Raw genomic sequence first — 57671 nt, 5'->3', positions numbered from 1 at the left:
AATGATCCCTGGAGTCAGCGGCTACCCGGTGATCCCAAGCCTCAACAACGCAGTCGCGTAGAGATTGAAGATAGATCAGGAATGAGACGCACCGAGATTATTCCAGGGCCACCTCCCATGCCGGGTTCTGATTGGATTAGTTCTAGTGGTGGTACGGTGATTAACTCTCGTCGCGTAGACTAACGTCCACGACCTCGTTTTATATTCCGACTTCTGGCCTCGACCTTGATAATGGGTCGGGCCCTTTTTAGTCTGTTGACGAGGATTTGCATGGCCTTGGGGTCACCGTCTTTTCTGACGAGTCTACGATAGGCATCCGAGAGCTTGATGATGCCCTCGATATAGTGCTGCTTGTCATGGTAATGCTGGAAGGACCGGGCAGTGGAAGACTCCCATAAGACCCGAATGCCATCCATCGCATCCCCATCCTTCATCGCTTCTAGGTAAATGGGAATATCGTGCACCGCGCATCCAAAGTGCCGATTCAATCGCTTCTTAATCTGGGTGTACTGCCCCCGATAGTGCATCGTGATTTCCCGCTCCATCGGATAGGCATTCTTGTCAGCCCGCTCAAAAGCGATGGGGCCATGATTAGCGATCAGGTCATCGACGCCTTTCCCTTGTTCAGAATCCCAAGGAATTCTCCATGTCTTGCAGTCTCTTTCTTCAATGAGTTCAGCTTCTCTGACCATTTCACGGCGCACGTTCCAGACCGTGGACTGCTCAGAATCCCAGTCATGGGCATACCTGAACTCTCTGCCTGGAACCGCAAACACGTCTAGTTGCGGGTGCAGTACTCGTCTTTCGAGCTTTTCATCGTGCTGGTTCTTGGCCCGATAGCCGATGTTGACCCCCTGACCACCAATGACGACTCTTCCTTGAGAGACTAATGCCGCGTCTTTTTTATCTCCTTCAGTTCGATAGATGGGGATTTCAGGATGCTTGTAGACCGTGTACCAGAATCCTTTGGCTTTCTCTTCATCAGTTTGGGCGACTCCATACTTGGCAAAGATCCGCTTAGCGATGGGATCTGGGACGGGTTGGAAAGCCATATCTCGCTCAAACAGTTCGCGTTTTGGCCCCATTGGGTTTTCATACTTGCGATATTTGAGTGGGGCATTGGGGTCTTTCGCTCTAGCTCTGCGAGTTTTCTTCATGTCGATACGGGGAGTATCAGGCTTGAAGGTGCCATAGAGACTAAGTGTTGGTTCCTCATTAGGTCCAAGCCCCTCAAAGGATAGCGGATCAACCCCAGCATCAACCCACCAGCCACCGCCTTCAGCCATCTCTCGGTAGCTCAACACCTCTGGTTCCTTCCGATCATTAATCAAGGCTCGGATCGGCTCAATATGATACTGACTCCGCACCGTCTTGAAAGACCCATCCCGTCTACGAGTGGCGATGTCCTCAATCTTGGCTCCCAGCAACCGATCAATCACCTGATCATCAGCAATAGAATGCAATCTTGCTTTAATCACGTCAGGATGAGCACAGCTAGCCACCCATTCATCCCAATGTTTCTCGTCAATATAGTCAGGCCGCTCTACTCCAGAGTAGTCTGGTTTCCAGAACACCTGATCGTCAATGGTCTTGGGCTTAGGTGTGACGCTCATCCCCCTGTCCGTCAACTGCTGGGCGACTTCCTTAAGCTGTTCTGCAACTGGCCCATTCACCAGTGCATCAACTGAGCGCATTGCCTTCACGGATTTAGCCAATTGCAGCATAGCTGGGAAGGTCTTCAGGCTTCGCTGAGCGCGAACGGTCAGATCATTGAGTGCGCCAATGTGCTGAGTAATGGATTCATGTGCCCTCCATTCACTGACGGTATCGGCCAGCTCCTTAATCTTGGCAAAAGAATAAGTGGGTTGCTTGGCGTTAAAGGCTTCAATCTGTTGGGTGATGGCCTGGAGCTGGGGCTGCACCTGAGCGAGGGATTGTCCTTGCTGGAGTTCGTTTACGATTTCGGCAAGCTGCTCTATGCCCTCAAACTGAACTTGCTGGGGTTTAGCCAGCTCGTTAATCTGAGTGGTCAACTCAACCAACTGCTCAACCAAGCCACTCTCAGTCAAAGCTTGTTCTTCGTTGAGGTCATGGACATCCTGAGCTAGGTCACCCATGTCAGGGAATTGAGGCACCGTGATTGACGCAACCAAGTCCTGCACCTCGTCCATGACTGCAGAGACTTCCACCTCAGTTTGCCAATCTTGAACGGCATCGACCAACTCAGCCATTGCTGGGAATTGGACATCCAGAGATTGGGTGGCCTCAATCCCCGCTTGGAGTCGGATGATTGCCCGGTCTAGTCCTTCAGATCCCTGAGTCAGGACATCCACCATTTCGGTAACGGCATTTGCCAGCTCCTGACCCGTTCGCCATTCCGCTACGGAATCGGCAATGGCCCTAATCCTTTGCTGACTTAAGGATTGTTCGATAGTCTGGTCAATCTGGTCAATGGATTGGGAAATATAAGTAAGGTTCTGGGCGAGGGCTGTTTGTCCTTGCAGCTCCCTTGCAAGATCGGCCAATTCGCCTAGACCTTTAAAGGAATTAGGTTCTAAGCTTTGGCATAAGGCATCGACCCGTTGAGCGAGGTTCAGCAATTGAGACTCTAGTCCACTCTCAGCTAGCGCTTGCTTTTGGGTCCATGTCTTTACCAGTTTTGCTAAGTCTGAGGAGGCTGATGCCCATTCTGTTGAACGACTGTCTTGGGTGGGGCGTGTCGCGGGAGCTGGTCCTTGATCTGCATGATCTCCTCTGCGGCCTCCAATACCTTGTCGCTCATCGTCAACTGCAAGACGCTGGTATCCTCGATTTTCATCCTTAAGTTGTCCATTGCCTTGGCGAGTTCCTTGATCGACTCGCTCATATCCGAGGGTTTCTTGGATGCCATCGCCTCCTTGAACTCCTGGATGAACTGGTTGAGAACGGCTTTGACTTCCATTGGGATGGTGTTGATCCGTTCTCTGACCTGGGACTTGAGTTCTCTGTTCTCGTCTAGGATATGTTGGTTCTGGGCTTGGACCTCTTCGACTTGATTGGTCAGGATGGTGATCGCGTCCGTGAGTGGACCGAGTTGGATTCGAAGCTCGTTGATGATCTGCTGTTGATTGTTGACGTTCTGTTGTTGATTGTTGGTGTCCATAGGTTCCCTCGATTAAATCTAAAGCACTTTTTTGGGTATTGGATTTGGCGACCCGATTCCTGAGTTTATTCAGGCTCTCGGTGTAGACAGTTAGTTCATGTTCTTGGCGAGAAATATCGACGAGGAACGGCTCTCGGCTAGAGGTCCGGTCATTCGTGGTGATGACAATCGTCCGTTTCTTCGTGCCACTCTGGGAGCGGTAGGATGTCCACACCCGGTCATATTCCAAGGCAAGCGGTTGTGTCAGTGGTACATCATGGGAACGTCCCTCGTGGTCCCTGACTTTCATGTTCAGACCATCAAGGGCGGTGACCGTGAGCTGCTGACCGTTGATCCAGTTGTTCTCTTTGATAGTTGTCGTCCATCTGAGCTTATCCCCAACGGCCACATCAAACTTATGGGCACTGTAGACCTCCTTTAGTTTGTATTTAGAGGGTTTGAATCGATAGAGCCGACCGCCAAAGGAAGATACCACCAGCTCATCTCCCTCTCGTGCTTCCACCTTGTAGAGCTGTCCCCGCTTGATGGATGCGGAACGGGAGGTTTGCAATAGCCGAACGTAATCCCCTTTTCGATACCAATCCACCCGACGCTTTTGCTCGATACTCAAGTTGCGGGACTTGAGCTGAACAATCTTGCTAGATTCCCCGAGTCGTCCCGCTTGTTTCTCGCCTCTACGAATGGCTTGCTCCGTATCGAGTCGTTCCTCATTGGTGCCAGCGATAATCAGGGTTTCCTCTTGTTCTTTGAGGGGGAGAGCGAGGTACTGATCCGCTGCGGCTTGGGCCATCTCATATTTATCGCCCGACTCAATCACATATCCATTGGCATCGAGGAGTTCTAGTGCTGCAATTCCTCTGCCTCTAGCAATCAGTTCAACGGCTTGCTTCTGGACATCAACTTTTTGCCTAACAATCTCCTCAATTCGGTGGGTGGTGGCTCCATTGCGCTGCATAAACTTGAAGGGATTGCCCGCCTCAATTGAAGAGTTTTGACCTGCATCCCCCACGAAGATGACTTGTGCCCCAATGGGTTCAGCCTTCTCCAGAATCACCTTCATCTGTCGTCGGCTCATCATGCCCGATTCATCAATCAGCCAGACTTGGTTAGGGCTGTCATCAACTTGATGGAGAACCAGATGCTCAACGGTGTTGGTCGTGATGCCTAGCTCATCTTGGAGCTTCTTCGCCGCTGGAATCGTGGGGCTGAACCCCCGAATATTTAAGCCAGACCCATTCAGTAAAGTCTTGAGTACCCCTAGGGTTCGGGACTTGCCCACCCCTGGAAAGCCCTGCCAGATTTGATAACGGTCAGTGCTAGTGAGGGTATTGAGTATGGCCTTGGCCTGGTCTTCATTCAGCTCAACGCTAATCCCCAAAAGGGAAGGATGAGCGACCATTGGCTGAGCTTGACCTTGGCCCTCCATCCAGCGCTGGTGGATCTGGGCTTCTTCTTCAACAGCAGTGACGGTGGTGAATCCACGCTCAACGGGGATCAGTTCTTTGCTTTGCTTGATGGCCTCATCCACCTGTTCCATAGCCATGCCCTGACGCTTGAGGGTCTTGAAGACATAGGCATAGATATCGTCCTTCTCAAAGATGGAGGACCACTCTGCATAATGGCGAATAGCGCTCTCAACCTCATACCTGGCTCGGTCTGGGTCAGGCATTACCGCCAAGGGTTCAGCCAATACTGGATGACCAACCCCTTGAGAGCGGGCTTCTTCTCGCCAGTGGTCTTGGATGATTTCGAGCTTTTTACCGACACCCCGCTTAGCCTTGCGAGTGGGGAGTACCTTCAGCTTCTTGTTCTCTGGAGTGACTTCAAGCCCCTCATCCCGAACCGCTTTGACGATGGCCCGGTGACGTTTGCTGAAGACTTCGACATCAGAACGGTTGTAGCCTTCTAGCTCAAATGCATCCTTGGTTTGATAGATGCGATGGTTGTGTCGCAAATAATGCTTCCAGGTACAAAACTCCTCTGAGTTTCATCCAAGACTATGCTGCTACTCCGAAGATTTGATTGATGAAAGAGATCTGTCCCATTGGATCATCTTTGCCCACATTTTTGATCTGACCTTTGCGGATCATGTTCATCGCTTCGTACCCCTTCAAAGTTCTTCTGGCGGAATTGAACGAGCCAAAACCCATGCCAGGATTCACAAGACGTTTGATGCCTCTATGATCTTGCTCCACTATATTGTTGAGATATTTGACCTGCCGTATTTTTTCTCCTTCAGGGATCCGTTCCTCTTCCTGTAACTGCTCCACAGCAGGGGGATACGCTGGATTTTTATCTACATTGATCACCCGAGGTGCATGGGTATGAAGCGCATTCAATGCTTTGGTCAGAAAGCGCTTTGCAGCCTTGGCATCCCGCTTTGCTGTGAGTAAAAAGTCGAGGGTGTAGCCGTCAGAGTCAACCGCTCGATAAAGGTAGCGCCACTTTTTGCGGATTTTGACGTAAGTTTCGTCAACTCTCCAGGAGTCATTGGTCGGCTTGAGATGCCGACGACAGCGCTTGTCCAATTCAGGGGAATATTTGAGAACCCACCGATTAATGGTGCTGTGATCCACTTCCAATCCCCGCTCCATCATCATCTCTTCTAGGTGACGATAGCTGAGGGGGTAGCGGCAATACCACCGGACATTGAGCAGGATGATCTCAGCTTGATAATGACGCCATTTGAATAGGTCAGCAGTTTTCATTGACAGAAGAGACAAGAAGCATGGCCCCCCAGATTACCACTGACAGTAGGCCAACACCCTATTTTTGCGACACTACCACATATTTTATGTTGGAACGTAATAACATACCGTAGTAACGTTAGTATTGCTCCATATCGGTTTACGCAGAATAAATCACAGAGGCAAATCTTGGGCCAAAATTGGGAATTAAGCTGGGCAGAAATAGTAAAGAGGTAAAAATTGGCCTATAAGCGTTGTCGAGTCAAGATTACAGCCTTAATATTGTTTATTGCTCCATTGCTCCGCAAACCCCTTACGCATTACTCTAAACAGTCTCGGTTAAGGCCTCAAACGACTAATACTGCATTTAAAAACCCTATAACAACCAATTTCAAATGATTCGCATAAAACGCTACTTCAGTGACTGAGTTATTTACGAAACTGAACTAGTTTTTTGCCAATTTTTCAATCATTAGGGATATGACATCATGATCATAACTTTCACACATCCTTATACTCATCAAGCAACAAGGACTGCTCTTATTTTTATTATATTTATATGGGCTTTTACTTTAGCTAGCAGTAACAAGTCAGCACAGGCGCATTCATATACTGACCCCTTTGATGGTGATCCGCCTGTTTGTAAAACAAAACCAAATTTGCCGCAGTGTTTTCCATCTTACTAGTGCTTTTGGTGGAGTAATGAGTAATATACTAATCTATCGATCACCCTCCATACTGCTACAACATGGTTTTCGATTCTTGAAGAGAAGAATTATTATGGCCGCTGAAAAAATGATTGTCTAAAAATTTCCATTGAATGTGTTTCGGTAATCTGATAGGTACTAACAAATCTCCCTCCTAATATGGGGAATTTTTCTTTCTAAAATATGACTTATACCAATTCCGTGTGGGGATGAAATGTTTGACTCCAATGATTGGCTTATCTTCAACGATTTCGACAAACTATACAGGTCATTTAACTGGGTAATTTGTATTACTAGATAAAGTGTAATCAAAGTTGCTATCCAACCATTACCTATTGGAGGTACAAGTATTTTACTAAAGCCAATTACCTAGCAGAACATATGGTGCCCAATACACAGGTAAATTAAATCGGGGGTTATTTATCAAGTCAAGTTGAGCAAGACGGAGTGCCTCAGCTTTTGTTGCCACTTTCGGATCAATTAAATGCTCATAGAATTTACCAACAAGCTCCGCGCTAGCTTCATCATCGGCATACCACAACGAGGCAATAGTGCTTCGTGCACCTGATTGCACAGCCATCCCTGCCATGCCTAGCGCAGCTTGTGGATCACTCTTTAAAGTTTGGCATGCGCTTAAGAATAACAGCTCTATAGGTTGTGATTGTGCTTGATCACGGTTATTGAGAATATCACCGAGTTGATTGATATTGATGCGATCACCAATCCCGGATACGATATAGGTCTGATTGGCCTGGGAACTAAACTGTCCGTGTGTAGCAATGTGCACAATTCGAGCTGGCTTACCTAAAATACTTCGTTGAAGAGAATCACGAGTAAAAGCTTGGTTAAGTAAGATATCGGTTTTAGCCAAAGTAGCAGCAATCTTTTTTATCTCAACTAATACCTTTGGTAGACTTTTAAGGCCTAAGTCAGGCATGGGATCCGTGGAACCTGCGACCAATGTGGGTAAAGCCTGACGATCCAAAGGTTTTGGCCCCAGAAGTTGTAAGCCAGGGCTAGTGCTAATGGCATATTTCTCTATCAGGAATTGCTTTCCATCATAAAGTGCTGATATGGGGATGTTACGAAGAGGACCATCCAGCACAAATACTAAATTTTTAATTTAATTTTTGATGAGTTCTTCTTCAATTGGAGCGATCAACCATTCATAGATAGGATTTGAAGCTGACTGAATTTTAGAGAGTCGTGATGGTAGCTTGAACTGCAGTATTCTAGCAAGTTCAACTAAAGTGCTATCAAAAGTCTCTTTTGTGACAGAAATAGTATGGAGTTGTAGTTCATCAGAGTGGGGCAGTTTTAGGATGACTCCCAACTGATCATTGAGAAAAATGGTGTAAATAAATGCAGTGTTGACCTCAGTGCGATCGATAAGCTGATCAATCTCTGTTAGTTGATCTTTGGTACAGGTTTGAAGTAGAAAGTTTTCAACTTCAACAGTCTGTAAGGCATCAATTACAGACCGGGCTTGCTGCAAATTTTGTGCTTCAGGATTAGAGGATAAAAGCAAATTGACGAGTTGCCGATAGAGAGGCTCAACACCATTTCGAAATGAGAGCTGGGCATCCGGTGCAAGAAAGACAAGGTCTTTTCTGAGCCCTTGCAGTGTATGAATAGCTGATTGATAATATTGGATTGCTTGTTGAGGTTGTTGCCGAGCATCCAGAATCTTACCCATTTGCCATTGCCATTGATATGCTAAATCATTTGCCTGTGTTGCTTGGGCAATTGAAAGAGCAGCTTCAGTCTCAGCTTGTGCTTTTACATAGGAAGCTTTCTGCTGATAAAAAGTACCTAAAAGCCCATGGGCTTCAGAAGTTGCACGGTTATCGTCCAACTTCACAGCCATCTGATGTGCAGTAGTTACCCATTGGATACTTCGCTCACTCCATGATTTTGAAGGTTGAATTTTTCCAAGACGGAACAAACTCTTTGCTAGATTAAGTTGAGCGTATACGACAGCTCTGCTAGCTGGCATATTAACTAATGGTCCATCAAGAATCTGTTTGGCTAGTTTTTGGGGTTGGGATGAGGATTGGGTCAGGGGGAAATCAAGGCTGGTTTGCCAATCGAGAAGTAGACTCAAGGTTTGAAGTTGTCCTTGGATGACAAGTAGTTGCGTAGCAGGTTTGAACTCTGCTTTTGAAACTAACTGGGCAGTACGTATGGCTTGCTCGTAATGTGCTAAGGAATCGTTTAGCAGGGATTGATTCTTTAGCTCACCTACTTCCAAAGACTGCTGGAGAGCCTGTTGATATAAAGCTCTCTCAGTTTCTGCAAGGCTTAAGTAAATAGCACTCTCGAGGTCTGGAGATTGTAAGGGCAGTACGAGATCCAAGCTTATTTTTAGCAAGGATTGTGATTTTGCAAGGCTCCCTATTTGTCGCAATACATTACTAAGATTTCGTAAACCTATTACCTGAATTTTAGGATCAGGATGAGCCATGAATTGCTGTTGAAGCTCTGTCAAAATTGAGTCATCATCCACATCACATGAGAGCGTAAGGTTCATGGCACGTATGAGAGTTTTACAAGCTGGCCGGTATAATCCTGCTGCTTCCTGTGCCAAGGCTTGATTGATTAAACTTCCTCTAACTCCTACCGGATCATTTAGTTCTTGGTAAAATTGCGTAGCTTGTTGCCAATGAGTTAAAGCAAGTTCAGGGCGTCCTAAAGCTTGTTGTAATCGACCATAAGCATTATGTGCCTGAGCATAGAGATGTAACCATTGAGATGATTGTTGTTTTGGTTCAATATCCTGGAGCTGCTCGAGACTCTGAGTGATTGTTGTTTTGGCGGCAGACCACTGCTGTCTATGCTGTTGTGCGAGTGAAAGATAGGTCAAGGCCATACTTTGCTTTAGCAAATCACCTTGATTGGCAAACTGCTGGGCAGCCTTCTCCCAAGCAGTTGCGGCTTGATTATATTGCTTACGTTGGTAGTGTGATGTGCCAATTTGGAGCTGTTTAAATGCTGGAGTTTGTTGAGCCTGGATCGAAAAATCACCCAGGAGTATAGGGCTTGAAACTCCAATCCAAAGCCCTAGCAAACAACTAATTCCGAAACGTATTCCTTGTTTGATCAGCTTGATGTGATTTGAAGGTTGGAAAAGTTTGTGCTTAGCCATGACCTATAGGGTGCTAGGTTACTGAGCAGCTGGTAAACAGACAGTTAAATTTGCCTGGGGTACAGTTGTCGATGCCCCTTGAGAAACTAAATGTATCTGGCCTGTAGCCGTTCTCCGCCATCCTTGCGCTTCCAGTATCTTGTTAGGTCGAGTTCGTACCTCGTTCTGATCCGTTTTCTGAAGGGCCTTGGAATGGGGGGGAGAGCGTAGATCTTCCCAAATGGTGATTGAGTCACTGGGCACATTTGGTCGAGGTGGCAAGCCACCTCGACCGCTGTTTATAAAGCTACTGGATGATTCAACAGGAGCACCAGGTGAACACCGTTGGTTTATCTGTGGGCGTACTAGACCTGTAGGTAAGTCAACTAAACCTTGATCTGGATCCGTTTCAGGGGTATTTAAAGTAACTTCGCCACTGAATCCAAACTCAGAACTTGCTGTGATATCACTCAAGGGAGTAGGTTCGTCTCTGGCTTCGAGGCCAAAAAGACCTTGAGTATTGATAGTGACATTGCCCCCCCGCCCCGTGAAGGCATTGGCGGATATATCGCTGTTTTCATCTGGAAAAGCGGCTATAAGTAAAGCGTTGATGTCAATATTGCCGCCATCACCGCTGTTTTGGTTGCGACCAGCAGTTGCTGTAATATTACTTCTACCTTGTAGCAGGAGCAAGTTGGCTATATTCAAACGAATATTTCCACCTTGACTATTCAAGGTTTCGGCAGAGATAAAAGCTTGATTTGATAAATTAAGTCTCCCAGCTTCAAGGAAAATATTTCCTCCGATCCCAGAGCCTTGGCTGTCAACAGCAATCCCTGCTCCATTTAGAATGCTAACAGTACGTGGATCGATGAAGATGTTGCCGCCTGGTCCACTTGAGTTGGGGCCAGTATTTGCAAATAAGCCGCTACCCTGACCTTTTAAGATCAAATCATCACGAATCTCTAGTGTGATGTTCCCAGCTCTTTTTTTACCTGCAGTTGTAGTTAATAATCTGCCGTTTTGTGTGGCTTCGAATCGATTTGCTTTTATAAAGATGTTTCCACCGATACCACTAGCAGTAGTGCGTGTATCGATAGTGGCATTGTCCTGGATATGGAATTGATCGGTAATTACGCTAATATCTCCTCCACGACCTTGACCAGTGGTATTGGCGAATACACCACTGGCTTCACCAGAAAGAAATACTAGATTATTCGCATTAATATTGATTTCACCTGCTTTCCCTGACTCTAATGTGGATACTGAAATGGTGCCGCCATTGTTTACGAGCAGTTTGCTCGTATTAACTGTTATGTCGCCAGCCCGTCCAGTGCCTTGTGCTTCAGTAGATAATGTACTGTTTATCACCTGATTCGCAAAGGTAGTGCTGCCTGATATATTCACAGAGCTTGACGCATTTATCATTATGGATCCGCCAGGTCCTCTATTATTTGTTGGAGCATTTTCAGTAACTAAAGAAGTTGCTCTAACTCTACCTCCATCGCGAATATTTAAGATATCTACATCAATTGCGATAATACCTCCATTACCGATACCAGAATTGATTGCAGAAAGTTGAGCGTAATTTTCAACAGTCAGATCATCTGCAGTAACTTTCAACTCTCCAGCATCACGAATCGAACCTGGTTGTGCAGAAACAAATGCACCACTTGTTTTTTCAATGCCAGCTCCACTAAAAAGAATAGAATCAGCTTTTAGAGATATTGAGCCAGCATTACCGATGTTACGTGAACTAGTCGTTATCTGTGCTCCGCTTGTAGTAGATATCTGTTTTGCCTCAACGGAAATATTCCCTGCATCGCCAGTACCTTCAAATTCAACTAAAGAAAAAAGGCCACTTGAAAATTCTCTACCTAGAAACTGTGCTGATCCGACTAATCTAACTGAGTCTAATGCTTTGATACTTATGTCTCCACCCTTTCCACTACCAAAAATACCAGTAGAAACTTGGGCACCATTGAGAAGGGTAAATTTCTGTGTTTTTATGAAGATTCCACCCCCATCTCCTTGACTTATTACTTGAGCAAATATACCAGTGGGGATAACTACTTCGGGTCGTTTTGCCTGGACTATTTCCACGAAATCTGAGGCATTGATAAATATGTTCCCTGCATCTCCTAGCCCCGAATTAACAACTGACACCTGACTTCCATCTATTATTCGTAACTTTCGCGTCTTGATAGATAAATTACCGCTGTTTCCAGCAACCTGTGGCCCTATTTCAGCAAATAAGCCACTGGGAATTGAACCATCAGGACTTGTTCCTCTTAGCTCAACTAGATCATTCGCATTTATTTTTAAGTCTCCTCCATCTCCTGAAGATAGGGGAAGAGCATCAATAAATGCCCCTTCACTTATAAATATCTCTCTAGCCTCAACTGTCACATCACCTGCATCACCCGTTCCAATGCTCTCAGTACCCAACCGAGTGTCGGCACCTCTCATTATTAACGACTGAGAAGCATTTAAGAAAACATCTCCACCTGGATTTAGTGTAGCCACACTTACTATCTGTGCATCACCAATAATGCCTACATTTTTCCCTCTGATCTGGATATCTCCCCCATTAGAACGAACTAAAGCTCGTTCAGAAAAAAGTATATCTTGGAAATTCAGAGTGTTGGAATAGTCTACTTTCCAACCTTGATTCTGAGTTACTAATCGGACCTGCTCTCCTTGATTAAGGCTTCCTAGCTCAATATTTCCTTTATCTGCAAAAATAAGACCACCTGAAACATCAACTGAACCTCCGAGTAGCGCTAGAGTCTTACCATCTGGTACTTGTAAACCTCTATTAATCGGATTTACAAATTCATTCAGACCTTGAGTAATTGTTGATTGATATCGGATCGCCTGAGAAGGTTTTTCAAACTGTAAACCAATGGGGGCACTTATAGTTAGCAGAGATTGCGTTGGATTAATTGTATTAAAACGAGCATTATCATCAAAGATTATACTGCTAGCTGTACTACCAAAAAAAGATCCTCCAGTTTCTAGTGAAGAATTTCTACCAAAAATAATTCCATTTGGATTAATAAAAAAAAGATTAGCTGTTCCATTAGTTTTTAGAGTTCCATCAATCATAGATGCTTTATTTGATGTCACACGCGAGAAAATATTTTTGATAAAAAGAGAATTATTAAAATGAGCAGTTTGGTTATCTATAATTGAAAAGCTATTAAAGCTGTGGAATAGATTTTGCCCTCTTTGACTACCTCCCTCAATCTTGATTAAATTATCTTTTTTGATAACTCTAGAATTCTGCGGAAGTGTATTATCAGGCAATACTTGCGCTTCAACATCTATGAGAGAACAGAGGCATAGCATAAAGCTATCAACAAGAATCCAGAAAAACAAAATAGGGTATTTCATTGAATAAAACTAATATACAGAGAAATTAGTAAAAATATTTTTCATCATTCTTCTAGTTCTTCTCGTTTTTCAATTGGGGCAATATGAAGTTCTTTCCCTTTATTAATTATTTTTGATCGTGTGGCACACAATAATAGCCGAGTTGAATCAATGTGATATAAATTATTGACTGCTTTAGACCGGTCCGATTTTTTCCTGATTGAGCAATTTCTACTTCTTCTTTTATCACTATTGATAGGGACGAAAAGCAATAGTTGAATCTTTTTGTCTTGTGATAAAATCCTGTATTCTATTTCTTTTTTTGAGCTTAAAATATTAGCATGTAAATCTCCTCTATTAAAGCTTAAAGTCTGATTACAACTTATTGTTACTAGAAAAGAAGAAATTACATTACTAAATTTTCCTTGAGTAGAAGAATCACTGAAATCTATTGCAGGAACTTCATTTTTATCAGTAGTATGAAGATTAAATTTTACTCCTATCTTAGCAGTCTCAGTTTCACTTGTTTCACTTGCTCTAATTGATTCAATCGATTCACTTTGTGGGATACAATCAAAAGGAACTCTAGTTGAATATTTCCCTCCTTTAGCTTCAGCAGGTTTAATTAAGATTCCCATCAGAAAAAAGATGGTTGTCCCAGAAATCAAGCATTTATTTATTTTTTTCATTTCCTAAGCTCCTTTAAAGAGTTTACTAATAAATTCACTCTATAATAAGTTACTAGATCTTTTTTATTAATGCAATTTAAATTCCACAGAATAAAAGCCAATAGAGTATTAACTTCACTAAAAAAACGTACTAAAAATATTGTTTACTATAAATTATATTATCTTGTTTTTATATGAAAAAATTTTTGAGATTGACTCACTATTTTAAAAATGGACCTATTACTAGCAGTTATCTATTTACGATAGTTTTATAGCTGGTAATAGAGTTAATATATAAATAGAAATTAAGCTAGTCACAAACTAAGATTCCAGAGTATAGCTTATAGGATAATCTTCGGTTTTAAATATTTTTGATAATTTAGATAATTGAAATTTTTTTATAATAAATATCGATTCATGACAAAGATTTTTGATGTCAATTTGGTGAGAATATAAAGAATAGATGTGGTTGAAGGGAAATAGTTAGTTAAGTAATTAAACTATCTTTTCCCCTCAATCACTTATCTATTGTTGAGGAATTAAAAACAGAAACTTATACTAATGGATACCAAAACTAGGTAATAGTTGTTAGTTGGCCACCATCATTAACAGTGAGTTCACCAAGATCAACACCTTGAACCACACCAACGAGTTCTCTACCAAGGAAAAACTCACTATTGGGAGGATCAATGATTCCTTGGAGCCCTTGATCAATGTAAATACCCGTACCGCCGCCACCAATATCAACAGTTTGCAAAATATAGCTCTCATTCCCATTGAGCTGGATGGTATCTAGGCCAGGTACAAAGTCTGTAATTAAAGCATAGTCTGCTTCACCTTGATTATCAGGAGAAATAACACCATCATCATAAAAAACATCACCGATGTTACCCAAAACAAATTTGTCTCGACCAGTTCCACCAGTCAAACTGTCTATTTCTCCTTGGCCAGGATTTGAAGCAGTTTGATCAACTCCGACAAGAACGTCATTCCCACTACCCCCAAGGAGACGATCATTGCCAGAACCACCGTAAAGGCGATCTTGACCAGCATTCCCATTCAGAAAATCACTTCCTGCATTTCCGAAAATATCATCATTGCCATTACCGCCGAATGCAAAATCATTGCCAGAACCAGCTTCAATCCGATCGTTTCCATCTTGACCAAATAAACGATCATTATCTGAGCCACCTAGTAAGACATCATTTCCACTATTCCCAAATAGAAGGTCATTTCCAATTCCACCAGATAATGTATCCTCACCTAGTCCTCCCAGAAGAGTATCATCCCCAGGATCACCATACAGCCGATCATTACCTGCACCTCCATCCATATAGTCATTGCCAGCAATTTCTAATGGGAAAGTGGGAAAAGAACGGGGTTTACGATCGCCAAACATGACGTCGTTTCCGTTGTTCCCGGACATTCTGTCATCCCGGCCAAGACCATACATGACATCATTAATGGGTGTCCCAGAGAGGCTATTTGAATTACTATTTCCTATGATAAGAGCCATCTCAAATTCTCCTTTTGGATTAGTGAATGTTAATCAAATAGAAAGTTAATTTAGAGAAGCCAGACGATTATATTCAGATCGAAATGCTTATCTCTGAAAGTAACTCAGTACATTTTTTTTCTTTTATGCAAAACATGAAAAATTTTTTCTTTTTAAATACCAAGAGAAAATACAAATAGTTATCCTACTTTTTATAAATCAGAAAGTAAGCGTAGGTAACTATTTGTATTTTCTTCTAGTAGAAGTACCTTCTCTGCTATTTGCAGCAAGAATATAGACTTAAATTAAAAACCACATATTAGACCTCTTGCAATATTAGTTTCATGATGTGCTACATATGAAAAAAATGCCGCGATCTGACTCGGATTTTAGTCTTCTACCGTATCGTTAGTTGAATTATGCAAGAGGTCTATTCAAGAATAAAACTTATTTCATCTCCTCATCACTCGTGATGAAGTTATTGAAAATCGAATTATTATCTCAGTCAATTTCAATATTTAAGTTATTGAACTATAAGCTTTATTCAAGTGTAGGCCTCTAAGAAGATCTAATTTTTCAATCCTTGCCTAACAAGAATTAGATCATTCTATATCTAGTTAAACTGAAGCTCATTAACAAAGAAACTATTTGGCTTCATTGCTCTCGTCAAGAGACTAATACAAAGTTCATTCAATCAATACTAAATTATGAATTTATCAGCAGACGCTAGAGAAAGCTCAACATCTTGAAGGATAACGATAGTATTATTTGCATTCCCTTGTTCGAAAATTTTAGTATCAATTCTAGCGTCGCCGGCAAAGCTGCCATAGGTAATTGAATAAGGTATCGAGACAGCGATAGTGTCATACTCTATTCCTACAATGTCAAAGTCCGTAATAATTCCATATCCAGTGCCGTTATATGAAACGGTGCTAAAGTAATCGCTGTCCGCGTTACTACCTGAGGTTAATGTATCGACTCCTGTATTAACTCCGGTAAATAGCAAATCTCCTCCATAGAATCTATCATCACCTTCACCACCGTTCATTGTGTCGTTGCCATCGCCCCCCCACAACGTATCGTCTCCTGTTGAGCCTTCTAATATATCGTCACCGTTTAAACCACGGAGCTCATCATTACCAAACCATCCATATAGTTGGTCATTTCCATCAAATCCACTGAGAGCATCATTTCCAGTAGCACCCCAAAGTGTATCTTGAGCATCTCCGCCTTCAATGAGATCGTTACCAATGCCACCAAATAGAAAGTTCTGACCATCACCTCCTCGCAAAGTATCATCACCAGCATCACCTAACAATCGATCGTTACCATCCCCGCCTTCAATCAAGTCATTACCTGCACCACCATTAATCGAATCCTGCCCTAAGCCACCATCTAGAGTGTCATTACCATCACCTCCGAGGATAGTGTCATTCCCACTATCGCCGCTAATATTATCTCGACCAAACCAACCGCTTAGGAAGTCGTTACCTCTCCCACCCGCAATTCTGTCGTTACCGATCCCCCAAACAACCTATCGTTACCATTACGTCCCGCTAAAGTATCGTTACCTCCCCCACCAAATGCATAGTCATTGCCGCTGCCAGCATCGAGATAATCATTGCCAGTTCCTCCATTGAGTCTGTCGTTTCCACCTTCACCATGAAGAGAATCGTCACCATCGAAACCGTTCATAATATCCCTGATATCGGTGCCTTGTAACTTGTCATTGGCATCACTACCGTTTGTGTATGCAGTTTTCATGATTCTTTTCCATTAATTCTCGTTGGACAAGACTAAGCAGATGCTTGATACCCGTGACTCATTCTCGAGCACAGAAAATTATGCAAATTCAAAAAAAGATTTTTCTACCGGAGATTCAATTTTTCACTGCAAAACCAATAGAAACTTCAGAAAATTTCAACAGTCAGTTCTCAACATTTTTCATGAATTTGCATAATTCATACTTGATTACAATGAGTTATTTAAAGTGATGCTATAGAGGTAATGAATATATACAAAAAATCTAATCACCTGTTCAAATCAGTTGACAAAATGTAGCTACTGTATAACTTTCTATGGGTATTAGCGATACAATTCAAGCTTTTCCGAAATCAAAGGAGCCACTGATTCAACTCGTTAGAAGAGCCCAGAATCACGCCCTTCATAGCCATGAAGGGCACATTGCTTTAAATCAGCTTGCTAGTGAAATTTTAAGATCGCGTAGAATCGGTCGCCCATCTAACCAAGCTCCGCTCTCAGGTATTTATCTTGAGATTTGCGATCGAATTCGCGCTCACTTATTGATAAAACTTGATGCAAGAATCAACACCTATACTCTTGACCAACCTCCAATTCGCAAGTGGGCTTCAAACCTTCTGCTGGAGGCTAGTCACGATAGCGTTGACGACGATCTCCTTAAACGAATTGCCCTCGAGGCTCAGCACCATGAACCTCAAACACTCGAGCGCCACCATGCGTTAACTGAGCTGGTTGAAGCAATTCGTTTATCAGACCGCCTTATTCGTCCCCACCGATCTAAGTTTAGTCCTCAGTTTTATCAGCTACTCTACGAAGAAGCTGTGAATCAAACACTAACTTATGTATGTCGTCGCATTGAAACCTACGATCCTCATCGAGGAAAATCTCAAAAGTTTATGAACTGGGTCAACTTTCGACTTGATAAAGTTCTTATTGAATGCCGACGTACTTTTAGCGATTACCAAACGCAGGAACTCCCTAATCTCAATGATCTAGAACAGCTTTCTCAGCCACCAGAAATATCATCTATCGCTAATGATGTACGGGAGTATATTGCCATTGACCCTGAAGGGATCTTTAGTCAAACTCACATTCGTCATCGTCCTGATGCTAGCTTTCAAGCGATCGCACTAGCCAGATTTGATACTAGTAGCTGGGAGGAGATTTCTGAAAAATTCGAAATTAAAATTCCTACCTTAAGTAGTTTTTTCCAACGGTGTTGTCAAAAATTTTCCCCTATCTTTAAGGATAACTTTCAGTAACTATCTCAGGATCTTAGACCATGACGCAGGTAAACCCACTGACTTTTACTATTGCCCTAACGTTAACTGCTCACCGATATGCTGAGAACTTTCGGAAGCAGCAGATTAATCCTGCCAAAGCTAAACAGGTCTATCTTAATACTCTAGCTGTCTACGCCGTAAAAGAATACTTAGACTACTTAGAAATTGAAACGGATCTTGAGGCCAGCCAGAGTTGGAATCCCGTTCAACAAACATTATTAGACACTACTTCTCTGAAGTTAACTCAAATAGGAACTCTTGAATGTCGCCCAGTGTTACCATGGGGTACCCATCTAAAATTTCCGCCAGAAACCCCAAGAAATAGTGCTGCTGGAATTGCTGTTCTGCTTGATAACTCACTACGTTCAGCGACTCTCCTGGGCTTCGTAGCCTCAATCCCTGATCAGGCCATCCCCCTCAACGAATTACAAAATTTAGAACAACTTGGGGTACATCTAAATACCTTAACTTCTAGGCTAACTATCCATTCTGACGAGACTTTAGTTACACAATTGCAGCAATGGTTAGAAACAGATGGTGACTTTGGTCTCTGGAAAGTCATTTCTTACTTTGCAGAATCGTTTATTTCAAGACCCAACTATGTGTTTGATTTTCGTGAGTCTGCTAAGACTGTAGCTGAAGATATTACTGGTGGCCCAATAGTAAGTCGCTCTAAGCACTACTGTTTAGGGCAAGAACCTCATACTAAAACCGTTGAATTACAAGTTGGAATTCAAAAAATTTCAGAGGAAATGTTCAATATTTATACTCAAGTAAAAGCGATAAAACCCCACGATCGTTTACCTGATAATTTACACATCAGTGTTCTCGATCATGATGGAACAGAGGTTATGCATGCTCAGTCACTTGGAACAGAAGCACTACAATTAAAATTTAGTAGTGTTAAAGATGAACATTTTCAGTTGCAATTGATGCTAGATGGCAGCACAATAACCGAAACCTTTATTTCATAGCACTGTTTTTCCAACTTGAGAGGGAATGTAGCTCTCAGAGCAGTCTCCCAATTCTATCTCCCTCTTCTTTTTTATCTTCACCAGACTAATGAGGGAATAGCCACACCTTTCATTTTGATGCCATGAAAAAGCTCGTGACCATACAACTTGATGGAGATCTCCCTCTTCAAGGTTTCCATTGTATGTTGGCCATTGGCCGTGAAGCAGAGCGTCCTCAAGCAGAATTACAAGGTGCATTACCACCTTCACCCAAACTCGAACAATGTTTACTGAAATGGAAAAAGAGTTACCAACTCTTAGAGCATGTTGCAAGGATTGAACCCCAGCAAATCATTTATGTAGGTGCGAAAAATATTGTTGAAGAATGCCGAAACACTGCAAAAAACTTAGCGAAAGCATTCACACAATGGCTTACAGCAGAATCTTTTCGAAACATCGATCAGCTAATACGAGAAATATTAAATCGAGAAGACCAAGTCCGAATCTTAATTCGGACTTCAGATCCTCAGCTTCATCAACTACCCTGGCATTTATGGGATGTGGTAGATTGCTATCCCAAAACAGAAGTGGCTATTGCTGCTGTCTCATTTAGACAGCAATTACCACCTCATTTCCCTTTAAAATCACAACGCAAAGTAAGAATTTTGGCGATTGTCGGTCACAGTATTGGTATTGATACCCATGCAGACCGTCTAATCTTGAATACTTTGCCAAATGGTGAGGTCACTTTACTCCTCGAACCTCAGCGCAAAGACCTCAATGAGCATCTTTGGCAACAGCCTTGGGATGTCCTATTTTTTGCCGGTCATAGTCAAACGAAAGCTCATGAAGGGCAGATTTCAATTAACTCTACTGATACATTGCCACTGAGTGAACTTCAGTATGGTCTCCGGCAGGCCATTAACCATGGATTACAGCTCGCTATTTTTAACTCCTGTGATGGTCTGGGACTAGCTTATTCGTTAGAAGAACTACAGATTCCCCAGATGATTGTCATGCGCGAACCCGTTCCTGACCAGGTAGCTCATGCTTTCCTCAAGTATTTTTTATATGCGTATGCTCAGGGAGCATCCCTTTATCTTGCAACACGGCAAGCTCGGGAACGCTTACAAGGTCTTGAAAAAGATTTTCCCTGCGCGAGTTGGCTACCTATCATTTTTCAGCACCCAGCAGCAGTACCACCCCAATGGCAACAATTACTTGATAAGAAGGTGAGTAATATTCAGCCCTCTATAGAGGTGGAAAGGACTAATCCCCCTATCAAGCGCTTTGGAAGTGTGATCGCACTGAGTACCTTAATAACAGGACTGACCCTTGGTGTTCGTTGGTTGGGGGGGCTAACCACAACTGAGCTCTGGGCTTATGATACGCTTCTACAACTTCGACCACCTGAACCTCAAGACGAGCGGTTACTTATTATTACCATCGATGATGCCGATATTCACTACCAAGAACGAGAAGGAATGCAGCTTAGTAACTCCCTCTCCCCCCAAGCGTGGACACTTCTAACTGAGAAACTTAACCTGCTTCAACCTCATAGTGTAGGACTTGATATCTATCGTTCAACCCCCTTGAACACCAAAGTTCAATCTGGTATCAAAGCTTCCAAGTGGCCACTATTTGCTATTTGCAAAGTTCCTTCTGTTGATGATGGTGATCCTAGTGGTGTTGATCCTCCACCCAATATCCCCCCAGACTATGTGGGCTTCAGTGACATAACGATTGATCCTGATGATGTACTTAGACGTCATTTAATAGCAATGAAAAATCCGAGTTTTGACTCGAGATGTACTGCTCGTAATGCCTTTAGTCTGCTAATGGCTCTCCATTATTTGGAGACAAAAGCCAAAGTTCTATATGAACTCACCCCTGCAAAAGAATTTAAATTCGGCGATGTAACATTCTCGCGCCTCACTCCTAATGCTGGAGGCTACCAAAATCTAGATGCCGCAGGCTACCAAATACTTCTCAATTATCGATCCCTGCGTTCACCTCAAGATATAGCACCAACCTTACGGTTGCGAGATTTAATTCAAAATAAGATCCCAAAACAAAGGCTAGAACAACTTCAAGGTCGCATTATCTTAGTGGGAGTTACAGCCCTTACTAGCCGTGATGATTGGCTAACACCCTTTAGCCGAAGTCAAACAACGGCGAAACGGAAACTGTCTGGTGTCGTAGTGCAAGCACAGATGATAAGCCAAATTCTAAGTGCAGTGCAAGACCAGCGACCTCTCTTATGGTGGATGCCAGAGTGGGGAGAAGCAATTTGGATTTGGGGTTGGGCTTTCATTGGTGCACTGGTCGCTGCAGTCGAAATGCGGCCAATACGGTTGGCTGGTGTCGCAATCTTGGCGTTTACACTTTTAATGGGACTTTGCTACTTATTTATACTCCAGGCAGGATGGCTTCCTCTAATTCCTACGTTGATAGCAATGATATCTAGTCTTATTGTCGTTTCGAAGTGGCGACGAATCCGCGCAACGGCGATCCAACACTCTGAATAGCGATTGCTTTGTGATAGGAGGTTATATATGCATCTATCTCAGATTTCTATACTATGGTGTCTTGGAACTTTGCTTCTATCTGTGAAAGGTATTTCGATGCAACAAAATTTTGTGTTTGCAAATGAGAAACAGTCAGATAGACAAGCTGAGAATATTGTCCTCATCAAGTTTCGTCAACCAGATACAGATGAATCAAGTGATCCCCGAGATCGCCCTCGAGGAGGAGGTTCACGACGGATTTGTAAAGCTCGACCAGATAATTCACAGGTTCTTTGCACTGATCAGCAATTAATGGCTTTAGTACCATCAAACCACTTATCTGATAATGATGATTCGAGTTCTTGGGGACTCACTTTGGAAGAAAAACCAACACTATGGTTTTACATCCCCTATTCCTCTAAATCTATTCACCAAGTATTTTTTGAGTTGTTTGACAGTGACGGAAATAAAATATTTCTAGAAGATACTCTCAAATTCAGTGGTGTTCCAGGAATCATCGGTTATCGTCCCGAGCTCTCGAAAAATTTGGAAATTAATAAGACCTATCGCTGGCACTTATTACTGAGACTAGACCCCAAAAATCCTTCAGGAGATGCATATATATCAGGCCGTATCAAACGCATTGCAATACCAGTGAATCTCCAAAATCATGATCACACTCACAACCCCCGCAAATTAGCTAGTATTTTAGCTAAAGCTGGTATTTGGTACGATACACTCACAATCTTGGCAGAACTTTCTCGCGAAGATCCCCAGTACTGGCACTCCCTTCTTCAGTCCGTTGGTCTCAAAAATCTAGTTGGAGAACCCATCTCTACTTGCTGCACCTCTGAACAATAAAAAAGGTCGAGAAATTCACCCCACAAACTCCAAATATACGCAGCCCTTATTTCAGTTCAGCTAGCCATCCGAGCGCTTGAGTAGCTTCTTCAGTAAAGCATAGACATCCTTCTTATCACCTTCTTTTCTACGACCTACACCAACCACGACCACAATAATTTTCTCTAACCTCACCTGGTATACAATCCGATACCGTTGACTGACGGCCCGAACGCTATACAAGCCTTTAAGATCACCCGTTAAGGGTTTTCCCTGTTGAAGGGGTTCACTCTTAAGTTTTTGAATCCGATTGATAATCCCTTGTTGTTCGCGCCGATCTTTGATTGCACCTATCATCTCCAGGGCAAGTTCTGTCAACTCAATGTGAAACTCCATATCTGGGCGTTAAAATCCCAATCTTGCGATCGCATCTTCAAGCGCTACCGTCTCACCCTGATCCGCCTGAGTCAGACTTTGTCGCAAAATATTCATCAGCTCTGGGTCAGAGAGCACTTCCAGAGTTTCCATGATGCTCTCAAACTGTTCATATCCTAGGGCAACCATTGCCGGTTTACCATGCTTGGTGATGATGACGGGTTCATCAGTCAATAGCTCTGGTAAATTCAGTAGTTGCTTTCGAGTTTCAGTAATGGTTAAAAATTTGGGCATGCTCAACTGAACATTAGAGTGTACACTCTAATGTAACATTTTAATCGAAACTAATTATCGAGAAACCCATTGTCAGCCTATATTCCCTGCAGAATTATCTTTGATACCGAGTAAGAGAACTGATACTGGACAACCATGCATATGCAACTCACCAATGAATTAAGTATAAATAAAGCGTAAAAGCATATTAAATAAGTTTTAGGTAATTTTTTTGGTCTTTTTTACTATCTTAAAGCGATTTAGTGTTAAAAACACTCGTTTTTGATGCCAACACAAAATATTAGACACATATTTTATGTTCAGAACTGTTCCCTTAAGGAGTGATAAATCCGCGAGACTTCTTGCCAGTACAGTGTTCTAGCTGTTTTAAATCGGAAACTCCTAAAAGTCTTTCTGCATTTAGGTTTGATACCCCTATCACTCCCTATCAAAACAGTGCCCGATGCTTTAGGTTAGTTAGACAAAAAATCTAAAACAAGTTAGGGAAAATATACAAGTAGGAATTTGTCAATCATGATGAGTGTTAAGCACATTCAGAAGGGTCCAGTCAGAGGTATTCAGTACTTTCCCATTTTTATCCAAGGCTTTGACATTCCATTGGATCGCAAAATTCTTACCTTGGAGGAGATCAGCAGGCATGACGTAGTGTGTTTGAGTTGCTATTGCAGATATAACTTTGCTCCCGTCCAGAAGATTTACATCTAACCGATAAAACTGAGCCTCAGGAACAGCTTGCCACTCAAATGTGATTGGCTGTTGGGGAGAGACAGAGCCTTTTGGTGATAGCAAGTTCATCGGTGACATTTGTGTTTTGGCTGAGACATAGTAGCGCAGGATCGGTAGTGGAAACCCAGCAACACCTCCTGAATTTACAGTGCCAAAACCTGTCAAAGAATTCCCTTCTCGGTCAGCGGTAGCTTCAATGCGAAGGAGAATTAAATGTAACCCGCTGGCACTCTTGGGAAGTCTAGACGGATCGGGGCCTTCAAGTACCGCTTGACCAGTAGGGGGCAAAAAGCGACTGAATCGCTCCACCAAGGTATAGCGACGCTGAGTGCCTCGTTGTTCAATGGGTAGGCTAGCTTCCGTTAAGCGGTCCCTCCTAGAAGGTGGAGGTTCACCTGGTAGGACTACCTCCCAACGTCCTTTAAGCAAGCCAGAGCCGTTGTAGCGAATTTGAGCCTGTATTGGAGGGACTTCTGAATTACGGGGGATGACGGTGATCGTTTTAGTAGAGCTGTTAGCAAATTCTAGCTTGACGTTGGTGAGTGCCAGGGGAGTACGGGCACCTCCACCCGCTAGCCGACAGGTGACAGCTACAAATTCATCTGGACCGTTCGCGCTCACAAACCGACGGACGTAGAAAAACTCCGAGGAATTTCCCCGTAAGGCATCCTGATAGGCACGGCGGGCGATGGAAGGGGGAATGGTCATGATGTCAGTCAGATTTTGGCCGTTGGGACCACTCCGCGTTGAAAGATTACTTCGACTGGGAAGGCGGCCAAATACCGTACCCGGACGGCAGGATTGATTGGCATTGATTTCTCCACACCAAAGCCCTTCAGCAGGACGCTGATCAGGACGCAGGCCAATAAAGGTGAGAAAGGTTGTAGAGGGGCCAAACGTTCTGACATTGACGCCCTTGGGACTGACTGTCACTGCCCTGGCTGGAAATGTGAAGACGAGAGTCGTGAGGGTAGCGAGGACAAAGCGTTGGTTGAAAGCCATAGCCATCCATGATTTGGAGATAATGAGAGGCAACTTTAGTGTAGACATAGAATGAGATCGCTCGGAAACAACCATAGAAAAAGGTAGATTTTTGAGTGGTTTATTCAAGGGGACATGGGTAACAAAGACCGTTCAGTTTAATCACCTTGGATTTGCACCTTAAAAACTAAAGCTGACACCTGTTGTAACGGTCGTGGTCTTGGCATTGGAATTAAATCCAAACTGATTATCTCGATTGAGATTGGTTTGGCGGCTAAAGCGAAGAAAAGCGTTACCAGTTCCTGACTGACCAACCTTGAATTGCCAATTTAGTGCTGCTTCCAACGCATCACTGCGGGCAAAACTCTGGTTCAGAGAGTCGCTATTGATCGTCAGGTTGTAGTTCAGGGCCAGGGAAGCGTTGGGTAAAAACTGCCAGGTGAGGCCGAGAGTAGGACCATGGGTCACGCGAGTAATGCCTTCTTCGATACTTTTGGCTCGATTGAGTCCATAGCCCACATTGAGCTGCAGGGTTGAAGTGGGTTGTAAGGAGAAAGCTAACTGATGATCTGTGGTACTAAAATCGGCTAATTCCCTGGAAGGCTGACGATTGTCTTGGGAGGAATGGGAAAAGTTATAGCTAAGAGACCAGTTTTGGCTAGACCATTCAGCACTCAGCTGATGGTTGATACTGATCTGGTCTGGAATTTCGGTTGGATCAAACCCGGATAGTTCTGGTACGGGGACATTGGCTCCAAATTGATGGACTCGCTGATAGGAATAGTTAAGATTAGGGACCCATGCTTTTTCCGTGTTGAATATCGATTTGAGGGGTAACCCCAGACTGAAGGAGGTTGATCGAGTTTTGGTTTTGAGGATGGTAGCGACGTTATCCAGGTTGTCTTCTTGCCAAGATTGTTCGAATTGAAAGTTGGCTCCCGCCAGTTCGCCATTAAAACCTATTAAGGTTTGCTGCTGTCCGGTGCTAACGGCGGCTCCTAAACTTTGAAATTGATCGGCAATCCGCTCATGGCGACCGTTAATGCTTAAGGAAAACGTTTTATCATTGCCCAAGCTGAGATTTTGAAACAGATTGTAGCTAGCTTCCAGGGAGTAGGCGGTCTTGGTGGTGGCTTCTACAGGGACAGGTCTGATTTGATTTAATTCTGCAGCGACATTATTCAGTAGAGGGTCGGAATCAGTATTTAAGCTGTTATCTATCCCAAAATCATTCTCACCAAAACTGCCGTCGTTACTCTGCACATTGTCAAACAAGAGTTGGCTATCGTTACTAGGATTGGTAAAGCGACTGCGAGCCCAGGCAGCATCAAATCGAAATCGTCCGCTGTTATCGCTGCCACGCAAACGAACCCCAAAGCCATTGCTTTTTTCCGAATCTACAACTTCGCCGATATTAAAGTTGTCCTCTGCTTTGCGAACTCCGTCCATATAGGTAAGTTCGAAGCGGACTCCCTCGGCGTTATTTTTGACGAGGTCAATGCCCAAGGTCGCAGCGGTGAGGGTATTGCCAAAGTCCTGGAGACCAGTGATATCCCCAAAGCCGACAATGCTTGTGGAACGGAGGGTGGCGAAGGATATGTCGATGCGATCGCTAATCTTGGCCTTTAAACCCACCCCGCGACTGCAGAAGTTATCGATCAGTAAGGGGTGATTGCCATAACACTGATCGCCCAACGACAAGGTGACGGGGCCAATGGTGCTCTCTATGATGTAGTCACTCAAGTCAAAGCGAGGCGCTTGGTTCCCTAACTTGCCAAATCGAAGGGCTTCTTCTGGGTTGGTGACCCCTAAAAAATTAGCCGTGGCGTTAAGTTCCCAGATGCCTTTTTTGGCTTTGAGGTCGAACCCCGCTTCGAGTTTGGTGTCGATGAAAACGGGGCGATCCGATGGCTGGGCATCACCACTGGTGCTCTCTAGTAGCTGAGAATTGGTAGAGATGTTAAACCGAGATTTCAGAGAAACATCCCGTTCATCAGTGGTCTCTTCACTGACAAAAGATGTTTCGGATGTTTGGGAGTTAGGTGTCTCCGTTAGCTCTGCGGTTGATGATGTATTAGTGTCTTCAGAGGAATTGGAATTGTTACTTTCTGCTGTTTCAATGACTGGCTCTTTCCGTGTAGAAGAAGACTTTGACTGCTGAGATATATTGGCTTCGTCTATTTCTAATGTTGGGTCTTTCTCTTCAGGAACAGGTGTTGTTTCATCCGTTTCTGACAATGTTGGGTTGTCAGTAGTGAGGGAGGGTGCCTCGTTAGGGGACTGGTTAAAAAGGGAGGGGGAAACATCAGTAAAAGGAAGATTGAGTTGAATGGGGCTGCTTCCTCGGAACTCAGATACGGTTGGAGAAGTGGCTGCTAGCTGGTCCTCAACAACAAGTAGAAACTGAGCAATGGGACGACGAGTTGCTTCGGGGGTGATGAGGTAAAGAGTGGCGTATGATTTTCCGTTTGGTAGTGGGAGTAGACTTGGTTTATAAATAAGCCGATTACCTTCGATATTGATCAATGTAGTCACATCGGTTTTACCGATAAAGAGAGCGAGTTGGCCTTCTGTAGGAGTAGGTAATTGATCAAGTTCAAAAGTTAGAGCATCTCGGGTACCTAAAGGTTGGTTTGTTGCAAGATTAGACTGAATTACCTCTGTTGCTCGCCCTGAACTGATGGCTAGACTAACAACGAGAGGTGTCAGAAAGAGTGAGTGATAAAAAGTCTTAAAGTGTTGCATCGCAAAGACTACAAGTGAAGAGTGAAGCTCTCGAAAAAATTGCAGGCAAATCCTATCGACCTCCGTCGATTAAGGAGAGGATGGCGAACACGGGCTTAGGCATTGCTAAGCACTAATTTGATTAGCTTTTATAAAGAGAGAAAAATGACGTGGTTAAAGCGTCGGCAAAAAGCATTGCTAAGAAGGGGAGGATACGATGGTCTCTAACCAGTCAGAGGACATTGCACGACGTCTTGACCAGACGAAGTAGCTGCGGTGGGCTAATAGGGTGTAATCCTAGAATTCATGATTGTTCTAAATTCAGAAAAATGAGTTCAAAAAAAATTGAGATAGAGAGTTGAATAAATATGGTTACAGAAATGGTTCAGCTTAGCTATCTCTTCAAAGAGTCAGGGTAAGCGCAAGAAAATTTTGACCAAAGTGTGATTTAGAAGCCAGATCACAGCTCAAAATCGCTTGTATTGGCCCATACTATTGAAACTATTCTTAGTAATAATGAGAATATTCATGCGTTATTGATTCTTGCGCTTGCCCTGGTGGTCAGGGTGAATTAGCCCTGACCACGTATTAGTTAACTAAATAGCTACCGAGGAGTAATCAGATGGACCTGATGCTTAACGAATGTACCCGCAGACAAACTAGACTGACCTGACAGATCAATGCTGTAGCTACCTGGAGCAAGGGACAGCTCCAAATATTGTTTGTTTGAGCCTTTTTTGACAGAAGAACCTCTTAGCCTATAGTTAACGGTCATATTTTGATTCGTCATTTTGTCACTAGGGTTTGATGGTGCAAAGACAAACGTATATGTCCCTCTCTTTGGAACAAAGAATGAAAAAGAATCTTTTGTATCACTAGGATTTCCACCAAAGACTCCTCTAAGAATGTATTGAGAATTATCTTTTAATGTTCCAATATTTTTTGAGCGACCTTCTTGTTCATCAATCGTGAAATTAGTTAGGGCATTAGCAGGCACCTGTGCCATAACAGATGGCAAAACTGACGCAGTTAAAAGACTAAGTGCGATAAGTTGACGTTTCATGATTTCTCCTAGTTATTTAGGTTGTGTTTACCATTGCTGAAAGAGGTATATATGGCTCTCTCAACTCAACTGAAATCAGAATAATTAACCTACCGTTTCTGAAGCGTCCCAAAAGCGTTTCTGAAGCATTCCCGAGATGTTCAGAAAAAAGCCGCTCTGACAATAGAGCGGCTTCAACTAAGGTTTAATTTGAAAGGCAATTCCTTCAGGCTTAACCCTCTTTCAGAGAGCAAAATCTCGTCTGTAATACAGTGGCTTGCTTAGCATCGACGCGACCTGCATCATCTCTTCTGGTTCAGTCTTCTGGCGTATTGGCGATCGCCTTTGTTGTCCATAGCTATTCAAGGGTAAACAATAGTGTTTGAAGAATGCGCCTGCTTCGGCGTTCGCAATTCTTTCTTCTTCCAACCGAGGTACAAACAGATGGAAGCAGTGAATCATCTCTGCCCAAACCTTAAGCATAACCGGAACATCAGCTAATCCCGCCTGACGAACAAAGCGCAAAGCGTCATTGACTTCGTTTGCTCCGACATTAATCAAGAGCGGAGGTAGGCCAGATAGATCTGCATACAGTGGTGAGAGGAGGGGCGATCGCAAGTCCTTCCCCGGAGCTTAACAGTCTGTAATGGCATCCAACAGAGGAGCCGTAACCATCAGATCCCTATCAGCATGGCTCGCCATCGTTGACCCGGTCTTCATCTGAGCACTTCACTCTGTAGTAAAGTAACAAGACTCCATTGTTGTAAATCTTGCGATCAGTAAGTTCTAGATCTGTCTGCTGAATCGCCCCAGAAAAAAGTGGAATTCCCGAACCCATTAAAAAAGGATTTATCTTGAGAATTAGTTGATCAATCAACCGATTTTCGAAAAGTTCGGCTGCCAAATTCGCTCCTCCACAAAGCCAGATCCCTTTACCTGTCTCACTCTTTAACGTTTGGACAAAGTCAATAGTATTCTTTGAAATGAGTTGAACATTTTCATCTGGGCTTTCTTCTGTGCTGCGAGAAAAAAGATACTGCCTCATATGCGAGTAAGGACTCGTAACGCCTTCTTTCAAACCCACCTCATAGGTCTTTCGCCCCATTAAGACAGTATCAAACCATTTGTTGTCACCTTTAACATCCATTGCATTACGTAGATGAGATGGAACCGTTTCTGGAAACAAGGCAAATAGACTTGCGAAATACTCACTGTCTTGGGAAAATCCATCATGCGAACCATCAGCATGGGCAATAAATCCATCAACGCTACAAGCTACGTAGTATGTTAGTGTTCGCAATTTTCTCTCCTTTAGTGATGTTGAACGAACTACCTTTGCAAATTTCTTACCTTGGTCAAGTGGTTTTCAATTATGTCTCTGCAGACAGCACGAGCGACCTAACTTTGGTTATACGAAGGACTGATGTGTAACTCCTGAATCTAGGGTGCCTAATATCTTGCCCAAAGGGATTATAGTAATGTGTCGTCTAATACCTCTCTCTTGGATAGAAACGCGCCTGCTTCGGCGATCGCCACTCGTCCTTCCTCAAGTACAGGTGCAAACAAATGGAAGCAGTGGATCATGTCTGCCCAGACCTTGAGCGTGACTGGCACATCTGCTAATCCTGCTTGACGGGCCAATCGCAAGGCGTCATCTAGAAGGACCTCGCTTGCCCCTACATGAATCAACAGTGAAGGCAGGCCAAAGAGATCGGCATACAGCGGTGAGAGGAGGGGCGATCTTAAATCCTTTCCCGGAGCGTAACAGTCTGCAATAGTATCCAGCAGAGGAGCCGTGACCATCAGATCTCTATCAGCATGGCTCACCATCGTTGATCCGGTTCTCGTCTGGTCGCAGTAGGGAGAAAGCAAGGCAGCGCAGGCAGGCTGTGGCCTTGCTTTCTCCTTGAGGGAGAGTAGTAGCCCCAAGGCAAGATTTCCGCCTGCCGAGTCTCCTGCAATAGAAATTTGCTTGGGCTGGAAGTTTTGGTTCTCGATTAACCAGCGGTAGGCAGTTAGGGCATCCTCTAGAGCTGCTGGATAGGGATTTTCAGGTGCGAGACGATAGTCCAGAAGTAAAACGCTGGCACCAGCGGCTGCAGCTAGATCGCTAGCAAGACGGCGGTAGGCTGCTAGTGATCCCATGATGAAGCCGCCCCCGTGGAGGTACAAAATGACGCGATCTGTGCTGCTGTTTGGGCAGGTAATCCATTCCGCCGTAACGCCACTGGCGGTCATAGGTTGAACTTCAGCCGTGGGATGGGCTGGCATTGAAAACCCACTGGTGAAATTTGCCCGCATCTCGGCCAGGGTATTGCCCCAGGATAGGTCTTGAAGCTGGGTGATGATTTGTTCAAGTTCTTTTTGACTCATGGTTATACTCCGATTTGCGATTACCTGACTCTCGCTAAGCGTTTTGAACAGGTGTAGTACCACTTGTCAGGACGATTGATAGTTCCCTAAGCGCAGAAGGCGGAGGTGAGGGAGAGATCGAATCTCGGCGACGGTCAGTGACCACCAGGGTTGAGAACTGACTTGTATCTAACAAAGATGCGGGACGCCGGGATGGATGATGGCGTTGTCCTAAGCGACAAATTTGGCACATGATTCAGACCTTCTTGATAACGTAGAAATTGTTCTGGAAATCATGCTCAAGTTGCTTAATCTCTACGCTATTGAATCCAGCTTCCTCTAGCATCTGCAGCGCCTTTTCTTCACCCCACACTGCACCGAGGCCCATGCCGCCAGCGGATAGAGAAACGGTCATGCAGTGCATACAGGAGATGGTGTACAGCAACGGTCCAATCGGGTGCTCGATATTGTTGCCGACCTCGCTGGAGGCGCGGATATCTTGCATTAAATAGACGCCATCAGCTCGCAGTGCCTGGTAGATGTTCTTGAGCACAACATCTGGCCTTGCCTGGTCGTGAACAGAGTCAAACGTCGTAATCAAATCGAATTGCTCAGATAGATGGAGTGCAACAGCATCACGAACATGAAACTGGACGTTATCTAATCCCAACGACTGGGCTTGCATATTGGCAGTGGTGATCGCTTCCTCAGAGAGGTCATAGCCGAAGAACTGACTCTTAGGGAACAGCTTGGCCATCTCATTGAGCGCTCGACCGCTGCCGCAGCCGACATCCATCACTTGGATGCCACGCTCTAGATCAGTGACTAGACCAGGAACCAATGGCAGAATATGCTCACTCAGGCCAGCTACCACCGTTTGACCACTATCTTCAGCCATCACCTGATGGAACCGTTTGTACTCCGAATAGGGAACGCCGCCGCCATTGTAGAAGCAGTCCACAATCTGATCCTCAACGCTGCCCAGCACAGGAATAAATTGGGCAATCACAGCGATGTTGTCAGGTGATGCCGTACAAGTCAGAAAGGCTGCATGTTCGACAGGTAGATGATAGGTCTTATCGCTAATGTTGTAGTCAATGATTTGTCCTGTAACCATTGCCCCTAACCACTCGCGCACATAGCGCTCCTGTAGACCAGCGGCATCGGCGATAGCTTGGCAGGTGGAGGGCGGTAGGTGGGCCATCGTATCGAACAGTCGCGTGCGGTGACCGATGGAAATCATCAGAGAGATCGCACCCCCGTTGAGGGTATCGAGAAGCTGATTGGTAAAGGCTTCGGCCTTGGTTGTATTAAAGGATTGAGGAATGTGGGTAAGAGCAGTCATAGATTTCTCCTGATCGATCGATGAATGATTATGCAGTCTTTGCCGCATTAAACCTATGCTTTTTAGGGGTGCAAAGACCAAAAATTAGGGCGTAACGGTCTGCATGAAAGAATCATTGAACAGTAGCGCTTGGGGTAGTACGGACTGTGGATCACGCGCCACTGTGCTGGCTTTTGGCGATGTTGATGCTAGCTTCTCTGGACAATCTATTTGCAATTGGGCGCTCGCCCCCGGAAAACGAGTCCGGTTCAGATAGACCGCCCCCTCAGCAGTCCAAGCGGCTTCAAAAGCCATGTCACTTTTTGGGTTGCGCTGGTGCAACCCGAGGCGATCATAGACATCGATGGGGGTGCCATTTTGGGTATGGTCGCGACCATCACCACAGTAATCTGCCCGCACCATGCGGCTACAAGCTTGGTGATAGTCCTTTAACGAGATGCCTTTGACTGTTTTCCAGGGTTTGTAACCCCAGCGTACACATTTTGCTAGGGCACCATTGGTGCAAGCAAAGGTGATACTACTGTCATCGATATGGGCTCCTGTGCGATCCCAACGCCCTGTCAGGGGGATAGCTTTTGCGACCCCCTTGGGGTCCGGCAGACAGAAGTTGTGCCACTGTCCAGTCTTGTCCTGAGAAAGAACAGTATAGAGATAAACGTCGCCGCCTGTATCTTGGGGGTCAAGCTGTACGTCCTTGATTTAAAGGGTTTGCTTTCGTCCCTGTTGATCAACGCTGGTCAAGATGGTTCCCACAATTTTTTGCCCCCGTAGAATAGCTGTGGGAGTTGAGGTAGAGGGAGAACGGCTTGCCATCAGGATTTGTCCTCCTGCGAGAGTTGTGATCGCAGCGCCCCCTAGCAGCATCAGGGCTAGAGTCCCGTAACGCAATTTCATGATGTTCCCTCCCCCTTATTGTTACTCAATCACCTGGACGGTGAGTTGACCGCTCGTTAGACCTATGCTGCCGCGCTCTTGGTTGGGCAGATCGGCCTGGGTTGTTGCTGGGTGAATCCAGTCCGCTCGTGTCGATGGGTTTTCTGCCGTTCCATTAAAAGTAAAGACGTTGTGCTTTGAGGTTTTCCCATCAATACTATTCAAGTTCAGCCCATTTAATTGCAGTCCATTTAATTGCAGTCCATTTTGTAGGAATGCTTGGGTTGAGCGATTTGGTTTCAGAATTGGCTCCTGGGTCAACAGCGCTGCAAGTCCGACGCCAAGGCCAAGGACCAGGCGTTGTTTTGCCTGTGAAATCATGATGTTATCCTCTAATTCGTTTGTTATTTACGTGAAAAGGTCGTGCGTGGGCTATTGAGCCGTTAGCAAGGGAGTCGATATGAGTACCACCCCCAGCACCGTTCGATTCTTAAGTGAACTTCTTCTGGGGTGATGGTCTGATTGTTTTCAACTAAACTTTGGGACAACACGGTATCTAAGGGGGACGTGTTAGGGTTATCTGTTGTTTGGTGTTTCATTGCCAAAACTCCTTGTATTGCTGAATTACAACTGTTCAGTTCCCTGAACTAAATACAAGATAGTTTGAAGGGCGTTCCCAAAGCGTCCCTAAACCGTTACTGACTATCCTCGCTAATCACTGTTGCATCTATTTCCAAGAGCTGACCTTCATACCCTAATCGCGCTACGCCCAGTAACGTAGCTGGAGGGACATCGTTTTCGAACCATTCTGTAACACCCTTCCAGGCATCGAGAAGGTTCTGCTGCTCACCAACCACGTAGATCTTTAACAGCCGGATATCGCGCTCCTTAAATCCGTACAGCGTGATTAGTGTCCGCAGATTGTTCAGACACTGGCGGGCTTGGGCTTTTGCGACATCGGTTCCAACTAAATTGGCCTCTGAATCATAAGGTACTTGCCCTGCAACAAATAGCTGTGCGCCAACTTGCTGTGCGTATTGATAATTCTCGGTAGGGGCCAGTCCAGCGTTGATCTCAAGTTCGTTCATTGAACTTCTCCTTTACTTATTACTGATTCTGATATTGACTCTGGAGTGAATGATTCTCCGGTCCATACGCGATCAAAAGGAACCCCTACCCGGTGGTAGAGAGTCCGCACCGTCTCTGCATCCGGTGCATCAAATTCATTGATCATCCGGTTGCGATTAATGCAGAGAATACTCCGAACCCATGTAACATTGTGCTGAACGAGGCAGGGCCAACATTTGGGTAGAGCATCTGCCCGTTCGGATGGGTGCAGAGGAGACTTGAAAGTGGTTTCGACGACGACAAGAGACATGGAACTTACAACCAATATCGGCAAGAGACGCAGAGACAGCAGCCAACGAGACACAGCTACGGCTTCATTGCGATCTTGAATCCAAGTTAAAAGGAGTACCGTTCCATAAACGTTCCCCCAGCGCTAAAGGGGTAATCGTAGTCCCCATCATGGCTAACACCGAGGGACAGTTCAGCCCTGACAGCGAGAGAATTTATACTTCTGCCAGCAAAGTTGCTGGCCAGAGTTGCGTCTTAGTGAGACCAATCTTATGGTGAGCTTTAATCACGCTTTCTAGGTCGGGGGCATTGAGTTCACAAACAATGCGCGTTCGATCCAGTGATACATAAGATTGTACCCACTCGACACCATGCTCAGCGTAGTGAGATGACATCGACTGATTCATTGCGTCCCACTGTGTTGGGGTTAATCCTTCAGGATAAGTGCCCTCGAAGACCTTGAAAATAGCTTCATTCTTCTGGGGTTGGGTCCCTTCTGGCTTGAGAATCTCTCCTGGCCAAATGTGATTATAGGGCACCCCACTTCTGCGGTATGATTCGCGCAATGACTCTACATCAGGGACTTCAAAGGTGCAAATCATTCGTTGTCGATCAATCGAGAGCAACGAATACCGCCAAGTGCCATTACGCTCCTCTAAGCAGTTCATAAATTGAACATCTTCGTCTGTGAGATTCTCGGGAGTTAGCGGCGTCTCCGATAGCGTCTCAACAATCACCAGTGTCATTGCATTACTCCTACTTTTGTGATTCAGCGATTGAAGTTTGATGCACTAGCAGGTTCTCTCGGGTGCGGTCGATGGCCTCTTGGGCACGGGCGCTGAGACTATGGTAATCTATCCTAGTGTGCAGAGTGTCCCACTCCGTTGTGGCTCTCTGGTACTCTTCTGAAGCTAATAGTCCCTGAATCAAAGTCGCTCCACTTAGGGCAATTGCGCTAGGATGCTTCACTGGTAGCGCATTGGCTAGCGCTACTTCAGCGCGTTGAACGGCTACTTCAGGTCGAGAGTGATGTAGATCAACTGCTGCTACCTCCGTGAGGATATAGGCCAGCATCCGTTTGGCATCCACTTGCCGTAAGGTTTCGATGGCCTCGACGATCTCGGTTTCATACCGAGCATCGTTAAGTTGATAGTGGGCTAGGGCTGCCAAAGCAGTTGCGTTAGCGACTTCACTTCCTTCGGCTTCAATCTTGGCCGCTACCTCTACAATTGCTTCACAATAAGGTAGAGCATCTTGGGGATTACCTGCCTCCAACGCAATCATTGCTAGACCATTGAGGCAGTAGCACTCCCGCCAATGATCCTGCTGAGTCTGGGCCATCTTCCACGCTTTCTGAAAATGTAGCTTCGCTGGCTCATAGCGACCGTAGTGACGGTGGATATTACCCATACCAGACTCAAGATCGCAGTTTTCTATGCCGACTCGCTCTGCCAACACTTGGGCTTCAAGTAGCAGTGCCTCTGCCCGATCAATTTCTCTACCTATGCTGGAAAAGCAATCGCCGCTATGAGCCAACAGTCGAACTGCTTGGGCTGGGTTTACCATCTGACTCATTTCAGCGATCCGTAGGGAATGCTGATGGACCTCACCCAGCTTGTCCTGGTTGAATTGCAAGATCGTCAGGGCTTCCAGGGCCTCGGTTTCAGCCTCCGTGGACCCTAAAGATTTTGCTTTTTGGATGAGACTTTTTGCTTCCTGTTCCAGGCTTTTGGCTTGCTCACCTTTGCCCCCAGCGAAGGCACAGAGTTTCAACAGCTTTGCATAGGACAGATTCTGTATCTTTGCTTCTAGAAATTGACAATGCTGGATACCCCGTTGGGCTATTTCCAGCGCTTCGGTATAGGCAAACAACTTCAGACTATATTCGGTTGCCTCAATGGCAGCAGACGTTGCTAAGACATGATCTCCGCCCAAATCAGCATGATGGACAATCGTGCCCGCTAATGCTTTCTCTTGAGTCGTCTGCTCAGAGAGCTTTTGGGCTATCTGACGGTGGATTAACACCCGGCGAGGATGAGAAAGCTGTTTGTAAACCACCTGCCGCAGAATGTCGTGGGCAAAGTCGTATCCCATTTCACCCTCAAGGGCTGTGCTGGGACGAATAATGGATTGTTGCTCAAGCTGTTCGATCACCGTCAACAGTTCTGTGATGGGGTAGTCTGCGACATGCGCCACTGTTGAGGGCTGAAAACTGCGACCTAAAGATGCTGCCCAAGGCAAAAACTCCCGTGTAGCATCATCCAACTGCTGAAGACGATCCTCAATCAGCACTTCAAGGGAGCCTTGGGGGTGAATGCGGGTTTGTCCCCCATATCTCGCTATTTCAAGGGCTAAGAAGGGGTTACCGCCGCTGTCTATAAAAAACTGGCGGGCTGATTCAGGAGAGATTTGTGATAACTCGATTTGGCCTGCACTTTGGATTAGGGCTACCGTTTGATCTGACGTCAGCGGCTGAACCTCTACGGTTCGCAGTCTCTGCTCCCGTCGTAGCATTTGCAGTACCTTTGACATTGCTATATTTGCCGTCAGTTCACCTGACCGTGCGGTGCAGGCGAACGCAATTGGTACATGACGCATGACTCGAATGACATAGTTCAATAGAGCAGATGAAGCCTCATCGAGCCATTGGATGTCATCAAGCAACAATAGCAATGGAGACGGTTTAGCCCACTGCGTGAGCAAATTCACCACCGCGTCGTATAAGTAGCTGGGGTCGGGCAAGGTTTGGGGCGGTTGCCCCAGTTCTGGCAGCAAAACACTCAAGGCATCTGGAAGATGCTCGGTCGCCCCAACGTTTCCTGAGCGGAGGGCATCTATCCAAAAACCGTAGGGGCGCATCATCTCTGCAGCAAATGAGGAACCCCACAGAATCTGAACATGGTTTGCTTGCATCATAACGCCAAGTTCTTCCAGTAAACGAGTTTTGCCAATGCCGGGTTCGCCCGCCAACAGCAGCACCTCGGATATCATTGCAGGCTGATGCAGAAGCGAATCGGTCCAACCCTCTATGATTTTCCACTCCTGGCCACGGCCAATAAGCGGGGAGAGCGCTGTATTGAATCGTGTAGTGGATAAGGGAAGAGAACCAAGAGGTGGCCTAGTTTCTCCCTCAGATCGCAACAGTTGCTCATAAAGCTTTTGTGTTGTCGCGCTCGGATCAATACCCAGTTCCTCACGCAGTAATGTCATGCATTGGTGATAGGTCTGCAGGCCACTGGTGCGATCTCCCATCAATCCATACAGCCGTATTAATGAACAATAGGCCCCTTCATTGAGCGGATCATCTCGCAGGAGTTGCTGAGCATAGGTCACCCCCACAGGATAGTCCCGCTGTATTTCTAATTGATTGATGAGCTTTTCTAACACCTGCCTAAACATCTGATGCAGTCTGTCTCTTTCTGGGAGAACCCATTCGCAATCAAGATCAGGTAGCAGTTCACCTCGATAGAGTGAGATCGCCCTCTCCAACTCTTCTAAAGTTGCCTGCTTTCCTTTTTTCGCGATTTCCTCAAAGTCAGCTACATCAAGGGTAAAGTGGCTCTCCGGGTTCCATTGCAGCGTCTTACCCGTCACCGAAATAAATTCATCTGCTTTCGGTAGCGCCTTGCGAATCAAACTCAGTTCTTTCCTTAGGTTAGCGCGGGCACGATCATCTGGTAAATCTGGCCAAAACTGAAAGGAAAGTCGCTGGCGAGATTGAGGGACTTTTCGATTTAAAGCTAGGTAAGCAATAAATTCTTGCTGCCGTCCGGTGAGCTGACCAGAAAGAGAACGCTCTCCATGGCGGATAGAAATAACACCTAATAAGCGAACACTCAGTGTTTGAGGCATACAAACCAATTTTTATAACGATTGCGAATGATGAACCACTTGTAAATTATCCTGGGATGCCCAACCTAGTTTGATATTGAACATTAACTAGTAAGGTATCGACAATACCAGTCCGCACTCTAATGGTAATAGCCAGTATGAAAGTAAGAATTCTGCTCTGTCATGATAATGTCAGAATCATCACGAGGACTCAAAACCAGGTAACACTTTCAGGGGAAATCGGAGGAGTTATCAAGCCTGTAGTTCCTTCCTCTGAATTGGTTCTTAAGCATATGATCTAATATCCCAGCCAGTTTTGAGTTATCGATCCGCAAAGATATCGGCATCTACACCTAACTGCCAATATAAACCCCACCCTCATAAAACCCACCCCGCTGCTCCACCTGTAACCCACCCAGTAATACCCCAATCAAAACTGCGACAGCAGGAAATCCCAGCCCTTCCACAAGATCACCAAACTGTACAGCTCCCTCAATCTTTTCCAAATACTGCCTGATCGCACCCACCCAAGCCGACACATCCTCCTCGTGACTGGCATTCAACGCAACCGCCTCCCCACTCTCAAGCTCTTCCACGAATTCCAGCACCGATTCCTTGCTGACTTCTCCCACGACAGATTCCACGGGCTTTCCCGTGAACCCCTGGTGCCGCTTCCGTGATTTTGGTTGACGACAAAGATCTGAAATGTCGAGGAACATGGTCTCCTGAACCATCCCGGCCAGGAAATCCTCATCCAAGACTGGACCCTTAGTGTTATGCCGATCCTCCCAATCCTGGATCAGCAACTCTGCCCGCTGACAAAAGACTTCAGCAATACCCAGAGCCATCTCGCCAGCGACCTGGAGCCGTTCGTGTTGGGATAGGGTTTGCAACTCTGGCAACATCCCATCCCAGAGTTGGAGGACATTTGCTTGCTCTGGTTCGTCCAGCGCTGAGGCCAATGTACTGGCAAAATCTAGCTCAAGCTGAGTGAACATGGCGTTTATCCTTCAGCGGACATTCCGGTATCTCACACTCGGTCGGCTCCATGCGGATCGGTGGCTCATATTCTGTGATGCCGAAGCGATCGCGCAGTACCTTCAGCACATTATTCAGATAATGACGTACCTGAGTATTGGTCATGCCCATGCAATGGACAGCTTCAATTTCTGCCAGCTTTTCACTGCCTTGCCAGACACTGATAGCCAGGGCATGGAGGTGGGCATCCTTGGGTTTCTCCTTGTACAGGTAGAGCAAAGCCACAGGAGGGGCTTGGACAGGAATCGAGAGGGTTTCAGTGGTCTCGGCTGGTTTTGTTTTCGGGTTCTGTTCCGCATACTCCCCCTTGCGTTTAGCATTGTTCTCTTTGCGATGGCGATAGTGAGAGCGTTTGCGATCGCAGGTATTATCCTTCCAACAGCCATCCCCTTGGGGACCATGCACCCGCTTGGCTTCTGTCCTGGAATAGTTCAGACAGGCTAAGCATTTGGGGTTAGGGGGTAGCGGCATATTGGTAGGGCCTTAGGCTGACGATCTGGGATGTTGTTCAATCCATTTTTTCAACTCCCGAATCGCTTGAGCTTCCCCGATTTTTTTGCCTTGCTTCAAGAAGTGATAAAACACATCCTTCGGCACCCAATCAAAGGTGGGGCTAACATCAACCTCCTGATATTGGCCCTGATCCAGTTGAAAGATCGTCAGCACAGCACCATTAAACCGCCAGAATTCAGGAACGCCCATATTGGCATACAGCGTATTCTTATCAATATCCGTATGAGTGATATCAATTTCCACCACTAAATCTGGGGGTGGATCTTTCTCCAAGTCAACCGTGCGTCCTCTCACTAGCGATTCATTTTGAATGTAATAGCATTTATCGGGTTCAGCGCCCTTTTTGAGCTTTTCTCGCCGGAGGGTTGTAGAGGCCATGCACTTGAGATCCATGCCACTCTCAACCACTAAAGTGCAAATGAACAGCCCCACCAGATCACTGGGGTTTTCATGGGCTTCCAACGGGACCATGAATTCTAGGACTCCTTCGTCATAGTGAAGCCGTACCGCTCGGTGTTCGCCAAAGGCATCCAGGAGTTTTTCATAAGTGTCCCAAGAAACGTTATTGAGCGTGAGCCGCTGCTCAGCGGGTATCGTCTTCGTTGTTTCGGCAACAGGTAGCTGAGTTTGCATCGGCTTCAGGCTCCTGGATAATCACTCTCCTCGACATAAAGGGTGGAACCTAGGCGGGGAAAGAGTTGTACAATCCCAGGATACCATACCATTATTTCGTGTAATTTTTCGTGTAATACAGATAATGATTATTATTTGGAGTTGGAATTATCCCGAAAATACCCCTGCTGTCAGGGCAAGGGGTTTGAAACGCAGTTTTGAGATTTTTGGGGAGCAGTGGCTAGCTTGCTTGATTCTCCTGCAACCAGTTCACCAAATCAGCGGATTCCGAAAAGTCGAGCAAGGCTTCACCGAGGGCTTCAAGCTGTTCGAGGGATAGGGATTGGATCTGCGATCTCAACTCTGGAGAAACGTCACCGATGCGTCGGTTGAGAAGCCGGAGGACAAGGGACTGTTCACCTTCAAGTTTGCCTTTAAGGATGCCCGTCCGTTCGCCTTCTTCACGACCTTCCTGGAGAAATTCTTCTTTCCACTCTTGATAGATGACTGACTGTTGCATGATTTCCTTCCGCAGAACTTGATTAATAAAGTCCCTCTCCAATGTTAACCCAGCCAGAATCCCAGTTGAGGCTGCGACATTACTTTGTACTCGCAGTTCTGGAACGGCATCGATTCGTTCAGCCACCTGACGCAAGGTTTGGGCTTGATCTGGAGTATTGGTTAAAACCGCCAATGGCAGTAAACCCGTTGATTCAAGGAAAAGTTGTGTGGGTTGTTCCCAAAGACGAATGACATCAAATTCATGACGCATTCCAGGAATCTCAAAGGCTGTCTGGTAAACATAATAGGATTGAGAAGGCGTCAAATAGACCACCACTTGCTTCATCTGTTTGTGGGGAAAGCGGCGATAGACTCGCAGACGATAATCCGCCATCCTGTATGGCATATTCGAGTCCGGCTCAGTCTGGAACTCTACATGCAAAATATATTCTTCAGAAGCTAGAAGAATTAATGTATCGGCACGGATCGGTTCGAGGGATAGTTCGGATGGGCTGAGTTCAGTGAGTGGAATAGGTTCACCCAGTAGCCAAGAAGCAAAATCACTGGAAAAGCTCTCTGCAAGGAACTTACAGGTTGAATCAAACATTCGGGGATTATAGCAGTCTCAGAAAAGCAATCTCTATTGGCAAGCAGGGGGTAGAAATTGATCCACTCCCATCGCTGAAGCAGGTGGGAGTAGATCAATCATCCAAGATAGCAGTGGCAATCAGGTTTTTCGATCAGAGAAGCCGCTAGCCGATTAAGAACCACTGCTGCCAGTAAGCCACCACCAAAGGTATTCTCTGTGGTCACGTAGGGAATATCCAACTTTGCAAGTCGCCGCTTAGCTGCAGATGCATGGCTAAATCCAATTGGTAAACCAATAACCAATGCAGGCTGTCCCACACCCTCCTCGATAGCTGCACAGAGCTTCATCAATACGGATGGCGCATACCCCACCACCCAAACGGTACCATTAATAAGAGATTCCAGCCGTTGGTGCCCATTTTGATCTTGCCAGAACTGTTGCTCAGCATCAGCAGCACTGTCTACATGGGGGTTATCTAAAAGGGTGGCCCAGGAGCAACCTAAATGCTTAAGGCGGGGTTGATCCAATGCAGCGTTCACAGCTGATACATCGGCCACTACCGTACACCTAGTTGATAGTGTCTCACGGGCAGCTTTGATGGCATCGGGACTAAAGCGGATAAAGCTAGCCAGACTGACATCGCCACAGGCTAACACCAGATGGGAAATGACATCCACCTCGATTTCAGGACGCTGGGAGAGGTCTGGGAGCAATCTAGCCAGTGCCTCTTGGAAATGCTCTGGGTGCTCTGGGACAGCGGCGTCCAACTGCTGCCATAGACCATCAGTAAAAGCGGTGGCTGTTTCAGCCTCTGCTGCTAATTGCCGTAATTGGGCTAATGCTTCCGCCTGGACAGATTGGCAGGCTAAATCGCGACCTATGATTCCTTCCAGGGCGGTGGCCGTTTGACGCAGCTTGATCAGTTGCTGTAGAACGGCTTGATACTGATGCTGAAGTTGATCGAGAAGGGGTTCAATGGTAGGAGGCTGAGTCGTCAGAATTTGTCTGATGTGAGCAAGCTGGAAACCCTGTTTTTTCAGCGCCACAATCTGTTGCAACCGCTGGACATCGGCATTGTCATAAAGCCGATAGTTGCCTTGAGAACGTGAGGGTTGAGGCAGTAACCCAATTTCGTGATAGTGACGCACCATGCGGGGTGTGGTGCCTTGCCCCACCGTTTTAGTGAGTTCTTTAATCGTCAACATACCCTTGACTTTAACATCAATGTCAAGGTTTACCCTTATGGTGCTGTTGACACAAGAACCATGAATAATATCCCCATCCAGCGGGTAGCTCAACGCCTCCCTTCTTGGCTGAAAACCTATCCTGCAGCAACGGCAGCAATCCTATGTGGCATATTGACCCTCATGGGCTGGATTGCACTAGGTGCTAATCACATTGGAATAGCTATCTGGATCTTGCTGATTGCATATGGGATAGGGGGATATACCAGTGCTCGGGAAGGGCTTGACCGATTTTTATAACCTCGGCATGTAAGTGACCATTTGCTTCGGCACCTTCCGATAAAAAAATATCGGCATCTAGAATTAGCAGGTCAGAAGGTGTCCCTTTATCTCAATCAAATGGCATTGGAATTGCCTAAATCATTCATAACACGAAAAGCTGAGTGAGGTTTAATCATCAGTCGCTTCCCGTTGTCCTTTAGCCTTCGATTTTGCAGAGGTTTCATTTTGGGGTTTTGCATCCGTCTTATTCTCCTGTTGTTTTGTAGATAGAGCAGGGTTGTCGTTCTCCTTTTGGGGTGTCAATTTACTGGTCAGTTTCCGCATGGATTCACCTCGGAGTGAGACCTTCATCGCATCATGGACAATGCGGTCGAGAATGGCATCGGCCAGCGTCGGATCTTGAATCTGTGGATGCCATTGCTCCACCGGGATCTGAGTGGCGAATAGACACGATGCTTTGCGGAATCGCTCGTCTAAGACATCGAGAATTTCCCTGGCCTCATAGAGGGATAGGGGATCTCTGAGCCATTCATCAAGAACCAATAGATCGTAGGCCGCTAATTGCTTACGCAGCTTAGGATAGGATCCATCGGCTTTAGTGAGTTTCAGCTCCAGAAGTAGATCAGCGGTTTTGATATAGCGTACGGTATGGCCCTGCTTACACAGGTGATGGGCCAGTACGGCCGCCAAGAAAGATTTCCCAACTCCGGTGGGGCCCAGAAAAATCAATGACAAATTCTCTTGGAGCCAATGGCCTTGGGCAAATTCAAGGAACTGGATCTTTTTGAGTCCTCTGGGCACATCGAAATCCACCGCATCGAGGGTGGCATGCACCGGTAGTCGAGCTTGCCGGAGTCGGCGCTGCATCCGTTGGTTTTGTCGTCGGATGTATTCACGCTCCACCATTAGAGCCAGTCGTTCATCGAAGGACAGATCATGATAGGTAGGCAGTGCCTGCTGTTCTCGCCAAGCCTCCAAGAGGCCCGTGAGTTTCATGTGTTGCAGTTGTTCAATCATTGCTTGCATCGTTGTCTTCCCCTACGTCGATTGATAATATTCAGACCCTCGGAGATTGGCATGGTGAAGGGGGACCACCTGATGCTCCTCACCGGGTAATGGGTCTGATTCGAGTTTGTGTTTGAGCATGGACTCGAGATAGCGTCGGCCCACCATCCCCAAGGCATTAGCTCGTTTGCAAGCTGCTTCCAATCGCTCTGGGCCATAGGCTGTATTGAGAGATTGAACTCCTCGAAGGGTCCGAAAGGCTTGTTCGTCATAGCGTTTCTTATCCAAAATGTCCGTTACTTGTTGTTGGGTCGCTGGACCAACTTGCTGGGCCCATGCCAAAAACTTCTTTCGTGTTTGGGTTTTATAGGCCCAATGCTCTGGCGGCATATGCCCTTCTTCGGTGGAATGGCTAAACGGAACCCGTGAACGCTGATGCACGGCAATGCGTTGATGGTCATGGAAGATCTGCACTAAGGATTCCGTGATCTTGACCATTACGCTTTTGCGTACATATTCATAAGGGACTGAATAATAATGGCGTTCGAATTCAATGTGATAATCCAAATGAACCCTGGCTTTCTTCCAATCCGCATACTCAAAAGTCTGGGATGGTAAAGGTTTAAGCTCAGGTTGATCCACCTGCTCAAATCGTTGACGACGCGATTGACCATACTCGCGCATCGTTCGCTGATTCAGTTTCTGGAGCCCTTGTTTGAGGGCTTGGTTAAGTTGAGTGAAACTGGTGAAGGGCTGATCTCGCAATGGAGCGAGAATTTGACGCTCCACTTGTTGTACTGCATTCTCCACTTTGGCTTTATCCCGAGGGGCTTTTGGCCTGGCGGGTAGGATAATCACGTTGTAGTGTTCAGCAAAGTCTTGATAGGTGCGATTAATCCCAGGTTCATAGCGACACGGATCTGTCACTCCAGATTTGAGGTTGTCTGGAATAATGGCGGCCGGCACTCCCCCAAAGAAGGCCAAGGCCCTCTGATGGGAACCAATCCAGTTGTCTAACGCTTGACTCGTGAGGGCTTCAACATAGGTGTAGTTGCTCGCCCCCAAACACGCGACGAAGATTTGAGCTTGAGTGACCTCACCTGTCTCTAGATTCAGTACGGGCATGGTCATGCCACTGAAATCTACGAATAGCTTGTCCCCGCCTTTGTACACTTGTCGCATTGATAGGTTCTGGCGTTTTTTCCATTGCCGATAGCGACGACAAAAGCCCCCATAGCTGTACTGCCAGTCCCCTCGCTCTTTGCCTTCCATCCATAAAAGTCCGAGAGTGACCCCTTTGCGTTGTAACTCCCGATGGACGCTCTCGAAATCGATGGTCTGCTGTTGCTTATTTTGCTTGCGATACCCTTTGCCCAGCAGCGCCTGAATCTCGCTATCACTGAGGTTCTCAAGCTTGTCATAGTCTAGAGAGTGGGCTTGTGCCCGTTTAATATAGTCTTGCACTGTGGAACGGGCAGTCAAACAACTGCGAGCGATCTCTGATTGGTTGTAGCCCAGATTATGGAGACGCAATATCTCTCGAAATTTAACCATAGGTATTTGCAGCATAATCACGACTTCTCCGGTTGAATGGCACTAACTTCTCCACCCCCAACCAAAAAAATATTGGCTAACCATTTTCGACAGGTAGATATGGAATTACGGGTTGCAATTCATAGGCACAAAATCAGCTCTGAATTCATACATATCACGAATGGAAGATCGTGATCTCATCCGATCTATTCATCCATCTGTCCCTCCTTTTTTTCATCCTTCTTCTCCTTTTGCGTTTTAGGGTTCGATTTAGGGGTTGTCTCTCTCGTTGTATTCTCCTCATGTGAACGGTCATTACTCAGTTCCCCTTCTGGCTTCTGGGTCAGTTTGCTGGTCAATTTCCTCATGGATTCTCCTCGAAGCGAGACCTTCATTGCATCATGGATAATCCGGTCGAGGATGGCATCGGCGAGGGTGGGATCTTGAATTTGTGAGTGCCATTGTTCTAGGGGCATTTGCGTGGCAAATAAACAGGAGGCTTTGCGAAACCGCTCGTCTAGGATATCAAGCACTTCTCTAGCCTCAAAGACAGATAGAGGATCTCTAAGCCATTCATCCAGCACCAGTAGATCGTAGGCAGCTAATTGTTTGCGGAGTTTGGGATAGGACCCATCTCCTTTGGCCAACTTCAACTCCAGCACCAGATCAGCGGTTTTGATATAGCGGACGCTATGACCTTGCTTACACAAATGATGGGACAATACGGCCGCCAAGAAAGACTTCCCAACGCCCGTCGGTCCCAGGATGATCAATGACAGATTTTCTTGGAGCCAATGACCTTGAGCAAATTCAAGGAACTGGATTTTACGGAGTCCTCTGGGGACATCGAAATCTACTGCATCTAAGGTGGCGTGCACCGGCAGTCGAGCTTGCCTCAGTCGGCGTTGCATCCGTTGATTCTGACGCCGGATGTATTCGCGCTCTACCATCAAGGCCAGTCGTTCATCGAAGGACAGATCATGATAGGTGGGCATCGCCTGCTGTTCTCGCCAAGCTTCGAGTACGCCGGTGAGTTTCATTTGTTGTAGCTGTTCAATCATTGCTTGCATCGTTGTCTCCCCCTACGTTGCTTGATAATATTCGGACCCTCGGACATTGGCATGGTGAATAGGAATCACCTTATGGGTTTCATCCGGTAAGGGGTCGGATTCAAGTTTGTGTTGGAGCATAGACTTGAGATAGCGTTGGCCCACCATCCCCATAGCATTAGCCCGATTACAGGCGGCTTCCAACCTTTCAGCACCATGGGTTGTTCTGAGATGTTGCACCCCTTTTAAGGCTCGAAATGCTTGTTCATCATGGGCTTTCTTCTCAAAGATCTCTATCACTTGTTGCTTCGTTGCCGGTCCAACATTCTGAGCCCAGGTGATGAAGGTCTCTCTCGATTGGTTTTTGTGGGCCAAGTGCGCCGGTGGCATATGCCCCTCTTGCGTGGAATGCTGAAACGGCAAGCTTGAACGTTCATGTATCGCAATGCGCTGATGGTCATGAAAAATCTGTACTAAGGATTCAGTGATCTTGACCGATACCGACTGACCCACATAGCCATAAGGGACACTGTAATAGTGACGCCTCACCTCAATGTGGTAATCAAAACTCACTTTCGCGGTTTTAAATTCGCCAAACTCAAACGAGAGACTGGGCAAGGGTCTGAGTTCTGGTTGGTCCACTTGCTCAAATAATTCTCGACGGGATAGACCATAGGATTTCATGGTCCGATGGTTGAGTTTCTCCAACCCTGCTGCAATCGCTTCATTCAGTTGCTTGAAACTGGTAAAGGTCTGATCTCTCAAGGGAGCCAGAATATGACGTTCCACTTGCTGCACTGCATTCTCTACTTTGGGTTTGTCCCGAGGGCATTTGGGGCGAGCGGGCAAGATGATCACGTTGTAGTGTTCCGCAAAGTCTTGATAACTCCGATTGATACCGGGCTCATAACGGCACGGATCTGTGACTCCTGACTTGAGGTTGTCTGGAACGATAGCGACCGGCACCCCACCAAAGAAGGCCAAGGCCCGTTGATGAGATCCGAGCCAGTTCTTAATGATTTGGCTTTCGGTCGCTTCTGCATAGGTGTAGTTACTCGCTCCACAGCAGGCCACAAATACTTGAGCTTGAGTCACCTCACCAGTTTTGGGATGGACCACCGGAACGGTCATTCCGCAGTAGTCCACAAAGATTTTTTCCGCTCCCTTGTGGGTCTGGCGCATGGACAGCGAATGCTGTTTTTTCCACTGGCGGTATCGACGACAAAAGCCACTATAGCTACAGTTCCAGTCTCCTCTCTCTTTACCTTCCATCCACAGCAGGCCCAGGGTGACCCCTTTGCGTTGCATCTCTCGATGTATATATTCGAAATCAATTGCAGGTTTCTTACGGGAGGACTGACGTTGACCTTTTCCCAGCAGATGCTGGATATCACTATCACTCAGTTGGCTTAACTGGTCATAACTGAGTGATTGACCCTGGGCACGGCGCAGATAGTCCCGGACACTGGTACGGGAGATGAAGCAGCTACGAGCGATCTCCGATTTATTGTGGCCAAGTTCATGTAAACGGATAATTTCTCTAAATTTACTCATCGACAGGGTTGCTCCTTGACGTTTATAGGCCATTGCCAATCTCCATTCCTCTGGCTAATGCACAGAAGTTTAGAGGGTGGCCTGGCTAGGGATAATGACCTGTCGAAATGATGGTTAGGGGGGTGGAGAAGTTAACTGCCACTTATCCGGCGAAGTTTTTGCCACAAGGGTGGAGAAGTTTATTGCCATTTGACTGGCGAAGATAACTTCCACAGGGGTGGAGAAGTTACTGCCATTCGACCGGAGAAGTTACCCTCCCAAGGGGTGGAGAAGTTACTGAGAATATGCAGGTATTAGTTGTCCCTGACGTTTAACGGCCATCGCTGTCCTCTGTCACTTGGTCTGCTGAATCAGCAGAAGTGTAAGGCAGCGCTTCTGAAAAGGGACTTATCTGACGAACATGCTGTTCTAGGGTGCCGAAGCTAATGGTCAATCCAGTGCCGAGGCAAGTGTCAATTAGGTGCCGAAGCTAATGGTCAAATCGGGGCCGAACTATGGTGTCAAACAACTGCCGAAGATCAGGTCATTTTGCAGGGCTGATGACCCTATGGCAGGAGCAGGAATTGGATGTGGATCTGTTAATGGTTGTGGCTGCCTTAGGGGCTGCTACCCTGGGTCTCTGGCAGCGACAATATTACCTCCTCGTTGATGGGGCAATATTGATCTTGATTTTTGCGATCAGTGGGGCACTAGAGGATATTGCCCTCCATCGGACCGAACGCAATATTCGCAGTCTGATGAAGCTTACTCCAGATACCGCTTGGCGATGGCACTCAGGTCAACCCCATCTGGTAAAAACCCAGGAATTGCAGGTAGGAGATCATATCCTGGTCAAACCCGGTGAATGGATTCCCACCGATGGAGTTGTACAGACGGGCAGTAGTACAGTCAACCAAGCCTCTCTGACGGGTGAGTCCCTACCCATCGAGAAAAGTGCCGGGGACGACGTGTTCGCGGGCACTCTCAATGGCAGCGGTGTTCTCACGGTAGAACTCCACCAACCCCCTGAGAGCAGCTTGATTCAGCGGGTAATTCGTTTAGTAGAACAAGCCAAAACCTCGGAGCCGAAATCACAATTATTTCTGGAAAAATTCGAGCGGGGGTATGCCCGCTTCATTGTTGGCATCGGATTGCTCCTGGCCCTTGTTCCTCCGTTTCTACTGGCTTGGAATTGGGAAACGACGATTTATAGAGCCTTGATTTTTCTAGTGGTTGCTTCTCCCTGTGCATTGATGGCGGCCATTATGCCCACCCTCCTGTCCGGCATTGCCCGTGGAGCACGGCAGGGAATTTTATTTAAAGATGGGGCTCAGTTGGAGATCATGGGTCAGGTTCAGGCTGTTGCCTTTGATAAAACAGGCACCTTAACAACGGGTATCCTACATATCAGTGATCTGATTCCCGCCCCAGGTATTGAGACCAACCATCTATTACAAGTGGCGGCCTCCCTAGAAGCTTATTCTGAGCATCCTATTGCTGAGGCGATTGTGGCTGAGGCCAAGCGGCGAGGCTTATCGCTGCTACCCGCTACTCATGTACAGGCTACAGTAGGCCAAGGTATTACAGGTCGTCTTGCCGGAACGTCCATTCAGATTGGCAAACCTCAATTTATGGGGACAATCCCGTCTGAAGAGTCCCAACTACAGGTGAACAGCCATCAACTTGAATCCACAGGCAAAACAGTGATCAGGGTCTGGGAACATCAACGCTTGATTGGACTCCTTGCTATGGCCGATCAGGTGCGTCCTCAGGCGTCTCAGGTATTGGGGTTTATGGGGCAATGGATGCTGTTGGCGAATGTACTACGAGAGATTTTTTTGTATTATCAAAACCTGAAAATTTGTCAATTCTAGGGAGTGGCTAACGCTGCAAATCGCGATGTCCGGGTTTGAGCATGCGGTGTTCCCTGCAACCATGAAACAATGCGTTTTACATTGATCGCAGTACTTGTGAGCACATGCTGCAAGCGCGTTTTAGCTAATCCTAAATAGCGAGATCGCCTCATTCCAAAGGCATTGACTCCTTGCGAAATAGTCCCTTCAATCCCGCTCGCTTGTTATAAGTCTGTTGCCATTCTTCTGTATTTGTTGCTTTCGAACCTCTTGCAATGCTTGATGTCTTTTTTAGTGCGTAGGGTCAGAGACCTCGCTTCAGTGGGGGAACGAGTACATAAACCACGATGCTGACACAATCGACAGTCTGTCCGGGAGAACTTGACAACAATCACTCGGTTGCCCCAAGCATCTTTGCTCCTTTCCAAGTTCGGCTTTTTTGCCTTGAGGACAAGTCACTCGTCGCGTATTCCAATTGATCTTGAATTGGTCTAAATCATATGCTTCAGGGGTTTGGCTTGCCAACTTGAGTTGGGTCGTGTGGGGCCAATTAATGTCACTTCATATCGACTTTGGCTTGTTACAAGCAATTCACTATCAACATAGGCTGAGTCGACAATATGTTCACTTGGAAGTAAGTCTTTGAGTTTCAGTGCCTTGTGTACTTTTTCAGTCTGATCGACATCAGCAAGATGAGCATGGGTCGTCAGGACATTAGTAATCAGATGCATCTGATTCTCGTCACAGGATTCTGTTAAATGTACCTTGTAACCAACCCAGGTAGTGGTTCTCTTATTGGCATAGTGAGCCTCAGGGTCATAGGGTGAATCGAAGCGCTGACCTGCAGGAGGTAAATCCTTCGCGGGGCGAAGCCGGACTTTGCCGCGTTCAACGAAGTATTGATGGACCCAAGTCAGACGCATAATCTCAACAGTTTGAATCTGGCGCAGATGAATAGGAGTAGTTTCATCCCAAAGCTTTTCAAGCAACTGCATCCCATCCCTGCCAATCATTTCAGCGTGTTTTGGCGTGCTGCTATTCCCTTAGGCAGATGATACTCTTCTACTGGTAATGCGTAACGGCCATACCAATCTTGTGGAACCCATTGCTGCAACCAATCAGGATCAATTCCAGCGATCTCGTTCAGCACCGCTCGCAAGGTTTCTCCAATACCTTCAAGTCGATTCAGCATCCGAATATGAGCGATGACATGGGTGGCGTCTGTTCGTTGCTTACCACCTGCTTTGAGCCATTCTTTCTCTTGGCATCGTTGCAACAAGAGATCGAGTAGATGCTGTTCCGTATGACTTTGGATAAGACGCTGACGGAATTCACATAGCACCGAGAAATCAATCCTGAATCGGTTAATTCTAGTCCTAGCGCATATTTCCAATCAATTCGACTGCGGACAGCATCTGCTGCCTTCCGATCAGTCAGTCCTTCCATAAACTGCATGACACAGATTAGAGCTAAGCGCCAGGGACTAATAGCAGGTTGACCTTGAGCTGGATATAAGCTGAGAAGTCTTGATCGGTGTAGATGGTTCCTATCTCTTCTCTTAAAGCCATGAACACATTGCCTTTAGGGAATGCAGCATGTGCAACACGAATAGTTTCTTCAGGTATAAAACCAGGAGCATGCGGTTGAAGTGACATAGTGTTGAGAGTTCTGATAACGATTAGTTTGGATACTCAACTAATTATCAGTGCTTATTTTTGTACTTTAGATAGCAAAGTGAAATCAGGTTTTGATAATACAAAAAAATCTCTCGTAGTACATTCGCCAACAGCATCGGCAATGGAACGAAAAACAACGTTAAGGCTGTAACGCTTGTGTAGCATGGCTTCCAGCCTCCAATTTTTACTGGCTTTTCAGGATTGAAATCGCTATAACCTTTACTGAGTATAGGCTAGAAGTTTTGAGAGTTTGCTTTTTTAATAGCATTCAGTGGCCGTAACCCTTTCAAGCTCTGCACTTTAGGGATATCAAAGCTGAATTTTCCATAGGGGTTGATGTGTCCACATCGTGCCGGTGAGAGATGTGCTTTATCCTCCTCAGTTATGACATAGCCCTGCCGTTCGATGTACTCTAGTGCGGCATTTAGATAGACCGTATTCCAGACCACTACAGCATTCGTGACTAAGGCCAAACAGCTCGCTTGATTTTCTAATCCTTCTTGATGCCGTTTTCGTAATTCACCTTGCTGAGCAATGACAAAATATCGGCGTAAAGTATGCACCGACTCGCCCTTATTGAGCTGACGGTTAATCCGCCGTCGATAATCCTTGCTATTGAGATACTGCAGGATAAAAATAGTCTTCAATAGCCGCCCGTATTCATGAAATGCTCTCAAGAGATGATGGGGGTCTGGCAAGGATTGTAGCTTATTCATCAATAACGAAGAACTGACCCATCCATACTTGAGTGAGGCTGCTGTACGTAGCATCTCATCCCAGTCATCGATGATGAACTGTTGCTGACACCGGCCCTGAAAGAGTGGCTTGAGGAGCGGATCCGGAAACTTATTACTGAGGCGATACAATGTCTGGTCAGCCAGATCGCGAATCCGAGGTGAGAAGCGATACCCACACAGATCAAAAAAGGAAAATACGACCTCCGAATACCCCGTGGTGTCAGTAGTATGTTCCAAAATCGTCAACTCAGTTTCATTATCCTGAATTCCATCAAGTAGATAGGTCGCATCTCTTTTGGTGGAAGGAATCACCTTAATTCCATATTGGGAGAACTGATCTGAGAGCCAGGTATAAAACGTAACGCCTCGGCCATAACCAAAATATTTGGGTAGCGGCACTGCTTTAGCATTTTTGACCGCTACTGGAAATCGCTGTCCATCAGAAGAGGATAGGGTTCCTCCTCCCCAAGCCTTGGTCAAGGGCAATTGATGATGATAGTTCACCAAGATTGTATTGGCATTGCGTAAATTGGTTTCATCTAGGTACCAGTTGGTATGCCAGAGCAAGCTGTCATAGGACAGATCGGCCCCTCTCGCCATTGCAGCTGGCCCTAAATTACATGCCTGGGATAGTAAAGAGGCATAGAGGTGCAGCTTGGTATTCTCTGTGCGATTTGCATTCCCTCCGGTATGGATTAAAGCATCACTGAAGTGAGTCAATTCATCCACTTCTATCAACAGTTCTGTTAACTCAACCTGTGGCATACATTGTTCAACTAAGACTTTCAATTGCTGAAGACGTGGAGATTCTTCCTCCGCATCCAGGGGAGAAATGACAAGATGTTCCTCTTCTAAGCGGATATCAGGGTTTTGTTGGAGGGTACCAACAAATGTTGTCATCTCTGCTTCTAATTGCTCACTTAACTGGGCTAATCGTTCTACCCCTGTTTCTGGTAGACGCGTGAATTGGCAAAACTCACTGCGCATCTCCTCCCATTTTTCCTTTGGGATCAAGTAACTCTCTGGATTGGCGTAGCGGCGTGCCCCTTCAATCCAAAGCGCACCGGTGCTTAACGCATGGCGGAGTTCCCAGAGCACACACAATTCATAGTAGCGGCGTTTTATCTGCCCCTGGTCGTCATAGATATATTCCTGCCAAGCCTCTGTGACAAACTCCATAGGCGCGTCTTCTGAAATCTGCCGTTGGCCGCCAGTATCTAATTCACGGATGTGATTGATGGCTTTGAGGAGCGGATCATCTTGGCGATGAGAGTGAAACTCAAAGGTGCTCAGAAACGCAGGTGCAAACTGACGAAAATAGCTGTAGCGATTGGCAAAGTAATCATAGGATTCATCTTTGGCAGGCCGAACTATTCGCTCACAATCTGCCAGGGCAGCCTGCAGCTGCTCTGGCGAGACACACTCAAAAATGTCAGAACGCACGGCAGGATCTTCTACTGCTGGGTCTAAGATGACTCCACCTAACTGCTGCAGGAGCATGACCTTTTCATTGATCGCGACCGCTTCTTTTTGGCGAAAGTCTCGCAGTTCTCGTCGAGCTTTGGAATGAGCATCTGATAAACAACGAATAAATAGATCGACGGCCTCATCCGTAGTCTCGATTAGCAGTTGCTGCAAAAAAGCGATCAGTAACGGATACCGCCGTTCTATTGGGATTCGCTTGAATGATTTGATGCTAGTCTTTTTAGCTAATCGAGCCAGGAATTTGAGTCGATTCGGATTAAACTCTGTGACATCCCATTGATGAACGTTGTGGCTGCGCAGAAAGTTGATCTTCTCAATGACTCTCAAAATTTCAGCGGCTGAGTTACTGGTGGCTGGCCATCGCAATCGGCTTAATCGGATCGCCTTACCCTCCCCCTCCGGCTTGAGCAGATCGTTGAGAAATTTTCGCCCTGAGGCCTTAACCAATGGCTTCATCATCTGGTAGGTCACCTTCATGGCTTGGTTGCGAGCTGTACTTACCATCCGCTCAATCGTAGTTATCCTGGGACGCACCAGCTTTTGTGCCAATAGTTTTTCCGCTGCTTGTTGGAACAGCAGTAAGGGCTCATCATGTTCCAATGCCCGCTCTAACATCCATTTCCCCAGGGCCTTTAAGTCCTTAGATTTGGGAGTTCGAAAACCCAAGTAATGCTGCACTTGCTGTAAATGGGCAGTGCGGGTTTGCGCCCGCTTGCCATACCGCTGCAGGTGCTCGACCGCAATGTTGAGCTGCTGGGCCACAAACTCTAAAACCTGAGCTGGGGTCTGTTGCAAATCATCAGGACAAAAGCCTAAAAACCGCAGCGTACACAACTGGATCGCGAAGCCCAATTGGTTATGGGGCTGCCGTTGCCGTTTAACCTGCTGGATATCTTCTGGTGTCAAAGTGAAATATTTGTTGAGATCGATCTCGAGGATGTCTGCAGGAATCTGACTGAGATGAGTGCGTTCCGACTCATTGAGAAAATTGACCGGCATTAGGTCGAACGGGTCGCTTGGCTCTGATAAGCCTTACCGCAATAGGGGCAGAAGCGGAATTGTAAAGACAAGATCGGTTGCTGACACTGAGCGCACTGGTTGATGAGGCGAGTCCCACAGGCAAAACAAAAATGACTCCGTAAATCTGTCCACATCGGGTCTGGAGTCTGTCCTGGCCGCCAACATTGGGGACAGAATTTGACAGAAGAGACTGGGGTTATAGGTTTACCTTGGCTGAGGGCATCCAGATACTCTGCTGGAATGCTCAAAGCAAACGCCAAGCCGTTTCTCGCCCGTTGATTGAGGCGTTGAGTTTGTCCCTTTTCAATCTTGCCGATGGTTTGGCGATGTACCCCTGCAGCTGTAGCGAGTTGGGCCTGAGTCCAATTCTGCTGTTGACGAAGACGACAGACATAATCCTTTAAGGATTCTTGGGGGTGAGGAGGACAAGCAGACCAATCTGACGACATCAAACCAATGCAGTGAAACAACAAGACAGTAGTACACTATTATCTACCTCTAGAGTAAATAAATATACTCCATGTCCAGTAAGGTCTTAGCGACAGTAGCGACTGAATTTCTCAACCGTCCAGGCTACGCGGCTAGCACCCTCAAGTCCTATGAGTTAACCCTTCTTCCTTTGTTGCAGCAGTATGGCAGCCTACCACTGGAATTACTGACAAGGGAGGTGCTTGAAGACTACCTCAACAGTCTCCAGCAGTTGTCCTACACTACGCATCGGCGTCACCAGGCGATTCTTCAATCCTTGCTGAACTTTGCTTTGGAACGAGGGCATATCAAATCGAATCCCATTGCTCATCTCAAGCAACGTAAACCTGACGCACAACAAGGAGAGTCTGGAACAGACGAGTTAGTCCGATATCTCACCCCTGAGCAATTGCAACGGCTGTATCAAAGGGTTAAACCAGATAGACGCCTGCATGCATTGGTCCGTTTGCTTCATCGGTCGGGGGCCAGGATTGCTGAACTACTGGCTTTGGATCTCGCCAATGTCAATCTCCAAGACTGTAAGTTTCAAGTGGTGGGTAAGGGCAATAAACGCCGATGGTGTTTCTACAGCGATGATGCCGCACAAGTATTAGCGGAATACATTCAATATTATCGACACCCCAGTTCTCAAGCCTTATTTACAGCACAACAACCTCAATCAGGATTGATAACCCGTGTGAGCTACACAACCATCTATAAAAGCTGGAAAAAATTGACTGAGCATGATCCGGTCTTGGAGGGGCTACGGCTCCATGATCTACGTCATACCTTTGCCACGGAACGAGTGGGTTTAATGGGAATCGAGGAGTTGAGGGCCTTGATGGGGCATCAACATTTGCAGACAACTTTGCGCTATCAAAAGGTGACTTCAAGCAGGGCTGAAGAAGTCGCTAAACAGGCTTTACAAAAGTTGCTTAATTTATAGTCCAACTCAGAAGACAAAGCATTCAAAATAGACATAATCTTCTTTTAATTGGTTTACCCCGGAGTAGTTAGCCTACTCTGGACCAGCAGACTATAAACTAAATACCCACAACACCAGCAAGATATTCCTGTAAATGCCTACCCGTATATCTTTCAGGGATTATTATAATGCAAGTTCAAAATCTCAGTTTCTTCAACGCCATACTCAGTAAAGGTTGTAGCGGTTTTTAGCATGAAGAATTAGGAAAAATCTGAGGCTAGAAGCCATGCCCCACAAGCGTTACAGCCTTAGCGTTGTTTATCGTTCCATTGCCCCGTAAACCCCGTGATGAGGATTTTGGAGAGATCAGAGACATTACAAAATCCTGAAAGAAACGGTAATTGTTCTTCAAAAAATTGGATTGTTCATGCTACTATTCGCCCATGAAACGACATCTTATTGCTATTGCTGGAAGGAAAGGTGGGGTTGGCAAGACGACCACAGCTTGTGGTTTGGCCTCAATATTTGCCTCCCAAAAATATAAAGTGCTTATCATTGATTTAGATCCGCAGTCCAATGCTGGTTATGTGCTTGGTACTGATCCGACAGCTCCTGGAACAGTTGAACTCCTACAAGGTAAAAAACCTATCCCGATCAAAGCGTCGGAGAACCTTTATGTGCTTCCTGGTGGACCAAATTTAGCTGGACATACTATTCAAAGTTTAGATCCATTGGATCTTGCTGATGCTATCGAGTCACTCCAATACGATGTAATCATCTTTGACTGTCCACCTGGCGTAGAGTACTTAGAGAGATTAGGACTTGTTGCAGCAAAAATTGCTTTAATCTGTACTGATGCACATCCTCTAGCGGTCATGGGTGCTAGCCGTGTTATTCAAGACTTACAAGTACGACAAAAGAAAAACCGTAAGGGCGCTTCAAGATTGGGACTGATTCTAAGTCGGATTGATCTTCGACGTTCTATGGATCAATCTCTTGATCAACAGCTTGCAGAAGCATATCCAAGCATCAAGCGATTTATCATACACCAAGATGCATCTCTTGCTTGGGCGGCAGCAGAACGGGTACCTCTAATTGAGTATGACTCAAAGGGGAAAGCTGCAAATGATTTAATGACTGTCAGCAACTGGGTAGTTAATGAATAAAAAGAGTTCACGAAGTGCATCTGTCCTATCTCAAGCAACGCAAGTTGCTAAAGCCATTCAT

The 57671-nt window shown here is 46.0% G+C and carries 49 protein-coding genes and 2 pseudogenes (1 of these 51 running past the window's edge); 9 read left to right on the top strand and 42 right to left on the bottom strand.

What is annotated here, in order from left to right:
- Positions 1-183 carry the 3' portion of a hypothetical protein gene (locus ON05_RS36630; RefSeq protein ID WP_010480997.1) on the top strand. It extends 39 nt beyond the left edge of the window, so 183 of the gene's 222 nt are visible here — the last part of the coding sequence; its start codon lies beyond the left edge, outside the window; it ends in the stop codon at positions 181-183.
- Here the strand turns inward: ON05_RS36630 and ON05_RS36625 are convergent.
- From ON05_RS36625 to ON05_RS36585, 9 genes are all read right to left on the bottom strand, one after another.
- Positions 180-5096: an AAA family ATPase gene (locus tag ON05_RS36625; RefSeq protein ID WP_262562719.1), complete on the bottom strand. Its 4917-nt coding sequence runs from the start codon at positions 5094-5096 to the stop codon at positions 180-182. The two genes, ON05_RS36630 and ON05_RS36625, sit on opposite strands and share 4 nt — an antisense overlap.
- 43 nt (positions 5097-5139) lie before the next feature.
- On the bottom strand, positions 5140-5850 hold the full coding sequence (locus ON05_RS36620; RefSeq protein ID WP_010477026.1) for an IS6 family transposase: 711 nt from the start codon (positions 5848-5850) through the stop codon (positions 5140-5142).
- A gap of 1041 nt (positions 5851-6891) precedes the next feature.
- Positions 6892-7659, bottom strand: a complete 768-nt coding sequence (locus ON05_RS36615) for a CHAT domain-containing protein (RefSeq protein WP_316964668.1) — start codon at positions 7657-7659, stop codon at positions 6892-6894.
- Complete coding sequence (locus tag ON05_RS36610; protein ID WP_262562717.1) at positions 7660-9681, bottom strand: hypothetical protein; 2022 nt, start codon at positions 9679-9681, stop codon at positions 7660-7662. It lies immediately after the preceding gene.
- Positions 9682-9699: 18 nt separating this feature from the next.
- Positions 9700-13056 (bottom strand): filamentous hemagglutinin N-terminal domain-containing protein, encoded by a 3357-nt coding sequence (locus ON05_RS36605; RefSeq protein ID WP_010477022.1) that lies wholly within the window; start codon positions 13054-13056, stop codon positions 9700-9702.
- Positions 13057-13100: 44 nt separating this feature from the next.
- Positions 13101-13724: a hypothetical protein gene (locus ON05_RS36600; protein ID WP_010477020.1), complete on the bottom strand. Its 624-nt coding sequence runs from the start codon at positions 13722-13724 to the stop codon at positions 13101-13103.
- Positions 13725-14277: 553 nt separating this feature from the next.
- A complete protein-coding gene (locus ON05_RS36595) occupies positions 14278-15219 on the bottom strand; it encodes a calcium-binding protein (protein ID WP_085945226.1) in 942 nt (313 codons plus the stop codon).
- Positions 15220-15898: 679 nt separating this feature from the next.
- Positions 15899-16705, bottom strand: a complete 807-nt coding sequence (locus ON05_RS36590; protein WP_396151094.1) for a calcium-binding protein — start codon at positions 16703-16705, stop codon at positions 15899-15901.
- Positions 16675-16962 carry a calcium-binding protein gene (locus tag ON05_RS36585; RefSeq protein ID WP_262562715.1) on the bottom strand — a complete coding sequence of 96 codons (288 nt, stop codon included), beginning with the start codon at positions 16960-16962 and terminating at the stop codon, positions 16675-16677. The genes ON05_RS36590 and ON05_RS36585 overlap by 31 nt, the downstream gene beginning before the upstream one ends.
- Positions 16963-17276: 314 nt before the next feature.
- On the opposite strand from ON05_RS36585, the gene ON05_RS36580 reads away from it, so the two are divergent.
- The 4 genes from ON05_RS36580 to ON05_RS36565 all read left to right on the top strand — a co-directional run bounded on the left by ON05_RS36580 (position 17277) and on the right by ON05_RS36565 (position 22563).
- Entirely contained in the window at positions 17277-18221 is a 945-nt protein-coding gene (locus ON05_RS36580) for a hypothetical protein (RefSeq protein ID WP_010477013.1), read from the top strand.
- Between the two features lie 20 nt (positions 18222-18241).
- Positions 18242-19216 carry a DUF1822 family protein gene (locus ON05_RS36575; RefSeq protein WP_010477012.1) on the top strand — a complete coding sequence of 325 codons (975 nt, stop codon included), beginning with the start codon at positions 18242-18244 and terminating at the stop codon, positions 19214-19216.
- A gap of 134 nt (positions 19217-19350) precedes the next feature.
- Positions 19351-21723 carry a CHASE2 domain-containing protein gene (locus ON05_RS36570; RefSeq protein ID WP_175307260.1) on the top strand — a complete coding sequence of 791 codons (2373 nt, stop codon included), beginning with the start codon at positions 19351-19353 and terminating at the stop codon, positions 21721-21723.
- Between the two features lie 27 nt (positions 21724-21750).
- Positions 21751-22563, top strand: a complete 813-nt coding sequence (locus ON05_RS36565) for a DUF928 domain-containing protein (RefSeq protein ID WP_029315445.1) — start codon at positions 21751-21753, stop codon at positions 22561-22563.
- Positions 22564-22623: 60 nt separating this feature from the next.
- Here the strand turns inward: ON05_RS36565 and ON05_RS36560 are convergent, their stop codons facing one another.
- The 23 genes from ON05_RS36560 to ON05_RS36450 form a co-directional block, all read right to left on the bottom strand.
- Positions 22624-22938, bottom strand: a complete 315-nt coding sequence (locus tag ON05_RS36560) for a type II toxin-antitoxin system RelE/ParE family toxin (protein ID WP_010477006.1) — start codon at positions 22936-22938, stop codon at positions 22624-22626.
- A 9-nt stretch (positions 22939-22947) separates the two neighbouring features.
- Positions 22948-23211, bottom strand: a complete 264-nt coding sequence (locus ON05_RS36555) for a type II toxin-antitoxin system Phd/YefM family antitoxin (protein ID WP_010477003.1) — start codon at positions 23209-23211, stop codon at positions 22948-22950.
- A gap of 507 nt (positions 23212-23718) precedes the next feature.
- Positions 23719-24939, bottom strand: coding sequence for a hypothetical protein (locus ON05_RS36550; protein ID WP_262562714.1), 1221 nt, complete (start codon positions 24937-24939; stop codon positions 23719-23721).
- A 159-nt stretch (positions 24940-25098) separates the two neighbouring features.
- Positions 25099-27663 carry a hypothetical protein gene (locus tag ON05_RS36545; RefSeq protein WP_010477000.1) on the bottom strand — a complete coding sequence of 855 codons (2565 nt, stop codon included), beginning with the start codon at positions 27661-27663 and terminating at the stop codon, positions 25099-25101.
- Between the two features lie 583 nt (positions 27664-28246).
- Entirely contained in the window at positions 28247-28705 is a 459-nt protein-coding gene (locus ON05_RS36540; RefSeq protein ID WP_010476998.1) for a hypothetical protein, read from the bottom strand.
- A gap of 222 nt (positions 28706-28927) precedes the next feature.
- A complete protein-coding gene (locus ON05_RS36535; RefSeq protein WP_236619072.1) occupies positions 28928-29302 on the bottom strand; it encodes an alpha/beta hydrolase in 375 nt (124 codons plus the stop codon).
- 67 nt (positions 29303-29369) lie between these two features.
- Complete coding sequence (locus ON05_RS36530) at positions 29370-29984, bottom strand: dihydrofolate reductase family protein (protein WP_010476995.1); 615 nt, start codon at positions 29982-29984, stop codon at positions 29370-29372.
- Between the two features lie 170 nt (positions 29985-30154).
- Positions 30155-31057, bottom strand: coding sequence for an alpha/beta hydrolase (locus ON05_RS36525; protein WP_010476993.1), 903 nt, complete (start codon positions 31055-31057; stop codon positions 30155-30157).
- Positions 31058-31091: 34 nt separating this feature from the next.
- Entirely contained in the window at positions 31092-31289 is a 198-nt protein-coding gene (locus ON05_RS36520) for a hypothetical protein (RefSeq protein WP_139025981.1), read from the bottom strand.
- Between the two features lie 3 nt (positions 31290-31292).
- On the bottom strand, positions 31293-32381 hold the full coding sequence (locus ON05_RS36515; RefSeq protein WP_010476990.1) for a class I SAM-dependent methyltransferase: 1089 nt from the start codon (positions 32379-32381) through the stop codon (positions 31293-31295).
- Positions 32382-32465: 84 nt separating this feature from the next.
- The gene (locus tag ON05_RS36510; protein WP_262562726.1) at positions 32466-33080 is read right to left on the bottom strand and encodes an ADYC domain-containing protein; all 615 of its coding nucleotides are present in this window, start codon (positions 33078-33080) and stop codon (positions 32466-32468) included.
- On the bottom strand, positions 33081-33275 hold the full coding sequence (locus ON05_RS36505) for a hypothetical protein (RefSeq protein WP_262562725.1): 195 nt from the start codon (positions 33273-33275) through the stop codon (positions 33081-33083).
- Between the two features lie 21 nt (positions 33276-33296).
- Complete coding sequence (locus ON05_RS36500; protein ID WP_010476985.1) at positions 33297-33635, bottom strand: hypothetical protein; 339 nt, start codon at positions 33633-33635, stop codon at positions 33297-33299.
- Positions 33636-33697: 62 nt separating this feature from the next.
- Entirely contained in the window at positions 33698-33853 is a 156-nt protein-coding gene (locus ON05_RS36495) for a hypothetical protein (RefSeq protein WP_175307259.1), read from the bottom strand.
- Positions 33854-33949: 96 nt separating this feature from the next.
- Positions 33950-34342, bottom strand: a complete 393-nt coding sequence (locus ON05_RS36490; RefSeq protein ID WP_010476983.1) for a RidA family protein — start codon at positions 34340-34342, stop codon at positions 33950-33952.
- Positions 34339-34686 (bottom strand): nickel-binding protein, encoded by a 348-nt coding sequence (locus ON05_RS36485; RefSeq protein WP_139025979.1) that lies wholly within the window; start codon positions 34684-34686, stop codon positions 34339-34341. Before ON05_RS36485 ends, ON05_RS36490 begins: the two co-directional genes overlap by 4 nt.
- Positions 34687-34825: 139 nt before the next feature.
- Entirely contained in the window at positions 34826-35356 is a 531-nt protein-coding gene (locus ON05_RS36480; protein ID WP_010476980.1) for a DUF4242 domain-containing protein, read from the bottom strand.
- Between the two features lie 10 nt (positions 35357-35366).
- Entirely contained in the window at positions 35367-38462 is a 3096-nt protein-coding gene (locus tag ON05_RS36475; RefSeq protein ID WP_010476978.1) for a BTAD domain-containing putative transcriptional regulator, read from the bottom strand.
- Between the two features lie 332 nt (positions 38463-38794).
- Positions 38795-39439, bottom strand: coding sequence for a hypothetical protein (locus ON05_RS36470; protein WP_010476976.1), 645 nt, complete (start codon positions 39437-39439; stop codon positions 38795-38797).
- A complete protein-coding gene (locus tag ON05_RS36465) occupies positions 39423-39950 on the bottom strand; it encodes a hypothetical protein (RefSeq protein ID WP_010476974.1) in 528 nt (175 codons plus the stop codon). Before ON05_RS36465 ends, ON05_RS36470 begins: the two co-directional genes overlap by 17 nt.
- A gap of 12 nt (positions 39951-39962) precedes the next feature.
- Positions 39963-40625, bottom strand: coding sequence for a Uma2 family endonuclease (locus tag ON05_RS36460; RefSeq protein WP_010476972.1), 663 nt, complete (start codon positions 40623-40625; stop codon positions 39963-39965).
- 220 nt (positions 40626-40845) lie between these two features.
- On the bottom strand, positions 40846-41712 hold the full coding sequence (locus tag ON05_RS36455; protein ID WP_010476970.1) for an Rpn family recombination-promoting nuclease/putative transposase: 867 nt from the start codon (positions 41710-41712) through the stop codon (positions 40846-40848).
- 98 nt (positions 41713-41810) lie between these two features.
- Positions 41811-42899 carry a precorrin-8X methylmutase gene (locus tag ON05_RS36450; RefSeq protein WP_010476968.1) on the bottom strand — a complete coding sequence of 363 codons (1089 nt, stop codon included), beginning with the start codon at positions 42897-42899 and terminating at the stop codon, positions 41811-41813.
- Positions 42900-42959: 60 nt separating this feature from the next.
- Between ON05_RS36450 and ON05_RS36445 the strand changes: the two genes are divergently transcribed.
- Positions 42960-43178 (top strand): hypothetical protein, encoded by a 219-nt coding sequence (locus ON05_RS36445; protein ID WP_010476966.1) that lies wholly within the window; start codon positions 42960-42962, stop codon positions 43176-43178.
- A gap of 150 nt (positions 43179-43328) precedes the next feature.
- Here the strand turns inward: ON05_RS36445 and istB (ON05_RS36440) are convergent, their stop codons facing one another.
- From istB (ON05_RS36440) to istA (ON05_RS36425), 4 genes are all read right to left on the bottom strand, one after another.
- On the bottom strand, positions 43329-44186 hold the full coding sequence (istB, locus tag ON05_RS36440) for an IS21-like element helper ATPase IstB (RefSeq protein ID WP_262562724.1): 858 nt from the start codon (positions 44184-44186) through the stop codon (positions 43329-43331).
- A gap of 12 nt (positions 44187-44198) precedes the next feature.
- The gene (gene istA, locus ON05_RS36435) at positions 44199-45734 is read right to left on the bottom strand and encodes an IS21 family transposase (RefSeq protein ID WP_010476962.1); all 1536 of its coding nucleotides are present in this window, start codon (positions 45732-45734) and stop codon (positions 44199-44201) included.
- A gap of 170 nt (positions 45735-45904) precedes the next feature.
- A complete protein-coding gene (istB, locus tag ON05_RS36430; RefSeq protein ID WP_010476959.1) occupies positions 45905-46768 on the bottom strand; it encodes an IS21-like element helper ATPase IstB in 864 nt (287 codons plus the stop codon).
- A 12-nt stretch (positions 46769-46780) separates the two neighbouring features.
- Entirely contained in the window at positions 46781-48334 is a 1554-nt protein-coding gene (gene istA / locus ON05_RS36425) for an IS21 family transposase (RefSeq protein ID WP_262562723.1), read from the bottom strand.
- 500 nt (positions 48335-48834) lie between these two features.
- Here istA (ON05_RS36425) and ON05_RS36420 point away from each other — a divergent pair.
- Positions 48835-50067, top strand: a pseudogene (locus ON05_RS36420) (heavy metal translocating P-type ATPase); the annotation flags it as partial.
- Positions 50068-50150: 83 nt separating this feature from the next.
- Here ON05_RS36420 and ON05_RS36415 read toward each other — a convergent pair.
- The 6 genes and pseudogenes from ON05_RS36415 to ON05_RS36390 all read right to left on the bottom strand — a co-directional run bounded on the left by ON05_RS36415 (position 50151) and on the right by ON05_RS36390 (position 55500).
- A pseudogene (locus tag ON05_RS36415) lies at positions 50151-50561 on the bottom strand (transposase).
- 63 nt (positions 50562-50624) lie between these two features.
- Positions 50625-51128, bottom strand: coding sequence for a hypothetical protein (locus ON05_RS36410; RefSeq protein WP_262562722.1), 504 nt, complete (start codon positions 51126-51128; stop codon positions 50625-50627).
- 14 nt (positions 51129-51142) lie between these two features.
- Positions 51143-51475 (bottom strand): hypothetical protein, encoded by a 333-nt coding sequence (locus ON05_RS36405; RefSeq protein WP_262562727.1) that lies wholly within the window; start codon positions 51473-51475, stop codon positions 51143-51145.
- A 127-nt stretch (positions 51476-51602) separates the two neighbouring features.
- Complete coding sequence (locus tag ON05_RS36400; RefSeq protein WP_262562721.1) at positions 51603-51788, bottom strand: hypothetical protein; 186 nt, start codon at positions 51786-51788, stop codon at positions 51603-51605.
- Between the two features lie 254 nt (positions 51789-52042).
- The gene (locus ON05_RS36395; RefSeq protein WP_262562720.1) at positions 52043-55030 is read right to left on the bottom strand and encodes a Tn3 family transposase; all 2988 of its coding nucleotides are present in this window, start codon (positions 55028-55030) and stop codon (positions 52043-52045) included.
- The gene (locus ON05_RS36390) at positions 55030-55500 is read right to left on the bottom strand and encodes a double zinc ribbon domain-containing protein (protein WP_010478326.1); all 471 of its coding nucleotides are present in this window, start codon (positions 55498-55500) and stop codon (positions 55030-55032) included. The genes ON05_RS36395 and ON05_RS36390 overlap by 1 nt, the downstream gene beginning before the upstream one ends.
- 71 nt (positions 55501-55571) lie before the next feature.
- On the opposite strand from ON05_RS36390, the gene ON05_RS36385 reads away from it, so the two are divergent.
- On the top strand, positions 55572-56465 hold the full coding sequence (locus tag ON05_RS36385) for a tyrosine-type recombinase/integrase (RefSeq protein ID WP_010478324.1): 894 nt from the start codon (positions 55572-55574) through the stop codon (positions 56463-56465).
- A gap of 422 nt (positions 56466-56887) precedes the next feature.
- Positions 56888-57610: a ParA family protein gene (locus tag ON05_RS36380; protein ID WP_010478321.1), complete on the top strand. Its 723-nt coding sequence runs from the start codon at positions 56888-56890 to the stop codon at positions 57608-57610.
- Positions 57611-57671: the final 61 nt, after the last annotated feature.

This window comes from Acaryochloris sp. CCMEE 5410 (assembly GCF_000238775.2).
Taxonomy (GTDB): Bacteria; Cyanobacteriota; Cyanobacteriia; order Thermosynechococcales; family Thermosynechococcaceae; genus Acaryochloris.
The sequence above is the reverse complement of the archived record's forward strand: the minus strand, read 5'-3'. Positions and strand labels throughout refer to the sequence as shown.

What these genes read in the sequence shown, in the direction of transcription:
- ON05_RS36605 (WP_010477022.1), bottom strand. Translation starts at nt 13,056, where the DNA reads ATGAAATACCCTATTTTGTTTTTCTGGATTCTTGTTGATAGCTTTATG.
- ON05_RS36550 (WP_262562714.1), bottom strand. Translation starts at nt 24,939, where the DNA reads ATGGCTTTCAACCAACGCTTTGTCCTCGCTACCCTCACGACTCTCGTC.
- ON05_RS36540 (WP_010476998.1), bottom strand. Translation starts at nt 28,705, where the DNA reads ATGAAACGTCAACTTATCGCACTTAGTCTTTTAACTGCGTCAGTTTTG.
- ON05_RS36525 (WP_010476993.1), bottom strand. Translation starts at nt 31,057, where the DNA reads ATGAGTCAAAAAGAACTTGAACAAATCATCACCCAGCTTCAAGACCTA.
- ON05_RS36470 (WP_010476976.1), bottom strand. Translation starts at nt 39,439, where the DNA reads ATGTTCACTCAGCTTGAGCTAGATTTTGCCAGTACATTGGCCTCAGCG.
- ON05_RS36410 (WP_262562722.1), bottom strand. Translation starts at nt 51,128, where the DNA reads ATGCAGTTGCTTGAAAAGCTTTGGGATGAAACTACTCCTATTCATCTG.
- ON05_RS36545 (WP_010477000.1), bottom strand. Translation starts at nt 27,663, where the DNA reads ATGCAACACTTTAAGACTTTTTATCACTCACTCTTTCTGACACCTCTC.
- ON05_RS36385 (WP_010478324.1), top strand. Translation starts at nt 55,572, where the DNA reads ATGTCCAGTAAGGTCTTAGCGACAGTAGCGACTGAATTTCTCAACCGT.
- ON05_RS36595 (WP_085945226.1), bottom strand. Translation starts at nt 15,219, where the DNA reads ATGGCTCTTATCATAGGAAATAGTAATTCAAATAGCCTCTCTGGGACA.
- ON05_RS36500 (WP_010476985.1), bottom strand. Translation starts at nt 33,635, where the DNA reads ATGATTTCACAGGCAAAACAACGCCTGGTCCTTGGCCTTGGCGTCGGA.
- ON05_RS36450 (WP_010476968.1), bottom strand. Translation starts at nt 42,899, where the DNA reads ATGTTGACGATTAAAGAACTCACTAAAACGGTGGGGCAAGGCACCACA.
- ON05_RS36495 (WP_175307259.1), bottom strand. Translation starts at nt 33,853, where the DNA reads ATGAAACACCAAACAACAGATAACCCTAACACGTCCCCCTTAGATACC.
- ON05_RS36585 (WP_262562715.1), bottom strand. Translation starts at nt 16,962, where the DNA reads ATGAAAACTGCATACACAAACGGTAGTGATGCCAATGACAAGTTACAA.
- ON05_RS36600 (WP_010477020.1), bottom strand. Translation starts at nt 13,724, where the DNA reads ATGAAAAAAATAAATAAATGCTTGATTTCTGGGACAACCATCTTTTTT.
- ON05_RS36475 (WP_010476978.1), bottom strand. Translation starts at nt 38,462, where the DNA reads ATGCCTCAAACACTGAGTGTTCGCTTATTAGGTGTTATTTCTATCCGC.
- ON05_RS36455 (WP_010476970.1), bottom strand. Translation starts at nt 41,712, where the DNA reads ATGTTTGATTCAACCTGTAAGTTCCTTGCAGAGAGCTTTTCCAGTGAT.
- ON05_RS36565 (WP_029315445.1), top strand. Translation starts at nt 21,751, where the DNA reads ATGCATCTATCTCAGATTTCTATACTATGGTGTCTTGGAACTTTGCTT.
- ON05_RS36555 (WP_010477003.1), bottom strand. Translation starts at nt 23,211, where the DNA reads ATGCCCAAATTTTTAACCATTACTGAAACTCGAAAGCAACTACTGAAT.
- ON05_RS36460 (WP_010476972.1), bottom strand. Translation starts at nt 40,625, where the DNA reads ATGCAAACTCAGCTACCTGTTGCCGAAACAACGAAGACGATACCCGCT.
- ON05_RS36620 (WP_010477026.1), bottom strand. Translation starts at nt 5,850, where the DNA reads ATGAAAACTGCTGACCTATTCAAATGGCGTCATTATCAAGCTGAGATC.
- ON05_RS36610 (WP_262562717.1), bottom strand. Translation starts at nt 9,681, where the DNA reads ATGGCTAAGCACAAACTTTTCCAACCTTCAAATCACATCAAGCTGATC.
- ON05_RS36480 (WP_010476980.1), bottom strand. Translation starts at nt 35,356, where the DNA reads ATGACACTGGTGATTGTTGAGACGCTATCGGAGACGCCGCTAACTCCC.
- ON05_RS36560 (WP_010477006.1), bottom strand. Translation starts at nt 22,938, where the DNA reads ATGGAGTTTCACATTGAGTTGACAGAACTTGCCCTGGAGATGATAGGT.
- ON05_RS36400 (WP_262562721.1), bottom strand. Translation starts at nt 51,788, where the DNA reads ATGTCACTTCAACCGCATGCTCCTGGTTTTATACCTGAAGAAACTATT.
- ON05_RS36520 (WP_139025981.1), bottom strand. Translation starts at nt 31,289, where the DNA reads ATGTGCCAAATTTGTCGCTTAGGACAACGCCATCATCCATCCCGGCGT.
- ON05_RS36445 (WP_010476966.1), top strand. Translation starts at nt 42,960, where the DNA reads ATGAATAATATCCCCATCCAGCGGGTAGCTCAACGCCTCCCTTCTTGG.
- ON05_RS36490 (WP_010476983.1), bottom strand. Translation starts at nt 34,342, where the DNA reads ATGAACGAACTTGAGATCAACGCTGGACTGGCCCCTACCGAGAATTAT.
- ON05_RS36580 (WP_010477013.1), top strand. Translation starts at nt 17,277, where the DNA reads ATGGGTATTAGCGATACAATTCAAGCTTTTCCGAAATCAAAGGAGCCA.
- ON05_RS36505 (WP_262562725.1), bottom strand. Translation starts at nt 33,275, where the DNA reads ATGAAATTGCGTTACGGGACTCTAGCCCTGATGCTGCTAGGGGGCGCT.
- ON05_RS36380 (WP_010478321.1), top strand. Translation starts at nt 56,888, where the DNA reads ATGAAACGACATCTTATTGCTATTGCTGGAAGGAAAGGTGGGGTTGGC.
- istB (WP_262562724.1), bottom strand. Translation starts at nt 44,186, where the DNA reads ATGCAAGCAATGATTGAACAACTGCAACACATGAAACTCACGGGCCTC.
- ON05_RS36575 (WP_010477012.1), top strand. Translation starts at nt 18,242, where the DNA reads ATGACGCAGGTAAACCCACTGACTTTTACTATTGCCCTAACGTTAACT.
- ON05_RS36390 (WP_010478326.1), bottom strand. Translation starts at nt 55,500, where the DNA reads ATGTCGTCAGATTGGTCTGCTTGTCCTCCTCACCCCCAAGAATCCTTA.
- ON05_RS36465 (WP_010476974.1), bottom strand. Translation starts at nt 39,950, where the DNA reads ATGCCGCTACCCCCTAACCCCAAATGCTTAGCCTGTCTGAACTATTCC.
- istA (WP_010476962.1), bottom strand. Translation starts at nt 45,734, where the DNA reads ATGCTGCAAATACCTATGGTTAAATTTCGAGAGATATTGCGTCTCCAT.
- ON05_RS36395 (WP_262562720.1), bottom strand. Translation starts at nt 55,030, where the DNA reads ATGCCGGTCAATTTTCTCAATGAGTCGGAACGCACTCATCTCAGTCAG.
- ON05_RS36515 (WP_010476990.1), bottom strand. Translation starts at nt 32,381, where the DNA reads ATGACTGCTCTTACCCACATTCCTCAATCCTTTAATACAACCAAGGCC.
- istB (WP_010476959.1), bottom strand. Translation starts at nt 46,768, where the DNA reads ATGCAAGCAATGATTGAACAGCTACAACAAATGAAACTCACCGGCGTA.
- istA (WP_262562723.1), bottom strand. Translation starts at nt 48,334, where the DNA reads ATGGCCTATAAACGTCAAGGAGCAACCCTGTCGATGAGTAAATTTAGA.